General features: G+C 67.8%; 55 protein-coding genes (1 of these 55 cut by a window edge). 16 read left to right on the top strand and 39 right to left on the bottom strand.

Features of this window, described 5'->3' with window-relative positions; all coding sequences use genetic code 11:
• The 5 genes from fabD to AC07V5_RS18265 all read right to left on the bottom strand — a co-directional run.
• Positions 1-458, bottom strand: the beginning of a protein-coding gene (fabD, locus tag AC07V5_RS18285) for an ACP S-malonyltransferase (protein WP_495117134.1). 490 nt of this gene lie to the left of the window's left edge; the window shows 458 of its 948 coding nt (coding positions 1-458); it begins with the start codon at positions 456-458; the stop codon falls past the left edge of the window.
• Between the two features lie 56 nt (positions 459-514).
• Positions 515-1,498 carry a beta-ketoacyl-ACP synthase III gene (locus AC07V5_RS18280; RefSeq protein ID WP_495118007.1) on the bottom strand — a complete coding sequence of 328 codons (984 nt, stop codon included), beginning with the start codon at positions 1,496-1,498 and terminating at the stop codon, positions 515-517.
• Between the two features lie 73 nt (positions 1,499-1,571).
• Positions 1,572-2,666 carry a phosphate acyltransferase PlsX gene (gene plsX / locus AC07V5_RS18275; RefSeq protein ID WP_495117133.1) on the bottom strand — a complete coding sequence of 365 codons (1,095 nt, stop codon included), beginning with the start codon at positions 2,664-2,666 and terminating at the stop codon, positions 1,572-1,574.
• Between the two features lie 111 nt (positions 2,667-2,777).
• On the bottom strand, positions 2,778-2,963 hold the full coding sequence (rpmF, locus tag AC07V5_RS18270; RefSeq protein ID WP_056204281.1) for a 50S ribosomal protein L32: 186 nt from the start codon (positions 2,961-2,963) through the stop codon (positions 2,778-2,780).
• A gap of 173 nt (positions 2,964-3,136) precedes the next feature.
• Positions 3,137-3,688 carry a YceD family protein gene (locus tag AC07V5_RS18265; protein WP_495117132.1) on the bottom strand — a complete coding sequence of 184 codons (552 nt, stop codon included), beginning with the start codon at positions 3,686-3,688 and terminating at the stop codon, positions 3,137-3,139.
• A gap of 32 nt (positions 3,689-3,720) precedes the next feature.
• Between AC07V5_RS18265 and AC07V5_RS18260 the strand changes: the two genes are divergently transcribed.
• Positions 3,721-4,296 carry a Maf family nucleotide pyrophosphatase gene (locus tag AC07V5_RS18260; protein WP_495117131.1) on the top strand — a complete coding sequence of 192 codons (576 nt, stop codon included), beginning with the start codon at positions 3,721-3,723 and terminating at the stop codon, positions 4,294-4,296.
• Positions 4,293-5,054 (top strand): SAM-dependent methyltransferase, encoded by a 762-nt coding sequence (locus tag AC07V5_RS18255; protein WP_495117130.1) that lies wholly within the window; start codon positions 4,293-4,295, stop codon positions 5,052-5,054. The genes AC07V5_RS18260 and AC07V5_RS18255 overlap by 4 nt, the downstream gene beginning before the upstream one ends.
• On the opposite strand, the gene AC07V5_RS18250 is transcribed toward AC07V5_RS18255, so the two are convergent.
• A complete protein-coding gene (locus AC07V5_RS18250; protein ID WP_495117129.1) occupies positions 5,051-6,541 on the bottom strand; it encodes a DEAD/DEAH box helicase in 1,491 nt (496 codons plus the stop codon). The two genes, AC07V5_RS18255 and AC07V5_RS18250, sit on opposite strands and share 4 nt — an antisense overlap.
• A gap of 33 nt (positions 6,542-6,574) precedes the next feature.
• Positions 6,575-7,708 (bottom strand): MraY family glycosyltransferase, encoded by a 1,134-nt coding sequence (locus AC07V5_RS18245; RefSeq protein WP_495118006.1) that lies wholly within the window; start codon positions 7,706-7,708, stop codon positions 6,575-6,577.
• Positions 7,709-7,997: 289 nt separating this feature from the next.
• On the opposite strand from AC07V5_RS18245, the gene AC07V5_RS18240 reads away from it, so the two are divergent.
• Genes AC07V5_RS18240 through AC07V5_RS18185 form a run of 12 tightly spaced genes read left to right on the top strand, consistent with a single transcriptional unit; the run spans position 7,998 to position 21,122 of the window.
• The gene (locus tag AC07V5_RS18240) at positions 7,998-9,818 is read left to right on the top strand and encodes an SLBB domain-containing protein (protein ID WP_495117128.1); all 1,821 of its coding nucleotides are present in this window, start codon (positions 7,998-8,000) and stop codon (positions 9,816-9,818) included.
• 19 nt (positions 9,819-9,837) lie between these two features.
• Positions 9,838-10,959: a Wzz/FepE/Etk N-terminal domain-containing protein gene (locus AC07V5_RS18235; RefSeq protein WP_495117127.1), complete on the top strand. Its 1,122-nt coding sequence runs from the start codon at positions 9,838-9,840 to the stop codon at positions 10,957-10,959.
• A 32-nt stretch (positions 10,960-10,991) separates the two neighbouring features.
• On the top strand, positions 10,992-11,786 hold the full coding sequence (locus tag AC07V5_RS18230; protein WP_495117126.1) for a GNAT family N-acetyltransferase: 795 nt from the start codon (positions 10,992-10,994) through the stop codon (positions 11,784-11,786).
• 19 nt (positions 11,787-11,805) lie between these two features.
• Positions 11,806-12,912 (top strand): DegT/DnrJ/EryC1/StrS family aminotransferase, encoded by a 1,107-nt coding sequence (locus AC07V5_RS18225; protein ID WP_495117125.1) that lies wholly within the window; start codon positions 11,806-11,808, stop codon positions 12,910-12,912.
• Between the two features lies 1 nt (position 12,913).
• Positions 12,914-14,044 carry a DegT/DnrJ/EryC1/StrS family aminotransferase gene (locus AC07V5_RS18220; protein ID WP_495117124.1) on the top strand — a complete coding sequence of 377 codons (1,131 nt, stop codon included), beginning with the start codon at positions 12,914-12,916 and terminating at the stop codon, positions 14,042-14,044.
• The gene (locus tag AC07V5_RS18215; protein ID WP_495117123.1) at positions 14,041-15,354 is read left to right on the top strand and encodes a lipopolysaccharide biosynthesis protein; all 1,314 of its coding nucleotides are present in this window, start codon (positions 14,041-14,043) and stop codon (positions 15,352-15,354) included. Before AC07V5_RS18220 ends, AC07V5_RS18215 begins: the two co-directional genes overlap by 4 nt.
• Positions 15,351-15,884 carry an acyltransferase gene (locus tag AC07V5_RS18210; protein WP_495117122.1) on the top strand — a complete coding sequence of 178 codons (534 nt, stop codon included), beginning with the start codon at positions 15,351-15,353 and terminating at the stop codon, positions 15,882-15,884. The genes AC07V5_RS18215 and AC07V5_RS18210 overlap by 4 nt, the downstream gene beginning before the upstream one ends.
• Complete coding sequence (locus AC07V5_RS18205) at positions 15,877-16,890, top strand: polysaccharide biosynthesis protein (RefSeq protein ID WP_495117121.1); 1,014 nt, start codon at positions 15,877-15,879, stop codon at positions 16,888-16,890. The genes AC07V5_RS18210 and AC07V5_RS18205 overlap by 8 nt, the downstream gene beginning before the upstream one ends.
• Positions 16,887-18,083, top strand: a complete 1,197-nt coding sequence (locus tag AC07V5_RS18200) for a glycosyltransferase family 2 protein (RefSeq protein ID WP_495117120.1) — start codon at positions 16,887-16,889, stop codon at positions 18,081-18,083. The genes AC07V5_RS18205 and AC07V5_RS18200 overlap by 4 nt, the downstream gene beginning before the upstream one ends.
• On the top strand, positions 18,083-19,189 hold the full coding sequence (locus tag AC07V5_RS18195) for an EpsG family protein (RefSeq protein WP_495117119.1): 1,107 nt from the start codon (positions 18,083-18,085) through the stop codon (positions 19,187-19,189). Before AC07V5_RS18200 ends, AC07V5_RS18195 begins: the two co-directional genes overlap by 1 nt.
• A 38-nt stretch (positions 19,190-19,227) precedes the next feature.
• Entirely contained in the window at positions 19,228-19,992 is a 765-nt protein-coding gene (locus AC07V5_RS18190) for a glycosyltransferase family 2 protein (RefSeq protein ID WP_495117118.1), read from the top strand.
• A gap of 20 nt (positions 19,993-20,012) precedes the next feature.
• Positions 20,013-21,122, top strand: a complete 1,110-nt coding sequence (locus AC07V5_RS18185; protein WP_495117117.1) for a DUF1972 domain-containing protein — start codon at positions 20,013-20,015, stop codon at positions 21,120-21,122.
• Positions 21,123-21,299: 177 nt separating this feature from the next.
• Here AC07V5_RS18185 and AC07V5_RS18180 read toward each other — a convergent pair whose 3' ends face one another.
• The 21 genes from AC07V5_RS18180 to AC07V5_RS18080 form a co-directional block, all read right to left on the bottom strand.
• Positions 21,300-22,772 (bottom strand): hypothetical protein, encoded by a 1,473-nt coding sequence (locus AC07V5_RS18180; protein WP_495117116.1) that lies wholly within the window; start codon positions 22,770-22,772, stop codon positions 21,300-21,302.
• Positions 22,773-23,060: 288 nt separating this feature from the next.
• Complete coding sequence (locus AC07V5_RS18175) at positions 23,061-25,439, bottom strand: type II secretion system protein GspD (RefSeq protein WP_495117115.1); 2,379 nt, start codon at positions 25,437-25,439, stop codon at positions 23,061-23,063.
• On the bottom strand, positions 25,436-25,903 hold the full coding sequence (locus AC07V5_RS18170; protein WP_495117114.1) for a type II secretion system protein N: 468 nt from the start codon (positions 25,901-25,903) through the stop codon (positions 25,436-25,438). The genes AC07V5_RS18175 and AC07V5_RS18170 overlap by 4 nt, the downstream gene beginning before the upstream one ends.
• Positions 25,900-26,484: a hypothetical protein gene (locus AC07V5_RS18165; protein ID WP_495117113.1), complete on the bottom strand. Its 585-nt coding sequence runs from the start codon at positions 26,482-26,484 to the stop codon at positions 25,900-25,902. The genes AC07V5_RS18170 and AC07V5_RS18165 overlap by 4 nt, the downstream gene beginning before the upstream one ends.
• Before the next feature lie 9 nt (positions 26,485-26,493).
• Complete coding sequence (locus tag AC07V5_RS18160; protein ID WP_495117112.1) at positions 26,494-27,615, bottom strand: hypothetical protein; 1,122 nt, start codon at positions 27,613-27,615, stop codon at positions 26,494-26,496.
• On the bottom strand, positions 27,542-28,618 hold the full coding sequence (locus AC07V5_RS18155; protein ID WP_495117111.1) for a type II secretion system minor pseudopilin: 1,077 nt from the start codon (positions 28,616-28,618) through the stop codon (positions 27,542-27,544). The genes AC07V5_RS18160 and AC07V5_RS18155 overlap by 74 nt, the downstream gene beginning before the upstream one ends.
• Positions 28,615-29,205 carry a prepilin-type N-terminal cleavage/methylation domain-containing protein gene (locus tag AC07V5_RS18150; protein ID WP_495117110.1) on the bottom strand — a complete coding sequence of 197 codons (591 nt, stop codon included), beginning with the start codon at positions 29,203-29,205 and terminating at the stop codon, positions 28,615-28,617. Before AC07V5_RS18150 ends, AC07V5_RS18155 begins: the two co-directional genes overlap by 4 nt.
• On the bottom strand, positions 29,202-29,642 hold the full coding sequence (locus tag AC07V5_RS18145) for a type IV pilus modification PilV family protein (protein WP_495117109.1): 441 nt from the start codon (positions 29,640-29,642) through the stop codon (positions 29,202-29,204). The genes AC07V5_RS18150 and AC07V5_RS18145 overlap by 4 nt, the downstream gene beginning before the upstream one ends.
• Positions 29,639-30,073, bottom strand: a complete 435-nt coding sequence (locus AC07V5_RS18140; protein ID WP_495117108.1) for a prepilin-type N-terminal cleavage/methylation domain-containing protein — start codon at positions 30,071-30,073, stop codon at positions 29,639-29,641. Before AC07V5_RS18140 ends, AC07V5_RS18145 begins: the two co-directional genes overlap by 4 nt.
• Positions 30,045-30,479 (bottom strand): type II secretion system major pseudopilin GspG, encoded by a 435-nt coding sequence (gene gspG / locus AC07V5_RS18135; RefSeq protein ID WP_495117107.1) that lies wholly within the window; start codon positions 30,477-30,479, stop codon positions 30,045-30,047. Before gspG ends, AC07V5_RS18140 begins: the two co-directional genes overlap by 29 nt.
• A 5-nt stretch (positions 30,480-30,484) precedes the next feature.
• Entirely contained in the window at positions 30,485-31,693 is a 1,209-nt protein-coding gene (locus tag AC07V5_RS18130; RefSeq protein WP_495117106.1) for a type II secretion system F family protein, read from the bottom strand.
• A gap of 1 nt (position 31,694) precedes the next feature.
• Positions 31,695-33,413, bottom strand: a complete 1,719-nt coding sequence (locus AC07V5_RS18125; RefSeq protein ID WP_495117105.1) for a GspE/PulE family protein — start codon at positions 33,411-33,413, stop codon at positions 31,695-31,697.
• On the bottom strand, positions 33,410-33,865 hold the full coding sequence (locus tag AC07V5_RS18120; protein ID WP_495117104.1) for a thiosulfate oxidation carrier protein SoxY: 456 nt from the start codon (positions 33,863-33,865) through the stop codon (positions 33,410-33,412). Before AC07V5_RS18120 ends, AC07V5_RS18125 begins: the two co-directional genes overlap by 4 nt.
• A 2-nt stretch (positions 33,866-33,867) precedes the next feature.
• Positions 33,868-35,754, bottom strand: a complete 1,887-nt coding sequence (locus tag AC07V5_RS18115) for a polysaccharide biosynthesis protein (RefSeq protein ID WP_495117103.1) — start codon at positions 35,752-35,754, stop codon at positions 33,868-33,870.
• Positions 35,755-35,767: 13 nt separating this feature from the next.
• On the bottom strand, positions 35,768-36,364 hold the full coding sequence (locus AC07V5_RS18110) for a sugar transferase (protein WP_495117102.1): 597 nt from the start codon (positions 36,362-36,364) through the stop codon (positions 35,768-35,770).
• A gap of 8 nt (positions 36,365-36,372) precedes the next feature.
• The gene (locus tag AC07V5_RS18105; protein WP_495117101.1) at positions 36,373-37,533 is read right to left on the bottom strand and encodes a DegT/DnrJ/EryC1/StrS family aminotransferase; all 1,161 of its coding nucleotides are present in this window, start codon (positions 37,531-37,533) and stop codon (positions 36,373-36,375) included.
• A 19-nt stretch (positions 37,534-37,552) separates the two neighbouring features.
• Positions 37,553-38,221 (bottom strand): class I SAM-dependent methyltransferase, encoded by a 669-nt coding sequence (locus AC07V5_RS18100; RefSeq protein ID WP_495117100.1) that lies wholly within the window; start codon positions 38,219-38,221, stop codon positions 37,553-37,555.
• Positions 38,218-39,444 carry a glycosyltransferase family 4 protein gene (locus tag AC07V5_RS18095; protein WP_495117099.1) on the bottom strand — a complete coding sequence of 409 codons (1,227 nt, stop codon included), beginning with the start codon at positions 39,442-39,444 and terminating at the stop codon, positions 38,218-38,220. The genes AC07V5_RS18100 and AC07V5_RS18095 overlap by 4 nt, the downstream gene beginning before the upstream one ends.
• Complete coding sequence (locus tag AC07V5_RS18090; protein ID WP_495117098.1) at positions 39,441-40,526, bottom strand: glycosyltransferase; 1,086 nt, start codon at positions 40,524-40,526, stop codon at positions 39,441-39,443. Before AC07V5_RS18090 ends, AC07V5_RS18095 begins: the two co-directional genes overlap by 4 nt.
• Complete coding sequence (locus AC07V5_RS18085) at positions 40,523-41,116, bottom strand: acyltransferase (protein WP_495117097.1); 594 nt, start codon at positions 41,114-41,116, stop codon at positions 40,523-40,525. The genes AC07V5_RS18090 and AC07V5_RS18085 overlap by 4 nt, the downstream gene beginning before the upstream one ends.
• Complete coding sequence (locus AC07V5_RS18080; RefSeq protein WP_495117096.1) at positions 41,113-42,327, bottom strand: lipopolysaccharide biosynthesis protein; 1,215 nt, start codon at positions 42,325-42,327, stop codon at positions 41,113-41,115. The genes AC07V5_RS18085 and AC07V5_RS18080 overlap by 4 nt, the downstream gene beginning before the upstream one ends.
• 44 nt (positions 42,328-42,371) lie before the next feature.
• On the opposite strand from AC07V5_RS18080, the gene lysS reads away from it, so the two are divergent.
• Entirely contained in the window at positions 42,372-43,889 is a 1,518-nt protein-coding gene (lysS, locus tag AC07V5_RS18075) for a lysine--tRNA ligase (protein WP_495117095.1), read from the top strand.
• 4 nt (positions 43,890-43,893) lie between these two features.
• Here the strand turns inward: lysS and AC07V5_RS18070 are convergent, their stop codons facing one another.
• The 11 genes from AC07V5_RS18070 to AC07V5_RS18020 all read right to left on the bottom strand — a co-directional run bounded on the left by AC07V5_RS18070 (position 43,894) and on the right by AC07V5_RS18020 (position 53,790).
• Positions 43,894-44,301 (bottom strand): hypothetical protein, encoded by a 408-nt coding sequence (locus AC07V5_RS18070; RefSeq protein ID WP_495117094.1) that lies wholly within the window; start codon positions 44,299-44,301, stop codon positions 43,894-43,896.
• On the bottom strand, positions 44,298-45,047 hold the full coding sequence (locus AC07V5_RS18065) for an ATP-binding cassette domain-containing protein (RefSeq protein ID WP_495117093.1): 750 nt from the start codon (positions 45,045-45,047) through the stop codon (positions 44,298-44,300). Before AC07V5_RS18065 ends, AC07V5_RS18070 begins: the two co-directional genes overlap by 4 nt.
• Positions 45,044-46,186 (bottom strand): sugar ABC transporter permease, encoded by a 1,143-nt coding sequence (locus tag AC07V5_RS18060; RefSeq protein ID WP_495117092.1) that lies wholly within the window; start codon positions 46,184-46,186, stop codon positions 45,044-45,046. Before AC07V5_RS18060 ends, AC07V5_RS18065 begins: the two co-directional genes overlap by 4 nt.
• Before the next feature lie 8 nt (positions 46,187-46,194).
• Positions 46,195-47,229, bottom strand: a complete 1,035-nt coding sequence (locus tag AC07V5_RS18055) for a substrate-binding domain-containing protein (protein ID WP_495117091.1) — start codon at positions 47,227-47,229, stop codon at positions 46,195-46,197.
• Between the two features lie 104 nt (positions 47,230-47,333).
• On the bottom strand, positions 47,334-47,702 hold the full coding sequence (locus tag AC07V5_RS18050) for a DUF4148 domain-containing protein (RefSeq protein WP_495117090.1): 369 nt from the start codon (positions 47,700-47,702) through the stop codon (positions 47,334-47,336).
• A 183-nt stretch (positions 47,703-47,885) separates the two neighbouring features.
• On the bottom strand, positions 47,886-48,674 hold the full coding sequence (locus tag AC07V5_RS18045) for an enoyl-CoA hydratase (protein ID WP_495117089.1): 789 nt from the start codon (positions 48,672-48,674) through the stop codon (positions 47,886-47,888).
• Positions 48,671-49,750, bottom strand: coding sequence for a DUF3108 domain-containing protein (locus AC07V5_RS18040; RefSeq protein ID WP_495117088.1), 1,080 nt, complete (start codon positions 49,748-49,750; stop codon positions 48,671-48,673). Before AC07V5_RS18040 ends, AC07V5_RS18045 begins: the two co-directional genes overlap by 4 nt.
• A gap of 16 nt (positions 49,751-49,766) precedes the next feature.
• Positions 49,767-51,479, bottom strand: a complete 1,713-nt coding sequence (locus AC07V5_RS18035) for a M61 family metallopeptidase (RefSeq protein ID WP_495117087.1) — start codon at positions 51,477-51,479, stop codon at positions 49,767-49,769.
• Complete coding sequence (locus AC07V5_RS18030; RefSeq protein ID WP_495117086.1) at positions 51,479-51,916, bottom strand: DUF3429 domain-containing protein; 438 nt, start codon at positions 51,914-51,916, stop codon at positions 51,479-51,481. Before AC07V5_RS18030 ends, AC07V5_RS18035 begins: the two co-directional genes overlap by 1 nt.
• 3 nt (positions 51,917-51,919) lie before the next feature.
• Positions 51,920-52,648: a DsbC family protein gene (locus AC07V5_RS18025; protein ID WP_495117085.1), complete on the bottom strand. Its 729-nt coding sequence runs from the start codon at positions 52,646-52,648 to the stop codon at positions 51,920-51,922.
• 20 nt (positions 52,649-52,668) lie between these two features.
• Complete coding sequence (locus AC07V5_RS18020) at positions 52,669-53,790, bottom strand: FAD-dependent monooxygenase (protein WP_495117084.1); 1,122 nt, start codon at positions 53,788-53,790, stop codon at positions 52,669-52,671.
• 124 nt (positions 53,791-53,914) lie between these two features.
• Between AC07V5_RS18020 and ychF the strand changes: the two genes are divergently transcribed.
• Entirely contained in the window at positions 53,915-55,006 is a 1,092-nt protein-coding gene (ychF, locus tag AC07V5_RS18015; protein ID WP_495117083.1) for a redox-regulated ATPase YchF, read from the top strand.
• Positions 55,007-55,549 lie beyond the last annotated feature (543 nt).

Genomic DNA, 55,549 nt, shown 5'->3' with positions numbered 1-55,549 from the left:
TCGGCCGCGGCCTGGGCGCAGCCGGCGCGGACGGCATCGCCGTCCAGGCCCAGGATGGCGTACATCGCGCCAGCACCGACGGGGACGGCCTCCTGCATGGCCTGGGCGCGGAAACGCACCAGCGGCAGTGCGTCCGCCAGGCTCAGCGCACCGGCGGCAACAAGGGCCGTGTACTCGCCCAGCGAATGACCGGCTGCGGCAACGGGCACCGCACCGGTCTCGGCAACGAAGGCACGCCAGCAGGCAATGCCGGCCGTCAGCATGACGGGCTGGGTGTTGGTCGTCAGGTCGAGCTGATCCTTGGGGCCGGCATGGATCAGCGCGGCGATGTCCTCGCCCAGAGCGGCAGAGGCCTCTTCCAGCGTGCGGCGGACTTCCAGGTGATCGCCCCAGGCGTCGAGCATGCCGACGGCCTGCGAGCCTTGGCCAGGAAAGACAACGGCGAAAGGTGCAGTCATGAGATCAGTTCCAAATCAGTAGCGGTCGGAGGTGCCGGTGCGCCAGCTCTTCCCGGCTAGTACTTCAGCAGGGCAGCGCCCCAGGTGAAGCCGCCGCCGACGCCTTCCAGCATCACGGTGTCGCCACGCTGGATGCGGCCACTGCGCACCGCGACGTCCAGCGCCAGCGGCACAGACGCGGCCGAGGTGTTGCCATGCTCGTCGACGGTGGCGATGAGCTTGTTCAGGTCCAGCTTCAGCTTCTTGGCCGTGCCCTGCATGATGCGGATATTGGCCTGGTGCGGGATCAGCCAGTCGAGGTCGGCTTCGGTCATGCCGGCCTTGTCGAGCACCGAGCGAGCGACCTTCTCCAGCACGCCGACGGCGAGCTTGAAGACGGCCTGGCCGTCCATCTTCAAGAACGGGCTGCCCAGCACCTGGCCGCCAGCGACCGTGCCGGGCGTGCAGAGAACGTCGACATGGCGCGAATCGGCATGCAACTCGGTCGCGAGGATGCCAGGCTCGGCGCTCGCACCCAGCACGACGGCGCCGGCGCCGTCGCCGAACAGCACGCAGGTCGTGCGGTCCTTGAAGTCGAGGATGCGCGAGAACACTTCCGCGCCGACGACGAGGGCCTTGTTGGCGGCGCCACTCTTGATCATCGAGTCGGCCACGCTCAGCGCGTAGACGAAGCCGGAGCAGACGGCCTGCACATCGAAAGCCGCGCAGCCGTGCACGCCGAGCTTCTTCTGCAGCAGGCAGGCTGTCGACGGGAACACCATGTCGGGCGTGGACGTCGCGACGATGATGAGATCGATCTCTTCGGCAACGATGCCGGCCGCGTCGAGCGCCGCCTGCGCCGCCGGGAAGGCCAGATCGCTGGCCGCCTGATCGGGCGCCGCGAAATGGCGGGCGCGGATGCCGGTGCGCTCGACGATCCAATCGTCGGACGTCTCGATGCCATCAGCCGCAAGACGCGCCGCCAGATCCTTGTTGGTCACCCGGTCAGCGGGCAGGAAGCTGCCGGTGCCGAGGATGCGGGAGTAGCGGGGGGTGTGGATTCCAGTGGGGATCAATGGGTAGCCTCCGTGCTGCGCGCTGCGGCGCAAGCGCCTTCAGGCGGCCATGCGGCGCTCACGCAGCCTGCGCGACGTTTGTCGCGTTGTCTCCAGCATCGCTCGCCTTGGCCTGCAGCGTGGCGACGATGCGGTCGTGAACCCGGTCAAGCAGCCGGTTGCGGGCGGCATCATAAGCGCGGGCCAAAGCCTGTTCGAAGGCAAAGGCATCAGCCGAACCATGGCTCTTGAAGACGAGACCACGCAAGCCCAGCAGCGCCGCGCCATTAAAGCGGCGATGGTCGACGCGGTGCTTGAAGGCCTTCAGGATGGGCAGGGCCAGCAGCGCGACCAGCTTGGTCAACAGGTTGCGGCTGAACTCTTCCTTGATGAAGGCGCCGATCATCGTGGCCAGGCCCTCGGAGGTCTTCAACATGACGTTGCCGACGAAGCCGTCGCAGACGACGATGTCCGTCGTGCCCTTGAAGATGTCGTTGCCCTCGACATTGCCGAAGAAGTTGAGCTGACCCGCCGCACCGGCCGCGCGCAACAGCTCGCCGGCCTGCTTGATGGTCTCGCTGCCCTTGATGGCCTCCTCGCCGATGTTGAGCAGGCCGACGCTGGGTTCTTCGTTGCCCTCGACGGCGGACACCAGCGCGCTGCCCATGACGGCGAACTGCAGCAGATGCTCGGCCGTGCAGTCGACGTTGGCGCCAAGATCCAGCACGGTTGTGAAGCGGCCGCGCTGGTTGGGCATGACGGTCGCGATGGCGGGGCGGTCGATGCCGTCCAGCGTCTTCAGCAGATAGCGGGCCACGGCCATCAGCGCGCCGGTGTTGCCCGCGGACACGCAGGCATGGGCCAGCGCCGGGTTGCCGTCGCGGTCGGCCTTGAGCTGCTGGATGGCAACGCGCATCGACGAGTCACGCTTGCGGCGCAGCGCGATCTCGATCGGGTCGTCCATCGTGACGACCTCGCTGGCCGCAACGACGCGGCAGCGCGGCCAGGCCGCCGCGGCGGTCAGTTCCTCGGGCTTGCCAACGAGGATGAGTTCGGCGCCGGGATGCTTGTCCAGGAAGGCGCGGCAGGCTGGCAACGTCACCGAAGGGCCGTGGTCGCCGCCCATGCAATCGACAGCCAGGCGGATCGGTTCAGGCAGGGGTGCTGCGGTCATGTCAGTGGTTTTTGTGAGCCACAAAGACCAAACCCGGCGCTGCGCGGTACGCAGGCCGGGTCGGCAGATTCATCGATAGTTTGGCGCCGCAGCAAGCGGCACCGAGCACCATCAGGCGGCGTCGGCCTTGCTCTTCAGCACCTTGCGCCCACGGTAGAAACCGGTGGGGCTGATGTGGTGACGCAGGTGCACTTCGCCCGTCGTCGGCTCGATGCCGGTGCCCGGGGTGACCAGAGCATTGTGCGAACGGTGCATGCCGCGCTTGGAAGGCGACTTCTTGTTTTGCTGAACAGCCATGAAATTCTCCAGACTCTGCGGGATTGGGGGGCGGACTTTGGGGCACTGCCCCGGGGAGTGAGGTCAACGCTCGAACTCCAGACCGCAGAAAAGCCCATGATTGTAGCAGCGGATCGTCAAGTCGCCAAGCTGCGCCGTACTGAGGGCACCGAATGGCGGGAAAGCCCATGGCGTCAGCCGTCGCTGCGCTTCAATGCAGCGAGCTTGGCAAAGGGGTTGGGGCGCTCCTCAGCCTCGGGCTCCGCCTCTTCCTCGACATGCGCCAGCGGCTCGGGGCAGACGTCATGGCGCGGCACCAGCGGCAGGGCCAGCAACAGTTCGTCCTCGATCAGTTCGCGGGCATCAAGGTGGCGCGGCAGGGCCAGCACATCGTCGTCGCTGTCAACGTCCAGCGCGGCGGCCTCAGCTTCGGTATCGACGAAGCGGATCCAGCGGTCGATGTCGATGTCTTCATGCACCGCCTTCAGGCAGCGCTGGCAGGTCAAGGCGACCTGCCCCGAGGCCGTTAGGTGCAGCCAGGTCTGGGGCTTGCCGCCCTTGGGCTGGCGTATTTCGCCGTGCAGGCTCCACTGCAGCGCGGGCCAGGTGCTGGCAGGAGCCTCAGGGGCCGCCGAATCGGCCAGGCGCTCCAGCGAGGCCGCTGGCCATTCGCCGGCCAGGCTGGCGTCGTCATGAGCAAGGGCCGCAACGTCGAGCTTCTCGGGAACAAAGGCGCGCGTTTTCATGGCCGAGAGTTTAGGCGGGGGAGAATGCTCCGATGCCTCAGTTGATCCTCGCCTCGACCTCGCGCTACCGACAGGAATTGTTGACCCGGCTGCGCCTGCCCTTCGATGCGGTGGCGCCCGAAGTCGACGAAACCGCCTTGCCCGGCGAGCCGCCGGCCGCGCTGGCCGAACGACTGGCGCTGGCCAAGGCCCGGGCCGTGGCGGCCAGCCACCCGGGCGCCATCGTCATCGGCTCGGACCAGGTCGCCGACCTGGGCGGAGAAGCCATCGGCAAGCCCGGCACGCACGAAGCCGCCCGCGCGCAACTGGGCCGCATGAGTGGGCGCGACGTCGTCTTCCAGACCGCCGTGGCCATCGTGGCGCCGGGCCTGGCGGCCATCGAGCGCGCCGAGGTGCGCGTGAGGTTCCGCGAATTGAGCGCCGCGGCCATCGAGGCCTATCTGCACGCCGATCAACCCTATGACTGCGCCGGCAGCGCCAAGGTCGAAAGCCTGGGAATCGCACTGCTGGAGGCCGTCGAGTCCGACGACCCGACCGCGCTGATCGGCTTGCCGCTGATCCGCACCTGCACGCTGTTGCGCCGCGCTGGCCTGGAGCCCTTGGCATGAAGACGGGCCGCTTGATCCTGATGCCCAACACGCTGGACTTCGGCGTGGACGATTCGCTGGACCTGCGCGAGGTGCTGCCCCAGCGCGTCATCGAGACGGCTGCGCGGCTGACGCACTGGGCCGCCGAGAGCGCGAAGACGACGCGCTCGCTGCTCAAGCGCATTGATGCCATCGCGCCGTTGAACCAGCCGCTGCAGGCCATGCAGATCGCCGAGCTGCCGCGCCCGCCCAAAGGTGGCCGAGGCGGCGGCGACGACGTGGCCGCCTGGCTTGCCCTGCTGGACCCTGCGCATGCCGGGCACGACCTCGGCCTGATCTCGGAAGCCGGCCTGCCGGCCGTGGCCGACCCAGGCGCGCGCCTGGTGGCACTGGCGCACGAGGCGGGCATCGAGGTGGTCGCGCTGTCCGGGCCCAGTTCGCTGCTACTGGCGCTTGCCGTCAGCGGCCTGAACGGCCAGAGCTTTGCCTTCGTCGGCTATCTGCCGGTGGACGCCAGCGGGCGCACGGCGCGCATCCGCGAACTGGAGTCGCTGTCGGCCAAGGCCCAGCAGACGCAGCTGCTGATCGAGACGCCCTACCGCAACGAGCCCTTGCGCCAGGCGCTGCTGGCCGCGCTGAAGCCCACCACGCGGCTCTCGATCAGCGTCGGCTTGACGCTGCCCGGCGGCTGGACGCAGACCGCCACGGTGGCGGACTGGCGGTCCAACGGCACCAAGCTGCCCGACCGCATCCCTGCGGTGTTCGCAATCCTGGCTTAGGACTCGGCCGGCGCTGGGCTGGCCTTGGCGCCGAACAGTGCGGCGACCTGCTTCTTGGGCTTGATGTAGCTGGACAGGCCCTTGCCGGCGCCTGCCGTAGCAGCCGCCTTGGCCTTCTCCCAGGCCGGCGGATCACCCGCCGAGCTGGCCTCATAGGGCTTGTCGAAGAAGGGGTCCTTCGGCGGTGCTGGCGGACGATAGGCCGGGCGTGCCGCCACGGGGCGAACCTCCGGGCGGGCGGCTTCCGGCGCCTCGCTCTCCTCCGGCCGGCGGCGCTCGAAACGCGGCGGGCGGCTGTCCTGCAGCTCGAAGGGGTCGAGGTCGATCTTGCGCTTGAGCAGCTTCTCGATGTCGGCGATGAGGCGCGCATCGGACTTGGTGACCAGCGTGACCGCCAGACCCGAAGCACCCGCGCGGCCGGTACGGCCGATGCGGTGGACATAGTCCTCGGCGTTGAACGGCACGTCGAAATTGAAGACGGCAGGCAGGTCGGCAATGTCCAGGCCGCGGGCGGCCACGTCGGTGGCCACAAGCACATCCACCTCGCCGCGCTTGAAGGCGTCGAGCGACTTAAGGCGCTCGTCCTGCGACTTATCGCCGTGCAGGGCGGCCGTGCGCAGGCCGTCGCGCTCGAAAGAACGGGCCAGCCGGGCCACACCCAACTTGGAGTTACCGAAGACGATGGCCTGGCGGAGCGAGCGCTCCTTCAGGATCTGCTTCACGACCGCACGCTTGTCGTCATCGGTCACACCGTAGAAGCGCTGCTCGACGGTCGTGGCCGCCTGGTTGGGGCGGGCCGTCTCGACGAGGATGGGGTCCTGCAGATAGCTCTGGGCCAAGCGCTTGATCTCGGGCGAGAAGGTTGCCGAGAACAGCAGCGTTTGGCGCGCCTTGGGCAGGAAGCTGAGGATGCGCTGCAGGTCCGGCAGGAAGCCGATGTCCAGCATGCGGTCAGCCTCGTCGAGCACGACGTACTCGACCTGGTTGAGCACGCAGTTCTTGGCTTCGATGTGGTCCAGCAAACGACCCGGCGTTGCAATCAGCACCTCGACGCCGGCCTTCAGCGCGGCCGTCTGCGGCTTCATGTCCACGCCGCCGAAGACGACAATCGAACGCAGCTGGGTGTGCTTGGCGTACTTCTTGACGTTGTCGGCCACCTGGTCGGCCAGCTCGCGGGTGGGCGCCAGCACCAGGGCTCGCACCGGGTGGCGGGCGGGCGACACGCTGGCGGTCTCGTGCTTGAGCATGCGCTGCAGCAGTGGGATGGAAAACGCCGCCGTCTTGCCCGTGCCAGTCTGTGCGGCACCCATGACGTCACGGCCTTCCAGGACGATGGGAATCGCCTTGGCCTGGATGGGCGTCATCGTCAGATAGCCGGAATCGGCGACCGCGCGAAGCAGCTTGGCGTCCAGGGGCAGCGTGTCAAAACGGGCAGGCGCGGGCGCCTCTTCGGGCACCGCGACTGCGGACTCAGGGGTTTCTTGCATCCGGTGATTATCCCGGATGGACAGGGAAACCCTCTAGCGCTTCTCCGGCCGGGCTATGGGCGGCTGCGATTCACTGCGCGAATTCAGCACCATCCAGCGCGGCGTGCGGAAGCGAACGATGCGCCAATAGAGCAGCACATAGCAGACGACGAAGAGGCCCAGGATGATCTGCAGCATGACCGTGTCGTCCCACCAAATGGTGGCCGGCACGACCGACAGGCTGCACAGCACCCACAGATACGGCGCGGTCAGCGCGTTGCGGCGCGTCAGCACGGCGGCGTCCTTGCTGCCCAGTGCCCAGCGCATCAGGCGGCGGTAGATCAGGCTGTGCAGATGGATGCCGTCCGGCATGCCGACCGGGCGCCCGCGCACGACTTTGCGGCGGTACATCGAGAACACCGTCTCCCAGACCGGGTAGGCGCACAGCAGCAGCGGGAACATCGGCGACACGTCGGGGTTGCGCACGAGCAGCAGGATGGACAGCTCGGCAAGCACGAAGCCGAGGAAATACGCGCCACCGTCACCCAGGAAGATCAGCCCGAACGGGTAGTTCCACATGAAGAAGCCCAGGATGGCGCCGATCAGGGCAATCGCGATCGCAGCGATGAACACGTCTCCGGCCTGCAAGGCCACGTAGGCCAGGCCCGCCAGCATGATGGCGGAGCACATCGAAGCCAACCCGTTCATGCCGTCGATGATGTTGATGGAATTGGCCACGCCACTGACCACGAACAGCGCCAGCACATAGCCGCCCACCGCGGTGCCCGCGATGAAGTCCAGTCCGGGGATGCTGGTGTACTTGATCTGCCCGTCGAGCAGCCAGGCGCCGAGGACGCCGGCCAGCAGCGTCGCAAGCAGTCGGCGCAAGGGGCTGACCTGCTTGGTCAGGTCCTCCACCAGCCCGGAAGCAAACGCAGGCAGGCAGCATGCGGTCAACAGACCTACCTTGCCGCTGAAGCCAGGGAATTTGTAAGCCAGCAACAGGGCGCCCGCAGCAAAGCCCGAAAAAATCGCCAGGCCGCCAATGCGTGGCACGGGGCGGGTGTGGAACTTCTGCGGACCCGATAAATCGTGGTCTGCCGACAGCCCCCCATGGAAATGCGCCGAGCGGATGATCAACAAAGTGATGACCGCCGCAACGGCAAAACTCAAAGCTAGGGTGGGCAGCATTAAAAATGCCGGCGCGCCTAGACAACAGGCTGCGTCGGAATCGTGACAGACGTCAAATTCTACCGGCGCCCCCCAATCGCTAGAATGCGCGCCGTCCACCGACTGCCCTTCGCAGCACGGTCTCCTCTTCGAAGAGCGGCAATTCATGACATTTCACGAGTCCCTGGACTCGCCCGTGACGGCGCCTCAATCTAACGACTCCACCCTTGCGCTCCGCTGGCTTCGGAGTCGTTGCCGGTACGTTCTGCTGGCGACACTTCCTGCCGCGCTGCTGGGCCTCTCGGGGATGACCCTGGCGGCAGGGACGCAGGACTCACAAGCGACGACGAGCCAGGAAGGTCCCATCCGGCTGAACACGCAGACGCAGACGCGCGGCCCGGCCGGCGAGCAGACGGAGTCGCAGGACACGCAAGCCACGCAGCGGCGAGAACTCACCCCGCAAGAGCGGGCCAAGATCCCGTCATTGCAAAGCGAATTCGAACGCTACGTCCAGCGCATCGCCGGCGACGACGCCGACATCCGACGCCTCGGCGCGGAGTTGATGACGGACCGCAGCCGCCTGGGCGCCAGCCCCGAGGGCAGCAGCCAGATCCCGCCCGACTACGTCATCAGCCTGGGTGACGAAGTGCTCATCACGCTGTGGGGCTCCGTCGAGGCCGATCTGCGCCTGATCGTGGATCGCAGCGGCCGCATCACCATTCCGCGTGTCGGCAGTGTGCTCGTGGCAGGCCTGCGCTTTGCGGACCTCAATGCCGTGGTGGACCAGCGCGTGGCGCAATCCTTTCGCGGCTACCGGCTGAGCACGACGCTTGGCAAGCTGCGCAGCATCCGCGTCTACGTCACGGGCTTCACGCAGAAGCCGGGCGCCTACTCGGTCAGCAGCCTGTCGACCGTCGTCAACGCCCTGATGCAGGCCGGTGGCCCCTCGGCTTCGGGCAGCTTCCGCAACATCGAACTGCGCCGTGGCGGCAAGGTGGTCAGCCAGTTCGACCTCTACGACCTGCTCATCAAGGGCGACAAGGCCGGCGACCGTGTGCTCCAGGCCGAGGATGTCGTGCACATCGGCCCCGTGGGTACGCAAGTGGCGCTGATCGGCAGCGTGAACCGCCCGGCAATCTTCGAGCTCAAGCCGGGCGAAGCGGTGGAGGAGCTGCTGGCGATGGCGGGCGGCTTCGGCGCGACGGCGGATCGCAGCCGTCTGGCGATCGAAAGCCTCGACGCGCGCAGCAACACTCGCATCAGCGAGCTCAGCCTGCCGGCGCAAATGCGCCAGCCGCTCCAAGGCGGCGACCTGCTCCGCGCCTTCAGCGCGCTCGAGGTGGCGCTGCCCCAGCACCGCCAGAACAAGCGCGTGCGCATCGAAGGCGAAGTCAATCGCCCCGGCGACTTCATCCTGCCGCCCAACAGCACGCTTGTCGACGCGATCCGCGCCGCGGGTGGCCTCACGCCTGGCGCCTTCCTGTTCGGCAGCGAGTTCAACCGTGAGAGCGTGCGCATCAGCCAGCAGCAGCAATATGAGCGCGCGCTGCGCGATCTGGAGACGGAGTTCGCGCGCATCCAGGTGACGCAGAAGGCGCTGACGGCGGATGAAGCCAGTGCCCAGGCGGCCCGCGCCAACAGTTCGAGCAAGCTGATCGAGCGCCTGCGCGCCGTCAAGCCCACCGGCCGCATCGTGCTGCAGGTGGCCCCGAATGCCGGCACGCTGCCCGACCTGGCGGTGGAAGACGGCGACCGTCTGCTGGTGCCCGCTCGGCCCACATCGGTGGGTGTTTTCGGCAGCGTGTTCAATGGCGGCAGCTTCGTCTACAACTCGAACAGCAGCGTGGATGAGATGTTGCGCCTCGCGGGCGGCCCGACACGCGGCGCCGATACGAACAGCACCTTCGTCATCCGTGCCAACGGCAGCGTCATCAGCGCCAAGCAGCAGAACAGCGGCTGGCTCAGCGTCAGCAGCGGCTTCTCGACGCTGCAGTCCCTGCCGGGCGACACCATCTTCGTGCCCGAGGACCTGAGCAAGACCAACTTCACCCAAGAGGCGAAGGAATGGACTCAGATCCTCTACCAATTCGGCCTGGGTGCCGCAGCCCTGAAGACGATCCGGAACTGATCTCGTGAATCAAGCTTCGATGACTTCGCCAGGCTCGGCTTCGCTCCCCGCGGATGACAGGCACGCCCTGCTGGATCCGCTCGCCCTGCTGTTCGGCCGTTGGCGGCTGCTGGTGGCCGCGCCGCTGGTGGGCGCCGCCTGCGCCATCGGCGTGAGCTACCTGGCCACACCGCTCTACACCGCCCGCACGGTCTTCGTGCCTCCCCAGCAGCAGCAGAGCTCCGCGGCTTCGGCGCTGGCATCGCTCGGCGCGTTGTCCGGCCTGGCAGGCAGCATGGGCAGCCTGAAGACCACGGCCGACCAGTACGTCTCGCTGCTCCAGAGCCTCAATGTCGCGGACCGGCTGATCGATCAGCTCAAGCTTCAGGAGGTGTACGGCCTGGAGCGCCGCGCGGAAGCCCGGCGCATGCTGGAGAAGCGTGTACGCGTCTCCCTGGGCAAGAAGGATGGGCTGATCACCGTCGAGGTGGATGACGCCGAGCCCGCCCGTGCGGCGGATCTGGCCAACCGGCACGTGGCCGAATTGCGCCGCCTGTCGACCGAACTCTCGCTGACCGAGACCCAGCAGCGGCGAGCCTTCTTCGAGACGGAACTCAAGCGCACCCAGGCCAGCCTGACGGCGGCCCAGGGCAAGCTGCAAGGCAGCGGCTTCAATGCCGGCGCCATCAAAGCCGAGCCCAAGGCGGCCGCGGAGGCCTATGCCAAGCTCAAGGCAGACGCCACGGCGGCCCAAGTCAAGCTGCGCACGCTGCGTTCGCAGCTGACCGACACGGCGCCCGAGGTGCAGATGGTGTCGGCCCAGGTCGCTGCGCTGAACAGTGAACTGCAGAAGCTGGAGCGCACCGTGGGAACCACGGACGACGCCAACTACCTTGGCATCTACCGCGAGTTCAAGTACCAGGAGACGCTGTTCGAATTGCTGTCCAAGCAGTTCGAGCTGGCGCGACTGGACGAGGCTCGCGAGGGTGCGCTGATTCAGGTGGTGGATGTCGCCACGGCGCCCGAGATGAAGAGCTGGCCGAGGCGCAGCTATTTCGCTGCGGCGGGCGCGTTCGCCGCCGCCTTGCTGGCGATCGGTTTCACACTGCTGCAGCCCCTTTGGCGGGCGACCGCGCTGCGCGTGCGTTCGACCGGCGGCTGAGCTTTGCAGCGGCCCGCCGGCTGCCCTCCGACATGGCCCGCTTGCGCTTCGATTTCTCCGCCCGCCTACCTGCTGCCTATGCGGCACTGCTCTGGGACGTCTTCTTCGTCCAGCGCGGTCGGGGCCTGAGCCTTGAAGAGCACTTCCCCTGGATCAAGCAGCCGGAGGACGGGGTCCGTTTCGCGACGCTGAGCGATGGCGGGGCCCTGTTGGCCGGTCTGACAGTGCGCCCTTGCGGCGCGCAGACCGCCGCCGTCGGCCTCGTCTGCGTTCACCCCAGCCACCGCGGCCAGGGCCTGTCGACCCAGTTGCTGGAGGAAACCCTGTGCGAAGTCGATCAACTCGGCCATGCCGGCACGACGCTGTGGACTGGCAAGCCGGCGGTCTACCAATCGCACGGCTTCATCCCGCGCGACGACAGCCTGCAATGCCAGGTGAGCCACTGGCCGGCCAGCGCGGCTTCTGCGCCCGCGCACCGCTGGCCAGACAGCGCCGAAACAGCGGGCAGGCGGCGCGGATTGCCGGCCTACGCCCACCACGGCCTACGCGTCGGCACCCCCAGCGCCGAGCTGCTGATGCTGCTGGACCCGCTGGGTGTCTCGGTGGCGGAATGGCAAGGCCATGATGCCGACGTGATCGAATTGCTGGCCTCGGTGATGCCGGCGCGCTGGCGGTTGAATGCGCTGCGGGGCGACAGCCTGCCCCAAGCGCTGGAGGCCCACGGTGCGGCGCTGGCCGTGGTGCCGCAGCAGCTGCAGATGTGGCGCCCCCGGCCCGGCACCCCCTTGCCCGAACTGCCTCGCCTGCGCTTGCTGGACCGCATTTGAAGACCCGAAGGACACCCCTGTGACGCCCACTCATCCCGCACCCGTTCCCATGGTGAAGGTGGCCATGCCGCCGCGCGAGCGCCTGATGCCCGCCCTGGAGCAGATCCTCTACAGCGGCTTCGTCGCCGAGGGCGAACCGGTCTACGAGTTCGAGCGCCGCTTCGCCGCCCACTTTGGCCTGCCTGTCGCACTCGGCATGAGCAGCGGCACGGGCGCCCTGCACATCGCGCTGCTGATGTCGGGCGTGCGCGCTGGCGACGAAGTCATCTCGACGGCGATGACCGCCGAGCCGACCAATGTCGTCATCCTTCAGTGCGGCGCCGTGCCGGTCTTTGCCGACGTCGACCCTGGCAGCGGCAACCTGGACCCGGACTCGGTGCGCAGTCTGATCACGCCGCGCACGCGCGCCATCCTGGTGGTGCACTACGCGGGCTACCCGGCCCGCCTGGCCGAGCTGCGCCAGATCGCCGATGAACATGGCATCTCGCTGATCGAGGACGCCGCCCATGCGCTGGGCGCGGGCTATGGCGATCAGGCCATCGGCACCATCGGCGACTTCAGCATCTTCTCGCTGCAGGCCATCAAGCACATGACGACGGTCGACGGCGGCGTGCTGACGATGCGAGACGTGTCGCGCGCGGACGAAGCCCGCCGCCTGCGCTGGTTCGGCCTGTCCAAGGGCGTGCCGCGCACCGAGGTCGACATCAAGGCGCCCGGCTACAAGTACAACATGCACAACGTGTCCGCCGTCATCGGCCTGGCGCAGTTGGAGCAGATCGGCGGGCTGATCGACCGCCACATCGAGAACGGCCGCTTCTTCGACGAGCGGCTGTCGCGCATCCCGGGCCTGACGATCACGCAGTTCGAAGCCGCCGCCAAGCCCTCCTACTGGCTGTACTCCGTCTTCAGTGACGACTCGGCCGCGGTGGAAGCGCGGCTGCAGAGCATCCAGGTGGCGGCATCCAAGCTGCACCGCCCCAACCATCTGCACAGCGTGTTCGCGCCGATGCGCCGGCCCATGCCGGGCCTGGACCACTACTACCGGCGCCTGACCCACCTGCCCTGCGGCTGGTGGGTCAGCGACGAGGACCGCGAGCGCATCGTCGAAGCGCTGGCCCGGGGCTGACGTGGCACCCATCTCACCCATCTCGCTCTTCCACGCTTACGGCGACGCGGCCACCGAGGCGGCCGCGCTCGCCGTGCTGCGTTCGGGCCAGATCGCGTCCGGCCCCAAGGTTGCCGAATTCCAGCAGGCGCTGACAGCCTGGACCGGCCAGCCTCATGTGGTGACCACCAGCGATATGTCCAGCGCGATGCTGCTGGCCCTGCACCTGCTGGGCGTGCGTGCGGGCGACGAGGTGCTGAGCCCGGCCTACACCTGCATGTCCAGCACGGCCCCCGTCGCCAACCTCGGCGCGCGGCCGCGCTGGGTCGACGTGGATGCGGCCACCGGGCTGATGGACCCTGCCGCGCTGCGCGCGCGCATCACACCGGCCACGCGTGCCTGCATCGTCTATCACGCGGCCGGCTACCCGGCGGCGGCCCCCGAGATCGCCGCCATCTGCCGCGAGCAGGGCATCGCACTGATCGAGGACTGCAACACGGCGCTGGGTGCGACGATTGACGGCCAACCCGTCGGCAGTTGGGGCGATGCCGCGGTCTACAGCTTCTATCCCAACCGCCAGATCAATGCCGCGGAGGGCGGCGCGGTGGCCTTCCGCGATGCCGGCAAGGCAGCCGAGGCGCTGCGGCTGCGGCGGTTCGGCATCGCGCAGAGCGGGTTCCGGGATGCGATCGGCGAGATCAACCCGGCCAGCGACATTGCCGACATCGGCTGGTCCGCGGCGCTCAGTCAGTTGAACTCCGCGCTGGGCCTGGCCCAACTGCCCGGCCTCGCCGAACGCCTCGCTGCCACCCAGGCGAACGCACGCGCGCTGGCGCAGCGCCTCCAAGGCCTGCCCGGCCTGCGCGTGGTGGCCCCGGCCGCAGGCACCGAGCCCGTCTACTGGGGGCTGCTGGTGCTGTGCGAGCGGCGCGATGCCGTGCTGGCGGCCTTGAAGGCCGGCGGCGTGATGGCCTCCAAACTGCACCACCACATCGACAGCTACAGCGGCTTTGGCAGCGACGCGGTGGCGCTGCCGGCTACGACCGCCTTCATGCAGCGCGTGATCGCCCTGCCCTGCGGCCACTGGCTCACGCCGGCCGACCTGGACCGCGTTGCCAGCACGCTGGCGAGCGCCCTTGGAGCCACGGCTTGAGGCGATTCAGCGGACTGCTGCTGCTCTACGGCAGCCGGCTCGCCGGCGTCGTCGTGTCGCTCTTCTTCATCCCGCTGTATGCACGGCTGCTGGGCCAGCACGACTTCGGGCTGGTGGCCCTGCTGCTGTCGGCCCAGGCGCTGATGATCATGCTGGACCTCGGCATGGCGGCGCTGACGTCACGCGACCTCGCCGCCGACGCCGATGGGGCCCGCGGCCTGGCCCGCTGGCGCCGCGCGGAGGCGCTGCTGACTCGGTATTTCGGGCTGATGCTGCTCCTGGCTGGCCCGGTGGCGCTGATGGCGGCCCAGCCCATCGGCCTGGTCATCGGCGCCGTGCTGCTGTTCTGGGCCGTGACGCTGCAGAACCTCGCCCAGGCTGCCATGGTTGCGCGGGGCGACGTGCAGCGCGCCGCGCTCATCCAGGGTGCCGGCGTGCTGCTGCGCGGCGCGCTCAGCATTGCGGCGCTGATGTTCATCGAGACCAGCCTGCGCAGCTTCGTGCTGAGCCAGTTGGCGGGCGCCGTCCTGCATCTGGCCGTGAACCGGCATGTTGGCCAGCGCGATCTGGCCGGCGCGGACGCAGGCGAGCACGAGACGCTGCCGCAGCTGGCGCGCCGCGGCCTGCCCTTGTTCCTGGTGGGCCTGGCCGGCGCCGCGGTGCTGCAGATGGACAAGCTGCTCATCGGCACCTTGATCAGCCCCACCGCCGTAGCGCCGTATTTCCTCGCCACCACGTTCTGCATGACACCGATTGCCATCCTGGCCGCGCCGGTCGCGCAGCTGATGCAGCCGCGCATCGTGCGCGCCCACGCACAGGGTGACACCAGCCTGCTGTGGCTGCGCAGCAAGCAACTGACCTGGGGCCTGCTGGCCATGGTGGTGCTGCCCACGGCGCTCTTGTGGCTGGCCCGGCGCCCGTTGATCGGCTGGTGGCTGCACGACGCGCCGCTGGCAGCCGATGTGGCCGCGATGTCGGCCATCCTGCTGCCGGCTGCCGCCATCGGCGCCGTCGGCAACGTGCCGCTTGCGCTGCTGAATGCGCTCGGCGACTTCGGCTTCCAGGCCCGGCTGTCCGCGCTGTTGACGGTGCTGACGCTGGGTGGCGTGGCGCTGGCCGCCGCCGAGGGCAGGCTGCTGTGGATCTGCTGGATCTATCTGGCCTACTACGCCGTGCTCACCGCTGCGTTGTGGTGGCGGGCGGCCGGCCAGTTGCCAACGGCTGCAGCCGCGCGTCGCAGCGCCGTCTGGGCGCTAGGCGCCGGCGCTGCACTGATGCTGCCGCTGTGTTGGCTGGAGGCCCGGGCATGAAGCTGCTGCTGCTGATCCGGGCGATGCTGCGGGAGGCCTTCATGGCCTTGCTGTCGGCGCTGCCGAACGACGGCCTGTCCTGCCTGCTGCGCCGCCACGCCTACAACTGGCTGGGCTTCGCGATTGCCAAGCGGGCACTGGTCTATCGCCACGTGCTGCTGCTGGGCCGCATCGAGCTCGGCGAAGGCTCTTCCATCTCCAACAACTGCTGTGTCAATGGTGCCACGGCAGGCATCCGCATCGGCCGCGATGTGATGATCGCGCCCAACTGCTGCCTGGTCGCCTTCGACCACGGCACCGCGCTGAACGGCGTGCCCATGGTGCGCCAGCCGCTGGTCGAGGCGCCCATCGTCATCGAGGACGACGTCTGGATCGGCGCCAATTGCACGATCACGGCCGGGGTGACAATCCACACCGGCGCCATCGTCGCGGCCAACTCAGTGGTCACACGCGACGTCGGCCCCAATGAAATCGTCGGCGGCACGCCGGCGAAGTTCATCAAACACCGCTCTCCCGCTCCCCATGCTTGACAACAAGACCCTGCTCATCACCGGCGGCACCGGCTCCTTCGGCAATACGGTGCTGAACCGCTTCCTGAACACCAACGTCCGCCGCATCGTCATCTTCAGCCGCGACGAGAAGAAACAGGAAGACATGCGCGTCGCGCTGCGCAACTCCAAGGTGCAGTTCTGCATCGGCGATGTGCGCGACTACAACTCCGTCGCCCAAGCCATGCAGGGCGTGGACTACGTCTTCCACGCCGCTGCGCTCAAGCAGGTGCCGTCCTGCGAGTTCTTCCCGATGGAGGCAACGCGCACCAACGTCATCGGCACCGAGAACGTCCTGAACGCCGCCATTGCCAACGGCGTCAGCCGCGTGGTGCTGTTGAGCACGGACAAGGCCGTCTACCCGATCAACGCCATGGGCATCTCCAAGGCGCTGGCCGAGAAGGTGCTGGTGGCCAAGGCCCGCACCCAGCCGCCCGGCGGCACCGTGCTGTGCGCCACCCGCTACGGCAACGTCATGGCCTCGCGCGGCTCGGTCATTCCACTCTTCATCGAGAAGATCAAGGCCGGCCAGCCGTTGACGATCACCGACCCCAGCATGACGCGCTTCCTGATGTCGCTGGAGGACTCGGTGGACCTGGTGCTGCATGCCTTCGAGCATGGCCAGCAGGGCGACCTGTTCGTGCAGAAGGCGCCGGCCAGCACCATCGCCGACCTGGCCACCGCGCTGAACCAGATGTTCAGCGGCAACGGCGAAGTCAAGATCATCGGCACGCGCCATGGCGAGAAGCTCTACGAGAGCCTGGTGTCGCGCGAGGAAATGGCCAAGGCCGAGGACCGGGGGCGCTACTACCGCATCCCTGCCGACAACCGCGACCTGAACTACGACAAATACATCCTGGAAGGTGAGCCGGCTGCCAACGAGGTGGACGACTACACCTCCCACAACACCGAGCGCCTCACGGTGCAGCAGATCAAGGATCTGCTGATGACGCTGTCGTACGTGCGCGAGGAGCTGGGGCAGGCATGACGGCTGGCGTAACGACCGTGCGCCCGCTGGTGTCGGTCATCATCCCCACGCACAACCGCCCCGACTGCGCGGTGTCGTCGATCCGCGCCGTGCTGGCCGCGTCGCCGGACATCGAGGTCGTGGTCAGCGACACCAGCGAGGTCGATGGCATCTCGCCCGCCTTTTCCGCGGACCGCCCGGCCCGGCTGAAGCTGCTGCGCCCCGCGCGGCCGCTGAGCGTCGTCGAGAACTTCAACCTCGGGCTGGCGGCCGCCTCGGGCGAGTTCCTCGTCTTCATCGGCGACGACGACCTGGTCAGCCCCGAGATCGTCGACGTGGCCACCTGGGCGCAACGCGAAGGCGTGGAGGCCATCGGCTTCAGCTTCCCGCTGCTGTACTACTGGCCCAACTTCGTCAGCACCACGCGCTGGAAGGCGAGCAGCGCGACGCTGGCGATCGCGCCTTACGACGGCAGCGTGCGCGAGCTCGACACGCGCGCGGAACTGGCCCAGGCGCTCGGCAACCTGGGCGCCGGCGTGCTCGACATGCCGCGCGCCTACGCGGGCATGGTGTCGCGCGGGCTGGTAGAGCGCATCGTCGCCAAGCACGGCGCGCTTTTCGGCGGCGTCAGCCCCGACATCTACAGCGCCGCGCTGATCTCGCTGGAAGCACGCCGCGCCTGCCGGCTGGACTTTCCCATCGTCATCCCCGGCGCCAGCGGTGGCAGCACTTCGGGCCACAGCGCCCGCGGCCGCCATGTGGGCGGCCTGCGCGACAACGCCCACATCGGCGCGTTCAAGAACCTCGTCTGGGACGCGCGGGTGCCCGAGTACTACAGCGTTCCCACCGTGTGGGGCTTCTCGCTGCTCAAGGCGATCGAGGACAAGCCGGAGTGGCTGCGCAAGGCAGACTTCGCCCGGCTCTATCTCAAATGCCTCATCACCGACCCTCAGTACAAGACGCTGGTGTGGGGCTGCTTCAAGGCTCACGCGCGGCAGGCGGGCTGGGGTGCGGCCCTTGCTGATGCAACCCTCGCGTTGGCGCGCGAAGCCCGCCGCGTGGCCGGCATCCTGGCGCGGCGCTTTGGCGCTACAAACGCGCCGCAAGGCCAGGTCGTCGCGGATGTCGCCGACACGGAGCAGGCACTCGAGGCGCTCAAGAGCCATCGTCAGGCCCACCCGGTTCGGCTGAACTTGCCCAGCCACGCGCGCTGATGCTGTTGACTCACGTCGTTCTGCTGAGCGTGGCGGCAGCCATGCTGATCGCCCTCGGCTTCGCCGTGCTCAGGCGGCGTGCGGATGCGGCCGTGGCCCACCTGTATCCCACGCCGGTGCTGGTTGGCGCTGGTGCGGCCAGCGGCGTCGTCATCGCCCTGCTCTGCCTGCGCAGCCTGAACTTCGGCGTCGACACCGTCGCCTACGCAGACCTGTTCACCCACTACTGCAACGGCGGCCGCCTGTCCGACGTCGAGGGCAGCTTCCAGGCTTCGACCCTGCTTCTCAACGGCATGATGCTCGGCACCTGCAGCACGGCATTGCTGCCTGCCGCCTGGATCCTCGCCATCGTGCTGCCCGTGCTGGTGTTGCCAGCACCCTGGCGGCTGAGGCTGAGCTACCTGGCGACGTTCCTGCTGTCCATCATCGGCATCGAGCTGGCGACCAACGCCTTGCGTCAGGGCCTGTCGGTCGGTCTCATGCTGCTGGGCATCGCGGTGCTGACCACCTCGCACGGGCAGCGTCGCTGGCTGGCACTGCCCTTCGCGCTGGCGGCCGTGCTTTTCCACAGCAGTGCCGTGCTGTTTCTGGCGGCCTATCTGCTGGCCCGGCTGCGCTGGCTGCAATTCCTCGGTACGACGGCGGTGCTGGTCTGGCTCACCGTCAACTCGCTGGATGCCCAGATCGCCTTGCCCCTCGCATCCGATTTCATCTACGAGATCCAGAAATACGCGGCGCACGAGGACGACGAGCTGTGGATCCGCGTGCTCGCCTTCGCCTGCGTACTGGCCGCCTTGGCCGCGCCGCTGCTGGCCCGCAGCGCGTCACCCTTGCGGCCCGCGCTGAGGGACGGCCACTACGCCGTCGCACTGCGGCTGAGCCTGCTGTGCATTCCGTTCCTGGCACTGCCCTACTTCGGCTATCGCTTCATCTACGGCGTCTACCCCGCCATCCTGTTCCTGACGCTGGCGGCCTCGCTGCTGCCGGGGCGGCCACCCGTAGGCCGCGGCCAGGCGCAACTGCTGTGGCTTCTGGTGATGAACCTGCTGGTGTTGCTCGCCTGGTCCGCCGGATCGAGCTACATGCGCGAGGTTCCGTTCCTGTGAGCGCGGCGGCGAGTTCTGCCCGTGCTGTCGGGCTGAGCGTGGTCATTCCTACGCTCAACCGCCTGGACATGGTCCAGCGTGCGATCGCTTCGGTCGCCTGCGCTCAACCGGACCGGGTCGAGATCATCGTCGTCGACGACGGCTCGGCCGAGGATTTGCGACCTCGGCTTCCGGCTCACAACGCCGCGGGCATTGCGGTGCGCGGATATCGCTTTGAGCGCAACCGCGGCCCGCAGGCGGCACGCAACCTGGGCGTGCGACGCGCGCGCTTCAGCCATGTCGCATTCTTGGACTCGGACGACGCCTTCATTGCCGGCAAGCTGGACCGCGTGCTCGCGGAACTCGCGCGCGCGGACTTCGACCTGCTCTTCCACGGCGTTCAAGGCATGCCTCGCTATGCAAGCCTGGCGCGCCTGTGGCAGCGCTGCTCGCCCTGGCTGCCTTTTCACTGGTGGATCGCGCTTCTGAATCCGGCCGTCACTCCCGCGCTGGTCATCCGGCGGGAGCATCGCCTCGGCCTCACGGCGCTACGCCACTGCGAGGACTGGGCATTCCTGCTGCGCTACGTGCAGCCCGGAACACGCGTCCGTTATCTCGACGAAGAGCTTGCGACGGTCTTCCGGGCGCCGGGCACGGCGGGTGGGCTTTCCAGCGCCATCTGGCGAATGCGCGCCGGTGAATTCCGCGCGCGCCGGCTGCTGCTGCGCCACCTCACCGCGAGCAACTGCATGCGCTTCGCGCTCGGCAGCCTGGCCGGCGGCCTGCGCGTCATCAACGACTTTCTGCGGGGCCGCTACTTCTGAGCCCCGCCAACCCAAGCTCCATGGCAGACATCCATCTCATCGGCGTACGCGGCATTCCAAACCGCTACGGTGGCTTCGAGCGCCTCGTGGAAGTGCTCGCGCCTCATCTCGTCCAGCAAGGTCACCGCGTCACCGTGTTCTGTGAGGTCGACATAAAGCCGGGTGAGGCACAGCCCCAAGACGACCTCTGGCAAGGCGTCCACCGGCGTTACATCGCAACGCGCACCCGCGGCCCCCTGGGAACCATCGAGTACGACTGGCGCTCCTTCCGTGCGGTGCCGCGCGGAGCGATCGCGCTGATCTTCGGCTACGGCACCGGCATCTTTCAGCGTCGCCTGCGCAAGCTAGGCGTCCAGCATGCGGTGAACATGGACGGCATCGAATGGCAACGTGCCAAGTGGGGCCGGCTGGCGCGTGCCTGGCTGCGCCACAACGAACGAGCCGCCGTTCGTCACGCCAATCTGCTCATTGCCGACCACCCAGAAATTCAGGCCTATTTGGAGCGCGAGTTAGATACCTCGTCGAGCATGATTGCTTACGGCATCGATGATTCGGCTTTGAAACCCGACGAAACCCCGCTCGCACACCCGTTACTCGAAAAATATCCGGAGAACGGGTATTTCTTGATCGTCGCCAGACCCGAACCGGAAAACCAGATTCACGTTCTCTTGGACGCATACGCGCGCAGTCGCCGTCATCTGCCGATCGTGGTGCTCGGGAACTTTGAAGCCAACGCGTATGGCCGCCAACTGCGCGCCAAACACCCAGAGGCCCACTTCGCCGGTGGTGTCTACAACGTGCAGGTGCTCGACGCCCTGCGCCGGCGCTCAGCGCTCTACCTGCACGGGCACTCGGTTGGCGGCACCAACCCCTCGTTGATCGAGGCCATGGCTGCCGGCGCCCTGGTGGCCGCGCACGACAACGTTTTCAACCGATGGGTCCTCAGCGATGCCGGAGGCTTGTACTTCACTTCGGCAGAAGACCTGGCCCAAGAGATGGATCGAGCTCCCTTCAACTCGCAGCAACGCAGCACGCACGTCACGGCTGCGAGACAGCGGTGCGTGGATCAATTCCGCTGGAAGCACATACTTTCCGGCTATGACGCTGTAATCGCACGTTTGGGCGCTTGAGCGCGCGTCCAAGGCCGGGCACGGTCGCAGTCGCAGCAGAGCGGCCGCCCAAGCAACCGCTCAAACGTCGCCGCCATTGCGGGTAACGCCTTCCTTGATCCAGCAATAAAAAAAAGCCCGCTTTCGCGGGCTTTTTGCTTACGTTCGAGACGGACAGTGCCCGCCTCGATTCGTCGATTACAGGCCGTTGTTGGCGCGGTATTCGATCGGAGCGTCAGCGCCGGTTTGCAGCAGCGACTGAACGCGCAGGCCGTCCGTCGGAGCGGTAACCTTGACGCGGCCCGACTCGAGGTTCGAGGGGGCGACGCCAACGACAGCGTCGATGGCCACAGTGCTGATCAGCTTGGACTGACCGGGCATCAGGTCGGCGATGATGACCTTGGCGGTACCGACGGTGCCGTCAGCCGGGCTGACGTGAGCCAGCGACACATTGGCCTTCACCGAACCGGTGTTGGTAATGCGCAGGTAGCCCTTGTACGCGTAAGCGTCCAGAGCACCAGGCCAGTAGGTCAGCACGTCAACGGTCGAACCGTTGTAGCCCAGGTTGTAACCCAGACCCGAAGCCGAAGCGATCAGGTCGTTGGTCGAACCAGGGATAACCGTAGCAGCAATGGTTGCCTGGATCGGCGTGGCCAGATTCGTCGCGGTCGGCTTCGTGATGCAGACGAAGTACTCGGTACCCGTCGTCAGAGCAGTCGTCGTCGTGACCGTCTTCGCGGTTGCAGCGTTACCTGCAGTCACGGTAGCGGTCGTCGTGGCGGCAACAGCTGCCGAGCACGTGACGTTGGTGTGCAGCGACACAACCGAGCCAACCGGGAACGACTGCGTCGCACCAGGAGTGACCACAACCGACGCGCCAGCATTGGCCGAAGCCGCGCTGCCGTTGGCCAGCGTGTAGTCGCTAGCACCGCTGCGGATCTTCACGCCACCAGCAGCCAAGTCCGTGAACTTGTACGAACCCAGCACGGCGTAGTTCGGCGTGGTGAAGTCGCTGGCAGCAGGAGAGACGGTCAGGTCAATCTTGCCGGTGTAGGCAGAGGCTGCAACAACGCCGTTGACTGCCTTGGCGCCAACAGCCAGGTCACCCGTCGCCACGGGGGCGTCGATGGTGGCTTGCGTGTCGGTAGCTTCGATAGCCGTCGGGTTCAGGGTCACCAGACCGATGGCAGCGCTGACCTTGCCGCCAACAGCAGCCAGGGTCGCGTTCACGGTGTTGATGTCAGCAGCGATCGGCGTCCAGGTGAAAGCACCCAGGCCCAGCGTGTAGCTGGCGGCGGTCGTGACAGCAACCTTGATGGTCGACTTGTCGGTCGAGGCCGTCACGGCGCAACTCGGGTTAGCCGTCGTCGCGGCGCCAGCGATACAGGCCTGGCCGCCGAACGTGAAGTTCGTGGCGCCCGGCGCTGCAGCGAACTTGCCGCCGGTCAGACGCACAGTGAAGTACACGGTCGAGCCGCTGTTGACAGCGGTAATCGTGGACATGCTGTAGCTGATCGGCGCGCCCAGGACAGCAAGCGTGTCTTGGTTAGCAGCAGAGCCGCCGAAGTTTTCCACGGCGATCTTGGTTGCCGTCGACACGGCGGTGCCCGCGTTGGCTGCGCCGGCCGCGAGCAATGCGATCGATGCGCAGATCAGGTTAAGTTTCTTCATTCAATCACCCTTCGAAGTAGTGAGTTCAATTCAAGCTTGCAGCCATCTCACCGGTGAGATGCATCCGCCGAAACGCATGCTAGCACCTGTGACCGGTCGAGCAACCACAAAAACAGTCGGTGAAAGCCAGTAGTCCACCACAAATTTAGCGCGGAACCCAACCTTCCTCGGCGCAAGCATTCTAAACACGGGTCTTGGGCGGCCTGCTTAGGGTGCCGTCGGCTGGACGCAACAGTGATAGGCAATATTGCCCATTTAGAAGCACCGTTACGAATCGTCGGACTTCCCTCAATCCTTCTTGGGCGGACTGGCAGGATCGGGCTTGCTGCTGTTCTTGGTGCCCGGTTTTGCCGAAGCACGCCGCAATTCCTCAAGGAGTGCGGGGTCGGTGACGGGAACACCCTGGACGCCAGCCGGCGGGCGGATCGTCGGCTGGGCTGACGGCTGAGGCGCGGGGGGGCTGGCGGCCGGGCTGCCAGACTCGGGCGCCGTTGCCGCGGGCTCAGTGATCGTCTGTACTTCCATGGACCTGGAGGCGGGTCTCGCTGTCGTCGCCGCGGGCGAAGCCGGCGGCGCCTTCACCAAAGGTGCGGGACCGTCGGAGGTCTGGGCCCAAGGGCCCATCTGGCCGCGCAGCGCCCTCGTCACCTGTTCCGCCACCATGTCGTTCTCGACGACATAGGGCGTGATCAGAATGATGAGTTCGGTTTCATTCAGGTCGTTGCTATCGGTGCGGAAAAACTGGCCGAGAACGGGAATGTCCTTCAGGAGTGGCACACCCACATGGCCCTTGGTCTCCGTGCGCTTGATCAACCCACCCAGCGCGACGGTCGCGCCGTCGCTGATAGAGACCTTTGTATCAATCTTGCGAGTAGATATCGTCGGCGAGACGTTGACGCCCGTGGTGGTGGAAGTGGCGTCGCTGACCTCTTGCTGAACGTCCAGTTCCACCCGGCCCGCGAATATCACCGGTTTGACTTTGAGAATGACGCCGGTATTGCGGTACTGCACCGTCTGCAGCACACCTGTGCTCCCGGTTGTCGAGGTCGTCGACAACGATTGCTGACTGGTGATGATGGGAACTTCCGACCCGACCTGGATGGTGGCGGTTTCGCCGTTGCGAGCCATCACGCGCGGTGTGGACAGAATGCGCGCCTTGTTCCTGCTGGCCATCGCATTGAGCTTGGCGCGCAGGGCGCCTGCGTGATTGAAGTAGCTGGCCGTCAGGCCGGTCGCCTGGAGGTTCAACCCCCCGACCGTACCGGCGGTGACATACGCGCCATCGCCGACGCCCTTGTTGCCGGTCCACTCCAGGCCGAGTTGATCCTTGGCGAGGGTACTCACCTCGGCCACCGTCACCTCGATCATGGCCGACTTGACCGGCCGATCCAAGGTGCGCACGAGGCCCAGCAGCTGTGCATGTTCCTCGGGGTTCTGGGAACTGAAGATGAGCGTGTTGGTGGCGGCGTTGACGACGATGCGTGCGGGCTGTTTCGGCGCACCGATGACGATCTGAGCGTTGCTCGGCGCGGCAGCGGCGGCGGCGTTGCCCATCAGCTCCTGCAGCGTCCTGGCCATCGACTGCGCATCTGCATACTTGACCTCGTAGCTGAAGTACGCGCCCCCGGCGCGCCGGTTGCCTTCGTCCAGCGAATCCAGTTTCGCGGCCCATTCGATGACGTGCGCCAACACGGCGGGGTCCGCCGCGAAGACCAGCAGCGCACCAGACGCGGGCACGGGGACGAGGCTGATCGGCAAGCCCTGGCTGACGCCCTGGCCCACCGCGTAGCCTTCGGCCGAGAGGATTTCAACGAGCCGGCGCGACAGGTCATCTGCACTCAGGCTGGCCGGGGTCACCAGCCGGCTGCCGCGGCCACGCATCAAGGGTTGGTCCAGCACCTGGATCGCCTCGAGCGCGCCGGCCACCTCGGGACCCTGACCACTGATCAACAACGCGTTGCGGCCCGGATCGTCCTGCACATTCAGCCGGCTGCCGAACATCGCTTTGAGCCAGCCGCTCACTTCCGAGTGCCTGACGGCCGTCAGTTCCACCAGTTGGAAGACCGGGCGCATCGGCAGCGGCACATCCGGCTGGGCGCGACCACGGCGGATCTCCGGGAGGTAACCCGCCTGGTTGTTGTCGGGCACGATGCGATAGAAGTCGCTCCCCATGTCCTGCACGGCAACGCCATAGCTTTTCAGCAGCAGCCGGGTCGTCTCCAGTACTTGCGACGGCGTCTGCGGCTGACCGGTGCGCAGCGTGACGAGGTCGGTGCGAGCGATGAGGCTGGGATCCAGGCTGAAGTTCTTCTTCATGACCTGGCCGAACACGACCTGGACGAAGCTCGGCAGGGGCAGACTGTCGAAGGCCAGCGTCAGATCGGCGCGCTCGCCAGGTTTGGGCGTGCTGGAGCCTGCCTTGACGGAGCTGACGCTCTCGGGCTTGGGAATGGCAGGGACGGTACTGATGACGGTCCGGCGGTCCGCCTGCGCCTGGACCTCCAGGCTCTGGGAACGCGTCTCCGATGCGGCGTCGGGCGCCACCAGCAGTTGGCGCGGCACCATACCCTGCTCGGGCGTTGCGCAGCCGGCGACCAACACGGCGACGGCCAAGCCCAACGGCTGCAAAGCACGACGGTGGCTCACGGAACGACGAATCTTGTTCATTGGGGATAGGTACTCAGGGAGACGCGCTGGCCGTGAAGGGAAAGGGTCACCCGATCGTTGGTGATGGCAGTGATCTTGGCACCGCCGGGCAAGGCGTCGCCGACACGCAATTGCTGAGGCGCCGGCTGACCTTCGGTGGCGATCAGCAGCACATGCCGCGCACCCTCCGTGTAAGCACCGGCAATGCGCCAGTTGGGCGGCGTCAGGCTCTTCTCATCGATCGCGGCGTCCGGCGGCAGTCCCACCGAGGCGGACTGACCGAACAGCCTGCGCTGGTTGATCACGCTGAGCGCAGCGTCGGCATCGACGCTGACCGGCACGGGCAGTTCCCAGGCAGCATCGGGCCGCGCCAGCCCCTGCGAGGTGGGCAATTGCATGGGCAGCAGCAGCAGCACGATGAGGGCGACCAGCAACAGCACAGCCACGCTCATCAGCACGCGCCTGGGCGATTCGAACCAGTTCATCGCTTGGGCTCCGCGGCGATCTCGAACCAGAAGGTGAGCATCATGTCCGTCTTCAACGCCTTGATGTTGAGGGTGTCGACCACGATGCGCTGCTTGGATTCGTTCATCGCGGCCAACAGGGCCAGCAGCACGGCGGGATCCGAATTGAACTCGACGCGGGCACGCAATGGCACCAGCTGGTTCAACTCCTGGGGAAGGCGCGCCTTGAGCGACTGGCCGTCGATCGCCGTCTCGGGTTCGGAGACGCGCACCGAATAGGCCTTGGCATCGGTCTGCCGCAGCGCGCCGCTGAGCCAGTCCTGCACCTGCGCCTGCGCGAGCCCGGGCGAGACGTTGCGCCACAACTGGGCGCGCGCCTGACCCAAGGCCTGGCGGGCTTCCGCGGCCCGGCTCTGCCACTGTTCGGGGTGCTGCTGCTGGCCCAACCTGCCCACCTGATTGAGCAGGCGGCGGTAGTCGGTAGCAGACGCGGCAAAGTGATCACGCCATTCGAGAAGGCCGTAGCCGATCAGGATGGCCACGATCGCCACCAAACCGACACGAAGGCGCAAGTTGCTACGAAGTTCTTCGAGATATCCCATAGGTGATGGTCAGGGTGCCGAAGCAGCGCCAGCTGCAAGCGCAGCTTGGGGTTTGAACGTCATCACGAAGGCCATCTGGCGCGGATCGGCCTGGGTCAGGATCTTCACGTCCTTGAAGAGCCCCGTCTGTTCCAGCGCGCGCACATGCTCGGCACCCGCGATCTCGACGCCGGGAGACGAAATCAGCACGCGCAGCTTGCCCTCGTTCATCTCCCATTCGCGCAGCACCGATCCTCCTGCTTCCGGCAGCGCGCGGGCAATGGCCATCATGTGGACCAGTGGCGGCGGATACGGCTGCAACTCGCTCAACGCCCGCGCCTGATCAGCCGCCGCAAGCGCCTCGCTGCGCGCCGTGAGCACGCCGCGTGAGCGCTCAGTTTCACTGGCAAGTTCAGCCTGCGCAGCACCCCGGGCCTGGCTCAGGCGGACCTGGTCGACGGCCAGCGACAAGGCCGGCACACCCAGCGCGAGGGCCAATGCGGCATACACGGCCAGTTCGGGCGCCGCGACCTGGCCGCTCGCACCCCCCACGGCACTCAGCGGGCTCCAGGGTTTGGCTTGCAGCGGCAGGTCCTCCACCACGAGTTCGGCGTTCAAGGCCTCGGGTGCCATGCCGCAATCGCGCTGGAAGGCAAGATGCGCGGAGGCTTCAGGAGCCGCGGGCCACCAACGGCTGGCGTGCAATTGCCCCTCGCGCCAGTACTGGCCTTCGACGCCGTCCAGGCAGCGCACCAACCTGACACCCTCACCCGCCGCCGGTGCGGCGCGCAGCGGTGTCTCGGGAACGAGCTTGGGCAGCTTGCCGCTCGCAGCGGCCGGCCAGGCCGCGCGCAGCGCCGCGTCATCCCAGCACCACACGTTGGCGTGGCCGTCGGCCGACCAGGCAATCGCATGGCCGCTGTCAACGAACGGGCTCCAGCCCGGCAACTGCAGCGCCAGTGCGGACGCACGCTTGGCGGCAGGCAGGCGCGACAGGTCGAAACGGCCAAAACGGCAATGGCCGCGCGAGATGACGAGCTCGGGCGAGCCCAAGCCGCCCGAGCTGGGCTCAAGCCGCTCAAGGTGCCAGAAGGCGCGGCGCGGAGGAAGGCTGAGCAGCCCGCGGGGGAAGCCGCGGAGGATCTGATGCATGTACCGGCGCTGGTGAATTCGAAGCGGGTTGGGCCGCCGAATTCTTGTCCGGGCCCGGATCCGGCGGGAGATCCTCCAGCCGGTAGAAATAAGTGATGTTCCAGGGGGTCGAAACCCCTTTGGGAGTCAACTGCACATTGTATCGAAGGCCCCAGGGCAGACCGGGCACCCGTTGAGTAACGCGCACAGCCCTGGACGGGAAGGTCTGCAGCGGCGACGGCAGCGTGTCGAAGCGCGTGCCCAGCATGCGGTCCATCCAGGCGGCGCTGACCGGCTCGATCTCGCGGTGGTCAATGATGGCGCGCGCCGTCTCGGCCGACACGCCCGGCAGCGTGGCGAGCACCTGCCAGGGCGCCGTGTTGGGATTCACGCGGGGCGTGCCATCGGTCGTGATCAGGTCCAGCAACCTGCCGCCGCGCCAGAGCGCCGACTGTCCGGCCCAGCCGTAAACGTCGCGCAGCTCCAGTGGCGACTGAAGCAGGTCGTTGCGCGGAAGGTCGGCTCGCCCCATCGCACGGTACTGAGCCGACTCGGCGCCGTTGAGCCGGCGCAGGTCATCGGCATCGACATAGTCGCGCAGCGCATCGACCAAAGCGAGGCTGGTGTCGCTCGGGACATCCAGCCCGGTCAGCAGCCGCTGCCACTGGCCGTCGGATGCCAGGTTCAGGTCCACCAGGCCGCCCAGATCCTGCAACTGCAGCTGGCCACCGGACTCTGAATACGGGCGGTCATCCAGGCGCATGGTGTTGGGCGGGTCACCCAGGCCGTAGGCACTCATCGGCGTCACGGCCAGCCGATAGAGCACTTCAGCGCGCCCGTTGTTGAGAGCGATCTGCGCCTCCGCCAGATCCTGGCGGGCCGAAGCCAGGCGCAGCGAGGCCTGCACCCGCTCGCCGAAATAGGCGGCCGCGATGGCGATGGCGGCAAGTATCCAGAGGGTCAGCACCAGCACGAAGCCCTGCTGCGCCTGCCGGCCCATGCGCGTGCTCATGGATTCGCTCATGGATTGAGACCCAGCCTGAACGCCCTCACCCGCGCTTCGCGCGTGCCGCTCGGCACGGCGGCCAGCACCATGCGCCCCTGGTCGCGCGGCAGCTTCAGCAGCACCGCAGCCGGCAGCTGAGGGCCGGGCTTGCCCATAGCGGGCGGCCACTGGCCATACTCGGCGCCGTTCTCGTCAAGATACACGAACTCGGCCGGCCCGGTAGCGGGCCACCTCATCAGCGTGGCACGTTCATCCCCGGCCTGGTAGCGCAGCTCACCGTCGGCGAGCTCCAGCGAGATCCATTGAGCCGCCCCACCCGAAGCCGCCAGCGGCGTGCTGCTCAATCCGGCGAGTTTCCTGGAATCGCCGCTGAAGCGCTGCTTGCCGTCTGCGTAGTCGGTACGCAGCCCCTGAATGAGCTGGCGATACCAGTCCGCCCGCATCGCACCGCCCTGGCTCTGCGCCAACTGCTCGCCGAAGCGCCCTTGCAGCCGGTAGACCTGGGCCAGCGCCTGGAAAAGCAGCGTCGACACCAGCGCCGTGATGACCAGCACCACCAGCACCTCGACCAGCGTGAACCCGGCAGAGCCGCGCGACGGTTTCATGGGGCGGCCTGGAACGGGTTGATCACGGCCCGGACCTTCTTGAAGCCGACCTGCTTGATCTTGAACTCGAACCAAAACTCGTCCTGGCCGCGATAGGCGCGCACGACGGTGTCATACAGCGCCAACTGATAGAAGCTGGCGCCGCGCGGGTAGTCGCTGCCGTCCATCACGTTGGTGATGGCGCTGGCCTGCCACCGGACGCGGCAGTCGCCCAGGTCCATTTCGCCTTCCGGCCGCAACATCGGGTTGACGGCCTGCAGGAACTCGAGCGCGTTGGCCGTGGCCGCGCTGCGGGCGTTCGCGTCTTCGACGCGGCGCAGCGAAATGATGCTGGCATTCACCCAGCTGAACAGCGCCCATCCCGCCGAGGCCAGGATGACCATCGCAACCATGGCTTCCAGCAGGCTGAAGCCGCGCTGCCCGCGCCCGAGCTTCATCCGCGCTCGATCCGGCAGTCGGGCGCGCGCAGCCGGATCTCCTCGCGGACGCTGTCGGGCGACACCAGCGTCAGGCGGCCGCCACTGCACACTCCGTTGAAGCCGAAGCGGATGGGCGGGTCAACGGCCACCCGCCAGCCGCTGGGCACCGCCAGCACGGGGTTGCCGTCGCGAAGCAGCTGGCTGAAGCCGGCCTCGTTCAGCTCGAAGCCCTGTCCCAGCGAATAGGCGCGGTAGCTCAGCCCGGCAATGTCGGCCACCAGGCCATCGCGGCGCGTGGCGCGGTCGACGCTGCCGACCAGCTTCTGCAGATTGGGCGCCACCAGCCCGGCGATCAGGCCAACCACGGCCATCACCACCAGCAACTCCAGCAGGGTGAAGCCGCGCGCAGGCTGCCAGGGCTCAGGGGGGCAGGATGCCGATGTCCGCATCGTTGCCTTCGCCGCCGCGCTTGCCGTCGGCGCCGAACGAGTAGATCGCCACCGGCTGCCCGTTTGCACCGGGCACGCTGTACTGGTACGGATTGCCCCAGGGGTCCACCGGCAGGGTCTCGTCCAGGTACGGACCCTTCCAGCGCGGGGCGATGCGCTCGTCCTTGGGCTGCTCGTTCAGCAGCGCCAGCCCTTCGGTGGGCGTCGGGAAGCGGCCGATGTCCAGGCGCATGGTTTCCAGCGCACCCTTGAACATCTTGGCCTGGGTCTGGGCGGTCTGGATCTTGGCGGCGTCGGCCTTGCCGAAGAGCTTGGGGCCGACCAGGCTGCCCAGCAGGCCGATGATGACCAGCACCACCAGCAGCTCCAGCAGCGTGAAGCCTTGTTGAGGGGAACGGGTTTGCATGATGTTCACAGGGTAGAGGTCGAGAAACTGGTGATGGCCAGCATGATGGCCACCATGATGAAGCCAATCACCGAACCCACCACCAGAATGGCAATCGGTTCGAACAGGATGAGGAAGCGCTTCATGCGGTCGCGGCTGGCGGTCTCGTAAAGCCGGCCGAGCGTGCGCAGCATCTCCGGCAGCTCGCCAGTGCGCTCGCCCACCCGCACAAGGTTGATGCCCATGGGGCTGACGGTGCGGTGCAGGGCCAGGGAATCGGCCAGCTTCTTGCCGGCGCGCAGGTCACGCACCGCCAGTTGCAGCCGCGAGGATACGGCGCCCAGCTGCACGCCGGCCTGCGCCAGCTCCATCGCGCGGACGATGGGCACCTTGTTGGCCAGCAGGCTGCCCAGCATCGCCGCCCAGCGGCCCAGCTCGGCATTCGTCAGCCAGTCCCCCACCACAGGCAGGCGGGACGCCGCCTCGCGCAAGCGCTGGCGCACGGCCGGCATGGACAACAGCAGCGCGCCCCCCAACACCAGGCCCGCCGCGCCGAGGCCGAACCACAGCAGGTTCTCCTTCACGAACAGCCCGGACTTCAGCACCCACACGGAGATGTCCGGCAGATTGGCTCGCGAACTCTTCAGCATGTTGGCGAACTTGGGCACCACCATGATGAAGATCAGCAGCGTCGCGCCCACGCCCGAAGCCACCAGCACGGCGGGGTAGATCAGCGCGTTGCGCATCTCGGAGCGCACGCGCTGCTCGTACTCCATCTGGTCGGCCGCGCTGTGCAGGGCCGGTGCCAGCTTGCCGGTCAGCTCGCCGGCAGACACCAGCTGGTACAGATATTCAGGCAGGTTCAGTTCGGCGGCACGCAGCGCATCGGACAGCGGCGCGCCGCTGCGCAACTGGGCGTAGATGCGGGCGAAGGCCGGCCCGATGCTGGAGGCGGCGTGAGCCTGGGCGGTGGAGTCCACGCTTTCGGCCAGCGGCACGCCGGCGCCGAGCAAGGTGGCGAGCTCGCGCACAACCTGCGTGGTTTCCTCGACGCCGACGCTGCGCTGGCGGCGTGCGAACAGCGCCCGGCCGCCGCCCGCCAGCACGGGCTCGATGGAGATCGGCGTCAGGTGCTGGTCGCGCAGCAGCTGCAGCATTGCGCGCTCGCTGTCCGCGCTGAGCTGGCCGCGCAGCAGCTGTCCGTCGGCATTGGCCGCTTCGTATCGGAACTCCACGTCAGGTGTCCTCGATGACGACCTCGGCCGCACCGGTCACGCGCAGCACCTCGTCCACGCTGGTCAGGCCTTGCCAAGCCTTGACGATGCCGTCCTCGCGCAGATTGCGATAACCCTGGGCGCGCGCCAGCGCGGTGATCTCGTGGGATGGCACGCGCTGCATGATGGCCGACTGCAGTGCCGGGCTCACGTCCACCATCTCGTAGATGCCCAGCCGCCCCTTGAAGCCGGTGTGCTGGCACTGCGCACAGCCGACGGCCGTGCGCCAGCGCGCCGGCTGCTCGAACAGCACCGGTGCACTGGCGCGCAAGGTCTGCAGCAGCTCGCCCAGGCCGGCCGGCGCCTCGGTGGGTTGGGCGCAGGCGCCACAAAGCCGGCGCACCAGGCGCTGCGCCTGCACGGCGCGCACGGAGGACGCGACGAGGAAAGGCTCCACGCCCATGTCGATCAGGCGGGTAAAGGCTGACAGCGCGTCGTTCGTGTGCAGCGTGGAGAAGACCGTGTGGCCGGTCAGCGCCGACTGCACGGCGATCTCGGCGGTTTCCAGGTCACGGATCTCACCGATCATGATGATGTCCGGGTCCTGGCGCAGGATGGCGCGCAGCGCGCGGCCGAAGGTGTAGCCGATCTCGGCCTGCGTCTGGATCTGCGTGACGCCGCGCATGCGGTACTCGACCGGGTCCTCGACCGTGATGATCTTGCTGGCCCGGTCGTTCACCTCGGCCAGCGCGGCGTAGAGCGTGGTGCTCTTGCCGGAGCCGGTCGGGCCCGTCACCAGCACGATGCCGTTGGGCTCGCGAGCCCAGCGCAGGAACTGCTTCAGGTGGTCGGGCTCCAGGCCCAGCCGGTCGAGGCGGAACTCGGCGCGGTTCTTGGGCAGCAGCCGCATGACGACCGATTCGCCATGCACGCCGGGCACGACCGACACGCGCACGTCCAGGTCCACGCCGCTGACGCGCAGCGTGATGCGGCCATCCTGCGGCAGGCGGCGCTCGGCGATGTCCAGGCCTGCGATCAGTTTGATGCGCGAGGCCACCGCCGCGAAGCGTTCGCTCGGCAGCGTGGCGCGGGTCTGCAGCACGCCGTCGATGCGCAGGCGCACGAAGAACTCGTGCTCCTCGGGCTCGATGTGGATATCGGATGCGTTCTCGTCGGCCGCCTGGGCAAAGACGGTGTTGACGAGGTCGATGACGGGCGCTTCCTCGGCCAGCTCACGCAGATGCGCCGCCTCGTCGCCAACCAGCCCGCCCTCGTTGGCAGGCGCCAGCAGCTTGGACAGCCATTCCTCGTCGCGGCTGCGCATGAGGTGCCAGACCAGCTGGTGGCCGTGGGCCCGAGCCGCCATGACCTCCTGCAGGAAGGAATCCTGCGGATAGCGCGCCGCGCAATGCAGCACGCCGTCGGCGGCTTCGAAAACCACCAGGCCGCGCTCGGCGAACCAGCTGCGCGGCATGCCCAATGTTTCGATGCTGCGGATGATGTTGGCCGCCTGGGCGTGCAGCTCGGCTTCGTCCAGCAGCGGCAGGCCCAGATGCTCGGCCAGCGCCGGCAACAGGTTGTCCTCGGAAATCGCACCCAGGCGCACGAGCATGCGCCCCAGCCGCGTGGCAGTCAGCTTCTGCGACGCCAGTGCACGGTCCAGGTCCGGTGCGTTGATGAGGCCGCGTTCCAGCAGGAACTGGCCGAGCGACAACTGGGGCTGTTGCGGCACCGCGCTCATCGGGCATCTCCACCGGGCGTGGCGATCTTGACCTCGCGCGTCACCTGGTAGTACTTGCCGCTGGTGCGCACGATGGCCCGCACACGGCCGGTCTGGGTGAGCTTGAGGCTGGCACTGAGCGAGCGGTCCGTGCCGGGAGAGAACTCCTGCAGCTTGACCAGCGGCGTCGGGCCGGGCTCCGACAGGATCAGGATCCAGTCTGTCCCCGCCATCTGACTGCTGACCTTGATGCTGAACGGGCGGCCGGCGATGGCGATATCCGGCGCCTCCAGCAGCACACGCTTGCCCGGCTCCGGGGTGCCGACGCCCAGCGCCGTCAGCACCTCGGCCGTCGTCTTGGCCTGCTGGGCACGTTCCAGCGCGGCATTCGGAGCGGGCGTGGGCTGGGCTTGCGCACCGGCAGCCGCACAGAAGGCCAGCGTGGCGAGGGTCAGGCGGAAAAGTCGGGGCATGCTCACAGAGAAGGGCTCAGGTCAGGATGGCGGCCATCCTCGAATTCGGGCACCCAGCGCTTGAGCTGGGCACGGGCAAAAGTATCCCCGAACGCCGCCTGGCCCTCGACGTCGGCCACCCAGGCGCTGATCGCCGCCAACCCGGGGCCCGGCGCAAGCCGCGCCAGGCGCAGATGCGGCGACGCCGTCGGCAGCGTAGTGTCGGCGTCGGCCAGCAGCTCCTCGAACAGCTTCTCGCCCGGCCGCAGGCCGGTGAAGGCGATGGGAATTTCCTTCTCGGTGTGGCCGCTGAGGCGGATCAGGTCGCGCGCCAGGTCGACGATGCGCACCGGCTCGCCCATGTCCAGCAGCAGCACCTGGCCGCTGTCGCCGATCAGGCCGGCCTGCATCACCAACCGCGCGGCCTCGGGGATGGTCATGAAATACCGAATGATGTCCGGGTGCGTGACGGTGACCGGCCCGCCCGCCAGGATCTGGGCCTTGAACTTCGGGATCACGCTGCCACTGGAACCCAGCACATTGCCGAAGCGCACGGTCACAAAGCGCGTACCGGGTGAGTCCGCCGCGAAGGCAGACACCACCAGTTCGGCCAGGCGTTTGCTGGCGCCCATCACGTTGGTCGGGTTGACGGCCTTGTCGGTGCTGATCAGCACGAACCGGTCCACGCCCGCGGCAACGGCGGCCCGGGCCGCCCGGAAGCTGCCGATGCTGTTGTTGAGCAAGGCCATCCAGGCGTTGTCGCCCTCCATCAGCGGCACATGCTTGTAGGCCGCGGCGTGGAAGACCAGCCGCGCGGCGTAGCGGCGCAGCAGTGCCGTGAGCCGGACCTCGTCCTTCACATCGCCCACCAGCGGCACCAGTTGCAGCGCCGGGTGGCTGTGGGCCAGCTCCTGCTCGATGGCATAAAGCGCCGCCTCGCTGAGGTCGAACAGCACCAGGCGCTGGGGGCGGTAACGGGCGATCTGCCGGCAGAGTTCGCTGCCGATGCTGCCGCCCGCGCCGGTGACGAAGATGGACTGGCCGCGAATGAACTCGCCGAGCCCCGCTTCGTCGAGCTGCACCGGCTCGCGGCCGAGCAGGTCTTCGAGTTCGATGTCGCGCAGTTGCTCCACGCGCCGGCCAGCCTCCAGCTCGATGGGGCTGGGCACCGTCAGCACCGGCCGCCCCGCGTGGCCCGCCAGCTCCAGTGCGCGACGCCGCTGCTCGGCCGTGGCCGACGGCATGGCGACGATGAGATGGCTGATGCCCTGCGCCTCGCACACGGCAATGGCATCTACCAGGCGCCCGAGAACGGGCAGGCCGGCGATGCGCGCGCCCTGCTTGTGGCGGTCGTCGTCCAGCCAGCCGACGACGGTCCACCCCTGGTGCTGGATACCCGCCAGCAACAGGCGGCCCGCCTGGCCCGCGCCCATCACCAGCGCGCGCCGCTGCTCCTGCGCATTGCCATTGATGCGGCTGCGCATGTGCTCGTAGAGCATGCGGTACCCCATGCGCATCATGGCCAGCAGCATCAGCGTGAAGAGGGGGTGCAGCGTCAGCACCGCGCGGGGCACGGCGCGCAGGTGGGCCATCAGCACGGCGGTCGCGCCGATCAGGCCGGCCAGCAGGCAGGCCACGGCCAGGCGCTTGACCTCGCCGAAGCCGGAGAAGCGCCACATGCCCTTGGGCACGTGCAGCCCCCACAGCACGGCCGCGTAGATGGCCAGCAGTCCCAGCAGCACCCAGCCGTCGTAGTCGGGCCGGGCCGAGAACCAGCGCTCGAAGCCGAGGCGAAAGAGGTAGGTGGCCTGCCAGGCGATGGCGACAACGAAGACATCCAGCAGCAGCGCCAGCGCCTCGCGGTGCGGGCGCAGGCGCGTGAGCAAGGTGTCGAGAAACTGCCAGTTCATTGGAGAGGGATTGTCAGCCGCGCCGAATACCGGCCACACGCGCCAGCGTGGCGAGGATGAGCCGCAGGTCGGTCGCGAGGCTCGCGCTGGCCGCATAGTCGGCCGACAGCTTCAGCTTGGCGGGCAGGATGACCTCGCGGTACTCGCGCTCGGGGTCGGCGGCCGCGGCCAGCAGCTCGGCCTCGTGGCTGAAGGCGAGCGACGCCGGGTCGGTGATACCGGGGCGGACGGACAGCACGCGCTCGCGCAGATCGGCGGGGTACAGCTCGACATAGCGGGGCAGCTCCGGCCGCGGGCCGACGAGGCTCATCGCGCCGCGCAGCACGTCCCAGAGCTGGGGCAGCTCGTCCAGCTTGGTCTGGCGCAGCAGGTGGCCCGAGCGGGTGATGCGCGGGTCGGCGCCCACCGTGATGGCCGCGCCGGGCTCGACGCGCATCGTGCGGAACTTGTGGATGGTGAAGGGCACGCCGAAGCGGCCGACGCGGGTCTGGCGGAACAGCGCCGGGCCCGGCGAGTCGAGCTTGACCCAGGCGGCGGCCAGCAGCAGCACGGGTGCGAGCACCAGCAGCCCCAGCGCCGAACAGATCACGTCGAAGAGCCGCTTGATCAAGCCGGCACTCAGCCCAGCAACGCGCGCACCGCGGCGATGACGCGCTCGACGTCCGCATCGCTCATCGCCGTGTACAGCGGCAGGCTGACCGTGCGCTCGTAGGCTTTTTGCGAATGCGGGAACTGCTCGGGTGTCAGACCGTAGCGGTCGCGCCAGTAGGGATGCTGATGCAGGGGCACGTAATGCACGCTGCAGCCGATGCCGGCAGCGTACATGCCCTCGATGAAGGCGTCGCGCGTGATGCCGGCGTCGTCCGCCAGGCGCACGACGTAAAGATGCCAGGAATGCTTGTCGCCCTCGGGCGCATCCGGAGGCAGCACCAGCGGCAGGTCGGCCAGGGCCTCGTGATAACGCATCGCGATCCGCTCGCGCTTCACCTGGAAGCCCGGCAGGCGCTTGAGCTGGTGCAGGCCCATTGCCGCGGCGATGTCGGTCAGGTTGTACTTGAAGCCGGGCGCGACGATCTCGTAGTACCAGCTGGGCACCTTGGCCGTGAAGCGGTCGAAGGCGTCGCGGCTCATGCCGTGCAGGCGCATCACGCGGGCGCGCTTGGCCAGCTCGGCGTTGCGCGTCACCAGCATGCCGCCCTCGCCCGTCGTCATGGTCTTGTTGGCGTAGAAGCTGAAGACGGTGGCGTCGCTGCCCAGCGTGCCGATCAGCTCTTTCTCGAGGGTTGTCGGCAACGCGTGGGCGGCGTCCTCGATGACGCGCAGGCCGTGGCGGCGGGCGATGTCGAGGATGGCCAGCATGTCCACCGCCAGGCCGGCGTAGTGCACGGGCAGGATGGCGCGGGTCTTGGGCGTGATCGCAGCCTCGATGGCGGCAATGTCGATGTTCATCGTCGCGGGGTCGATATCGACCAGCTTCACGTCAGCGCCGAGGTAGCGCACCACCTCGGCCGTGGCCGTGAAGGTGTGGGTCGTCGTGATGACCTCGTCGCCAGGGCCGAGGCCGATGGCTTCCAGGGCCAGGTGCAGGCCGGCGGTGGCTGAGTTCACGGCGATGCACTCGATCTGCGGGTCGCCCAGGAACTCGGCGAAGGCCTGCTCGAAGCGCTTGGCCTTGGGGCCGGTGGTGATCCAGCCGGATTTCAGCGTGTCGACAACTTCGGCAATCTCGTCATCGCCGAGGTCGGGCAGAGCAAAGGGAAGGAAGGGCTGGGCACTCATGGGGCGGGATTTTCGACGATCAGTGTTTCTCGATCAGAACCAGGCGGTGCGTGCGCAGCCAGGGAACGAGGTTGAAGAGGCCGTAGGCGGCCGGGAGGGCCCGGGCCAGCGGTGGCGCGAGCGTGACGCGGCGGGCGGTGAAGAGGCCGTGCAGGAAAAGCTCGTGCACGCGCTTGAGCGGTACGCCACGCACATCGGGGTTGCGGGGGTTGTTGACGGTGAAGTCGTACCAGACGACGGCGCCACCGGGCTTGAGCCACCGCCACATCGCGTCGGCCACGCGCTGCTGCAGCGCGTCGTCGAGGATGGACGAGAAGACGGTGGACTGCAGCACCAGGTCCTGGCTGGCGGGCGCAACCTCGGCCGTGGCTGCGTCACCCGCGAGCAGGCGCACGCCCTCTGGCAGGGCCGCATGGGCGGCGGCCAGCCGTTCGGGCAGCAGCTCGATGCCGGTCAGGTGAGCCGGCAATAGCCCCAGGCGCAGCAGGTCCAGCAGGTTGCCACCGGCGCCACAGCCCACCTCCGTGGCGCGCCAGTCGGCCGGGCGGCCGGGGCGTTGGGCCAACAGCTTCAGCAACTCGCGCTGGCGCTCCTGCCACATCTGCCAGACCTCGGGGCGCAGCAGGCTGTAGCGGTCGCCTGCATCGCGGCGGGCGTAGCGCTCGGCGATCTGTTCCAGCTCGCTCATGACAAGGCCTCGATGAAGCGGGCTGCAAGCACGGGATAGGCATGGTGGGCCATCGCAAACGCGCGGCCGCGCTGGCCCATCTCGGCGCGCTGCTCGGGCGTCAATGCCGCAAGCTTCAACAGCCCCTGCGCCACGGCCTCGGCATCCTCTGGCGGAACGGTCAAGCCCGCGCCGGCCTCGGCAACGGGGTCGTTGCCGGCCTCGACCGAATGCAGCACGGCGCGCCCCGCCATCAGGTAGTCGATGAGCTTGTTGGGCGCGATGCCGAAGCGGTAGATGGGCGTGCGCTGCCAGCCGATGTAGGCGATGTCGAAGCCAGCCAGCAGCGTCGGGATCTGGGCCTTCGGGATCGGCGCAAAGAAGCGCACGTGCTTCAGGCCCTCGGCTGTGGCGCGGTCGGCCAGCCGCGTGGCCTCGTGGCCGCTGCCCACCAGCACGAAACTGAGCGGCGCATCCTGCACGCGCTTGGCGGCGTCGAGCAGCACATCCAGCGCATTGGGCAGGCCCATGGAGCCGGCGTAGCCGACGATGACACGGCCGGCTGCGCGCTCGGCGTCCAGGTGGGCGGCGAGCGTCGCGCCCAGCGGCGCGCTCTCGCCCTGCCACTCCTCGGGCGCGAAGCCGTTGGGAACGATGTGGAGCTTGCTCAGATCCAGGCCCCGGGAGGCCATGTGCTCCTGCACGCAAGGCAGCATGGACACGACGACGTTGGCATCGCGGTAGGCATCGGCTTCCGCCTTGCCGCACATCAGTGCGAACGGGTGGTGCGGCGACATGCCCGACAGCTCGATCAGCGACAGCGGCCAGAGGTCGTGCACCTCGTAGACGAGCTTGGCTTTCGCCAGCTTGGCGAGCTTCCTGGCGACCCACACGTCCATCGGGTAGGTGCTGGACGCGATGACGGCGTCGGGCCGGAACTCGCGCGTCAGCCGCCAGGCGTCGGCGCGCAGCTGGCGCAGGAAGGACAGGATGTTGCGCAGCCGCCCCACGCCGTTGCCGGCGTACTGCGGCGTGGGGAGCCAGCGGTAGCGGATGCCGTCGATGAGCTCTTCTCTCGGCTCGCCTGCCATCTCGGGCTGCACGGCGCGCACATGCGAGTGGCTGGCCGCCACGATGGTGACCTCGTGCCCCGCCCTGACCCACTCGCGGGCGAGGTAGTAGGGGCGGAACTCCATGCCGTGGGCGGGAGAGCCGGCGTAGTGGTTGACGAGGAGGATCCTCATGCGGGCGTCAGCTCTTTCAGTCGGGTCAGGAAGCGCTGCACATGCGGCTCGAAAAGGCCGTTGGCCGCCATCCAGTCGCGGTTGACGAGGGCGAGCTTGGCGGTGTCCAGCGTTGCCATGCGCGCCGGCAGGTCGTCCAGCGAGCCGACGATGAGACCACGCGCCGAATCGCCGATCAACTCGCGGTTGGCGGGCAGTTCGGACAGCAGCGGCACACAACCGTGGGCCATGGCCTCCAGCACCGAGACCGACACCGAATCGCTCTCGGGCAGGCTCAGGAACCAGGTCGAACGGGCGTAGTGGCCGGCCTGGGCTTGCGCATCGAGGCGGCCGACGAAGCTGATCTTGTCGGCCAGGCCGCGGGCAGCGACGTCGCCCTCCAGCGCCTGGCGCAAAGAGCCATCGTTCGCGACGACGAGGCGCGCATCGGGCTGCGCCGCGCTGATGCGAGCAAAGGCGTCAATGACGAGATGCGGCCGGTAGATCGGCTCCAGCCCGCGGTTGGCAAAGCACAGCCAGGGCTGCTTTTTCACGTTCTGCCTTGGCATGGCTTCGAGGCCAAACGGGAAAGTCATCACCTCGCCCGCGCCGAGCTCGCGCATGCGCTCGGCCATGTAGACCGAGTCGGACGTCGTCAGCGCGCAGTTGCGCAGCACCTTCTTCGTCATCCAGCGCCAGGCGCCGCCACGCTGCGGCGTGACGAGGATGTCACTGCCCCAGGCCGAGCCGGCGATCTGGGCGCGCAGCCGCCAGCCCAACCGGGCGGCCCAGGCGAGCGACCCGTGCGAGGTCAGGTAGTGGGCGTGCAGCCAGTCGGCGTCGGTGTCGGCCAGCCAGGCGCCGAGCTTGGGCAGTTGCTTGATCAGCGCGACATTGCCGCCGGCGTGATCGGGTTCGGTGTTCAGCGCCAGCCGGCGCGCGTCGGGCAGCAGCTGCAGGAACTCGGGCAGGAAGCCGCGCGACGACACCGCATGCAGCTGCACGCGCGGATTGAGCGCGCGGGCCCACTTCAACAGGTGGGGGCTTTCGCCGTCGCCGATGAGGACGAGTTTGAGCCCCCCGCCCAGGGCTGGCTGGCTCACGGCAGCGCCCCCGCCCAGGCCTGGTAATGAGCCGCCAGCTCGGGGTGCTGGCGCAGCAGCTCGGCGTCTTTCTTGCGGGTGTCGCCCACGATCCGGGCCGGCTGGCCGGCGAGGATGGCATGGTCCGGGAACTCGCCCTGCACCAGGCTGTAGGCCGACACCAGGCAGCCCTTGCCCAGCCGGGTGCCAGGCAGCAACGTGGCGTGCGCGCCGACGAAGCAGTAAGGCCCCAGCTCCACCGACGCGGTGAAGTAGGCCTTTTTCTCTGGCACGTTGACGTACTCGCGGCCGTAGAGGCGGATGGCGGCGTGGCTGGAGTGGGTGAACACGCCGGTGAAGAAGCCAATCTGGCAGCCCTCGCCGATGCGCAGACCGTAGGTGGCGTCCAGCACGCTGAAGTGGCCGATGAAGACATGGTCGCCAACGTCCAGCTTGTCTCGGGCAAACACCACGGTGCTGTTGCTCAGCCGGGTGTGCGGGAGGAACTCGCCATCACCGCGCACGAAGCCGCCCACCATCCGCGGCCCCCACAGGCGCGAGACGAGTTGCTTCACCGGCTGCCACGCCCGCCTTGCCAGGCTTGCCTTCACGGCATCTCCTTGATCGAGGGCGCCCGCCGCAGCAGGCCCCAGAAAAAATAGCCAAAGTAGCACGCCGTCACCGCCGACACGCCCCAACCGGCACCGGTCAGGCCGCCCAGTGTCAGGCCCAGCGCGAGGCCTGCCAGGAAAACGAGCTGCCCTACCAGCGCGAGTTTCAGCGCCCAGGCCTGCAAGCCCCAGGCCATGGGCACGACGGACAGTGGCGAGGCGATGAAATGCAGGGCCACGTAGGGTGCCAGCGCCCGCGCCAGCTCGCCCGCTGGCCGCCACGCCGCACCGAACAGCTGCTCGAACGCCCAGGGCCCAGCCAGCAGCAGCAGCGCCATCAGCGGCAGCGCCAGGGCCGCCAGCAGCGCAAGGCTGCGGCGCACCAGGGCCAGCGCAGCCTGCGGATCGGTGGTACGGGTGAGTTGGGGGTAGAGGGTCTGCGACAGCGCCCCGCCCACCAGGCTGGCGGGCGCCTTGAGATAGCGCAGCGCCAGGGCCCAGGCGCCGGCCTCGGCTGCGCCCAGCCAGGCACTGAGTAGCGCCAGCGTCAGGGTGTCCTGCAGGGCGCCGGCAAATGCGTGCGGCGTGTTGAGCAGCGGGAAATCGCGGTGCTTGCGGGCCAGGTCGTGCAGTGGCTGGCGCCGCAGCAGGCTCGCCCAGCCGCCGGCCGGCGCCGGGCGGGCTTGCAGCGCAGCCGCGCAGGCCGTGGCCAGCGTGGCCCCGCCCAGCAGGCCCCAGGGGCCGGCCTGCGCCAGGCCCAGCCCCAGCTGTGCCAGCGCCCCGCCGCCCCATTGCATGACCCTTGCCCACGACACGGCAGCAAACGCGCCAGCACGCGCCGCCCACTGGGCCAGCGCCTGGCTGGCCGCCAGCGCCGCCACTGCCACCGGCAGCGCCGCTGCCAGCGGCAGCCCGCGCCACAGCATCCAGGCCACGCCCAGCAGCACTGCGGCGGCGGTCACGGCCATCAGCACCCGCAGGCACAAGGCCAGCAGCCGGGGCGCGCTGTTGTCGTCTTCCAGCGCCAGCGCAAATTCGTAGCGTGCACAGCCCACCACGGCCAGATTGGCGGCCACCGTCCACACCAGCGAGAACTGGCCGTACTCGGCCGGCGTGTACAGCCGGGCGATCCACGGCCCCAGCAAAAGTGGCAGTGCCTGGGCCAGCGCGCTGCCGGCAAGCAAGGTGAGTGTGGCGCGCGTCAGGCTCATAGGGGGCGAGCGATTCTAAAATCGCGGATTCACCAAGGCCCGCAATGACCCAAGCCACACCGACTCCCGCCCCCGCCGCCCAGGCTGACGAGAACCAGCTGATCACCGAACGCCGCGAAAAACTCGCCGCGCTGCGGGCCTCGAACCCGATCCCCTTCCCCAACGATTTCAAGCCCCAGCACCGTGCTCTGGCGTTGCACGCCCAGTACGACGAGGTGCGCATCGAGGACTTGGAGCCCCTGGCCGTGAAGGTCAGCGTGGCCGGCCGCATGATGCTCAAGCGCGTGATGGGCAAGGCGAGCTTCTGCACGCTGCAGGACGCCACCGGCCGCATCCAGCTGCGCGTGACCATCGACAACGTCGGGCCTGAGGTCTACGACGCCTTCAAGCACTGGGACCTGGGCGACATCCTCGGCGGCGAAGGCACGCTGATGAAGACCAAGACCGGCGAGCTGACCATCACGGTCACGACGCTGCGCCTGCTCACCAAGAGCCTGCGCCCGCTGCCGGACAAGTTCCACGGCATGAGCGACCAGGAGCAGAAGTACCGCCAGCGCTACGTCGACCTCATCACCGACGAGGATGCGCGTGAGCGCTTCAAGGCGCGCTCCAAGGCGGTGTCGGCCATTCGCAGCTTCATGGTGGACCACGACTTCCTGGAAGTCGAGACCCCCATGCTCCACCCCATCCCGGGCGGCGCCAACGCCAAGCCGTTCAAGACCCACCACAACGCGCTGGATCAGGAGATGTTCCTGCGCATTGCGCCGGAGCTCTACCTGAAGCGGCTGGTGGTGGGTGGCTTCGAGCGCGTGTTCGAGATCAACCGCAACTTCCGCAACGAAGGCATCTCGGTTCGCCACAACCCCGAGTTCACGATGATGGAGTTCTATGCGGCCTACTGGACGCATCACGACATCATGGACTTCACCGAGGCCGTGCTGCGCCATGCAGCGGTGGTTGCCACGGGCAGCGCCGCGCTGACCTATGCCGGCAAGCCGGTGGCGCTGGACAAGCCGTTTGCACGCGTGTCGGTGCGCGAGTCGCTGATCCAGTTCGCCGGCCTGACGGGCGAGGAAGCCGATTCGCCCGAGGTGCTGCGCGCCAGGATCGTCGCCGCCGGTGAAGAGGCGCCCGCACGCTGGAGCCTGGCTGAGCTGCAGTTCGGCCTGTTCGAGGCGGTCGTGGAAGAGAAGCTCTGGGAGCCCACCTTCATCATCGACTACCCCGTCGAGGTGTCGCCGCTGGCCCGCGCGTCGGATGACAACCCGAAGATCACCGAGCGCTTCGAGCTCTTCATCACCGGCCGCGAGTACGCCAACGGCTTCTCAGAGCTGAACGACGCCGAAGACCAGGCTGCCCGCTTCCAGGCCCAGGTGGCCAACAAGGACGACGGGGACGAGGAGGCGATGTACTACGACGCCGACTTCATCCGCGCGTTGGAATACGGCATGCCCCCGACCGGCGGCTGCGGTATCGGCATCGACCGGCTGATGATGCTGATCACCGACAGCCCGTCGATCCGCGACGTGATCCTGTTCCCGGCGCTGCGTCGGGAATCGTGAAGCCTCAGCGAGCGCCGAAACCCGCGAAGGCCTCCAAAAGCTCGTCTCGACGAGGCCCCGACAGCTCCCGGTTGCTGACATGCCAGTGAGGCAATCGCCCCATTTCGTCGCGTCCCGCGAGGCTCATGAAAGGCGACGCCGATGCGTACACATGCATGTGAACGTACTCGGCGTCGCCCGCAGGCACAAGCGCGCGCAGTCGCTCGATCAGCGCGGGCGCTGAGCAGAACTCGAAACCGTCTCCTTCAAGGATGAAGACGGGGAAGTGCGTCAGCCCCGTGTCGATGATGCGATGCACTCGGCGTGGCTCGATCGGCAAACTGGCGATGAACTCGACTGCGTCCGCCTGAGCCCCCAGCAGCGCTGAAATCCAGCGCCTGGCCCCTGAAGCGGATTCAACCGCGAAGATCATGCGGCTACTGAAGCCGGCGCCTTGCCCGCAATGATCATCGCCAGCACCTCGTCCTCGTTGACGTCGGCCGTGCGGCAGACGCCCACCAGGCGGCCGTTTTTCATGACGGCCAGGCGGTGGGACAGCGCGAACACGTCAGGCATGTCATGGGTGACGAGCAGGATGCCCACGCCCTCGGCGCTGAGACGACGGATCAGGTCGTGGACCATGGCCGTCTCGGCAGGGCCGAGTGCCGCGCAGGGCTCGTCCATGATCAGCACGCGGGCCTTGAACTGCAGCGCGCGGGCGATGGCGACGACCTGGCGCTGGCCGCCGGACAGCGACACCACCGGGTCGGCGATGTTCTTGAAGTTGGGGTTCAACCGCGCGAACAGCGGCACCGCGGCGGCCCGCATGGCCGCGTCGTCCAGCAAACCGAACCGCGTGCGCAGCTCGCGGCCGAGGAAGAGGTTGGCGACTGAATCGAGGTTGTCGGCCAGGGCCAGCTTCTGGTGGATGGTCTCGATGCCGGCGGCGCGCGAGTCGGCGGGGCTCGCGAACTTCACCGCCTGGCCGTTCAGCAGCAGTTCGCCACCATCGAAGGGCAGCGCCCCCGCGATCATCTGCATCAGCGTGGACTTGCCGGCGCCGTTGTGGCCCAGCACAGCCAGCACCTCGCCGGGCGCCAGGCTCAGGCTGATGCCATCGACCGCATGCACGCCGCCGAACGATTTGCGCGCATCGCGCACTTCAAGCAACGCGCTCATTTCTGCACCACCCGGTCAAACACGACGGCTGCCACCAGCACCTGGCCCAGCACGACCATGCGCCAGCCAATGCCCACATCGGTCAGCAGCAGGCCGCTGTCGATGCTCTGGATGATGAGCGCACCCAGCACCGTGCCACCCACGCTGCCGCTGCCGCCGGCGAGCGATACGCCCCCGATGACGGCCGCCGCGATGACGGTCAGCTCCATGCCCGTGCCCATCGAGTTGGTGCCCGCGTTCAGTCGCGCCATCGCGACGACCGCCGCCAATGCCACCAGCGCGGCCAGCAGCAGGTTCAGCTGGATCATCACGCGCCGCACCGGGATGCCGGCCAGCCGCGCCGCGTCGGGGTTGCCGCCAATCGCGTAGACGTAGCGGCCGAAACGCGTGTGCTTGGCGACGAAGCCCAGCAGCAGCACGACGGCCACCCAGATGACGAGGGGCAGCGGCAAGCCCTGGCCCTGCTCCTGGCCTTCGATGCGGTAGGCATTGAAGACGGCGACCGACCCGAACACGGCCAGCGCCGCAAGGCCACCCTTCAGCAGCTCATGCTTCATATCGCCCGGCACACCGCCGGCGCGCTGTTGCGCCCGGCGCTGCACGAGCTGCCAGCCCCACAGCGCGGCAACGAGCACGACGCCCAACAGCCAGCTGCCGCGCTCACCGAGCGAGCCATCCAGCCCACCGCCCAGCGCCAGCAGCCAGGGCTCGCTGATCGGCTGCGTCTTGCCATCGGCAATCAGGAAGGCGACGCCGCGCAGCGACACGAGGCCGCCGAGCGTCACGACGAAGGACGGAATGCCGACGACCGCCGACAGCCAGCCATGGAACAACCCCACGAGCAGCGCAAGGCCGAGGCCGGCGAACAGCGACGCGACGACCGACCACCCGTGCGTGTACTGCAGCCAGGCCATCAGCACGCCCACGGCGCCGAGCAGCGAGCCGACGGCCAGGTCGATCTGGCGCGCGACGATGATCAGCGCCATGCCGCTGGCGACGATGCCGACGACCGCTGTCTGCTGCGCGATGTTGTAGAGGTTCTCCGCCGTCAGGAAGCTGCCGGTGAGCACATGAAAGCCGATGGCGATGGCCACCAGCACGGCCGCCATGACGGCGAGCCGCTGGGTCTGGGCGCTCATCGCCTCTCCTATTTGCAGGCGGCCGGGGCCTTGGCCGCGTCGACGCCCTTGCAGACGACGGCCTTGGACACCCAGCCGGCGCTGATGACCTGGTCCAGGTTGGCCTGCGTGATGGCCACCGGCGCGAGGAACTTGGCTTGCAGCGAGACCTTGCGTTCACCGCCGGCCCAGGCTGCGGCGCCGTCGACCTTCTGGCCTGCGGCCAGTTGCACAGCGGCGGAGGCCGCCTCCTTGCCGAGCGCTCGCGAGTCCTTCCAGACCGATACGGTCTGCGTGCCCAGGGCGATGCGGTTCAACGCCGCGTGATCGGCATCCTGGCCGCTGACCGGCACGCCCTTCAGGCCACGCCCGCCTAAAGCGGCAATCGCGCCGCCGGCCGTGCCGTCGTTGCTGGCCACGACCGCGTCGACCCCACCCTTAAGCTTGGTGAGGATCTGCTCCATGTTCTTCTGGGCCACCTCCGGCTTCCAGCCGTCGGTGTATTCCTCGGCAACGATCTTCACGTCGCCCTTCTTCACCGCCTCGGCCAGCGCGTCCTGCTGGCCGGCCCGCAGGAAGTCGGCGTTCGGGTCGCTGGGCGAGCCTTTGATCATCACGTAGCGGCCCTGCGGCTTGGCGGCCAGCACGGCCTTGGCCTGCAGGCGGCCGACCTCGCGGTTGTCGAAGGTCAGGTAGAAGACCTCGGGCGCCTCGATGAGGCGGTCATAGGCCAGCACCGGCACCTTGCGGGCCTTGGCCTTGTTCAGCGCAGGCGCAATGGCGTCCTTGTCCATGGCCAGGATGATGAGCACCTTGGCGCCCTTGGCGAGCAGGGACTCGACGTCGGCGATCTGCTTCTCGGGCGAGCCGCCGGCATCGGCGCTCACATAGCTGGCGCCCAGGCGGGCCAGCTCGGCCTTGATCGCGGTCTCGTCGGTCTTCCAGCGCTCTTCCTGGAAGTTGGACCAGCTCACGCCCACCACGGGGCCGGCAGCCAACGCTGTCATCGAGGCCATTGAACTCATCACCAGCGTTGCCGCTGCCCACACTTGCTGCATTCGCATCTTGTCTCCAACGCCCTTCTGTGCGGGCCGCGGATTCTAGGAACGCAGACAAGAAAAAAGCGACCCTCTCGGGTCGCCTTTCATCGGTTTGAAACCGCTTTGTTTCAGCGCGCGGCAAGCGCGGAGGCGCGGCGAACGATCGGGGCCGGGAAATCACCCAGTTCGCGGGCAGCGTTTTCGCCGTGGTCAGCAGCCAGGGCGGCGGTGGTTTCGCTGCGCACTTCGGTCGGCTTGATCGTCAGCACCGCCTGGCGGGGCAGCTTGACGGTAGCGACAGCGGCGGCCTTCGTGGCGGCGGGCGCGGTGGCTTCGATGCCCTTCTCGCCTTGGATGGCAGCCAGTTCACCGCTGTTGCGGGCGGCAACCAGGTCGGCGATGACCGCTTCGCGGGTCAGCGGCGTGGCGGTTTGGGCGGATGCGGCACCGGCGGCGATCAGCAGGGTGGCGGCGATGATGGTGGAAAGCTTGCTCATGACGGGCTCCTTCAGTTACTGGCAGGAACGTCCTGCTTTGGACACTTCGGACATCGCGACCGCGGTGTCCATGGCCTGAACTGTAGGCAGCCGACCTCAGTAGAAATACTAGGCTGGCGGGAACTGACTATTCACTCAACGCAAATAGTCATCCCTAGATCGTCATCACCTCGCCACACTCAATCAACGATGCTCGAAGTTCGGCGCGCGCTTGGCCAGGAAGGCCTCCATGCCCTCGCGCTGGTCGTGGCTGCCGAAAAGCGCGTGGAAGTAGCGGCGCTCCACGGCCACGCCGTCGGTCAGCGGGCCTTGGTAGGCCAGGTTGACGAGCTCCTTGATGAGCATGACCGAGGGGGCGCTGAAGCCGTTGATGGTCTCGGCGGCAGCAAGGGCCTCCTCCAGCAGCTTGTCCGCCGGCACGACGCGCGACACCAGGCCGGCGCTCTCGGCCTCGGCCGCGCCCATCATGCGGGCGGTCAGCAGCATGTCCATGGCCTTGCTCTTGCCGACGGCGCGGGGCAGGCGCTGGGTGCCGCCGGCGCCGGGCACGACACCGAGCTTGATCTCAGGCTGGCCAAACTTGGCCGAGTCAGCCGCGATGATGAAGTCGCACATCATGGCCAGCTCGCAGCCGCCGCCCAGGGCAAAACCTGCCACCGCCGCGATGACGGGCTTGCGCACGCGCAGGATGGTTTCCCAGTTCTTGGAGATGAGCCCGCTCTTGAAGGCCGACGCGAAGGTGTGGGGCAGCATGGTCGGGATATCGGCGCCGGCCGCAAAGGCGCGCTCCGAGCCGGTCAGCACGATGGAGCCGATGCTGTCGTCGGCGTCAAAGGCGAGCAGGGCCTCGCCCATCTCGTCCATCAGCTGGTCGTTCAGCGCATTCAGCGCCTTGGGGCGGTTCAGCGTGATCAGCGCGGTCTTGCGCGGGCCGTCGCCGTGCACGGCGGTGATGATGCATTCGTACGTCATTGCGAAAGTCTCCTGGGGATACCGTTGTCTGATTCTGGCGCGGCCTGCAGCGGCACGCTTTTGAGCATGAGGTCGATGTAGGTGTCGGCGTTCTGGCGGATGAGCAGGCGCACCGGCAGGAATTGCAGCGTGGGCGCGAGCCAGACGTCGGCGGTCATGTCGCCGCCACGTGCAGCCAGGAGCGGCTTGAGATGCCAGGCGGTCAGCGGCCCCATGGGGGTGTCGAGTTGCTCTTCGCCCACCGACTCGTATTGCCACTCATAGGGGCCGCTGGGCAGGCGCAGGGGGAAGCGCACGATGCGGCCCACTTCCATCGGCTCGCGACCTGTCTTGAAGAGCCAGGTGAGCTGCACGAACTGGCTGGCGGAATCCTGGGCGGCAGACCGGAACGCCCCGCTCGCGTCATTCGCTGGCGACTCGCCGCCCAGGAAGATGAGGTTGAATCGCCGGGGCTCGCCAAAGATGACCTGGGTCTGCTCGTCGTAGCGTTGCGGCGAGATCCCGCCCGGCGTCAACCGCCCCTGGCTGCTCATGCGTCGCGTGATCAAGGGCGCGAAGCTGGGGCCGATGCCAACGTCCAGGTGGATCTGGTAGTCCCTGCCCTTGCGCAGCCATTCCACCTGCGCCTGCCCGCTGACGGGGCCACGATAGTTGCCGGTCAGCTCGTAGCTCAGCCGGGTGGAGAGCGGCCACTCGGGGCCGGGTTCGGTTTCCGGCGCTGCCGCATCGGCAACCACCCCGGGCGACGGCGATTCGGCCGGCACCGAGGCCGCTGCGGCGACGGCCTCGGGTTGGCTGGCGGGAGCAGAGGCCGCTTCAGGCAGGGGCGCTGAGGCCACCGGCGGGGGCGCCGCAGCATGCACGGCCGCAGGAACGGGGGCCGGCCGGGCTTGCGGCAGGGCGCGAGCGGCAGGCGGCGTCTTTTGCTCCATCTCGCGGACGAACTCGACATGCATCCGCGCCGGCATGGGCGGCGGGCCTTCACTGACCCAGCCGTCATGAATGCGCAGCACCTCGCGGCCCGCCAGCAGATGCAGGGCCAGCACCGCCAGCACCAGCAGGACCGGTGGCCGCACCGCTCTCATCTTGGGTCTAGGCGCCTAGCCAGCGCCGGCGTGCGGCGTGCGTGCTGTCGGCCAGGCTCAGCGCGACAGCGGACGGCTGCGGTGCCGGCAGGTCGACCTCCAGCTCGACGAGGCGCTGGTCGCGGCTGACGAGCAGGCGCAACTGCGTCTCGCCCGGCGCCAGCAGGGCCGGCGCATCGTCCAGCCGGCGCAGCCGCCAGCCGTTGCAGCCGATGACTTCGTCGCGCGCGTTGAGGCCGCCGGCTTGCGCCGCACCACCGCTCAGCACGTGCGTGACGGTGATGCCGGTGAGCGCACTTTCGCGCACGCGCAGGCCGAGGCGCTGCGCCACGGTCTGGCGGCCTTCATCGCGCCAGGCGACACCCATCGCGTCGAGCAGCTCACGCAGCGGCAGCTCGTCGGTGCCATGCACCCAGGCATGCAGGCTTGCGCGGACGTCTTTTCCGCCCAGTGCTTGCACGGCGTCGAGGATGTCGCCCTCGCTGATCGGGCCACCGGCGCTGGCCTGCCACAGCCGTGCCATCAGCGCGTCGAGGCTGGACTTGTGCGCGCGCAGGCTCAGGTCCAGGCAGAGGGCGACCAACGCGCCCTGCGCGTAGTAGTTGCTCGTCGCGTTGGGGCTGTTCTCGTCGGGCCGGTAGTACTTGGTCCAGGCCTCGAAGCTGGCCGCGCTCAGCGGCTGGACCCGGCGCCCCGGGGCGGCGAGCACGCCATTGACCGAGGCAACCAGCAGCTTGAGATAGCGCGGTGCGTCGACAAGGCCGGCGCGCAGCAGCATCAGCTCGTCGTAGTAGCTCGTGAAGCCCTCGAAGAACCACAGCAGCTCGGTGTAGTTCTCGCGTTGGTAGTCGAAGGTGGCGAACTCGGCCGGGCGCAGCCGCTTGACGTTCCAGGCATGGAAATACTCGTGGCTGAAGAGGCCGAGCAGGCGCGCGTAGTTGTCACTGGGCGTGCTGGACTCGGCCGCTGTCGGCAGCTCACGTCGCGCGCTGATCAGCGCCGTGCTGGCCCGGTGCTCCAGGCCGCCGTGGCCATCGTCCACGGCCCAGAGCAGGAAGCTGTAGCGCTCGAATGGCGCCCCGCCCCAAAAGGCAATTTGGGCTTCGCAGATGCGCTGCACGTCGGCCAGCAGCCGCTCGCCGTCGAAGCTGGGCCAGGCGCCGGCAACGACAACGCGGTGCGGCACGCCGGCGGCCTTGAACTCGCCCTGCCAGTGCGGGCCGATCTCGAAGGGATGGTCCAGCAGCTCGTCGTAACCGGCGGCCTCGTAGCCACCCGCTCGCTCGCGCATTTCGGTCGCGATCTGCCAGCCCTTGGGCACGCCGGCCAGCTCGATGCGATGCGTGCCGGCCTCGCGGCCGTGGGCGCGCAGGCACAGGCTGCTGGCGTTGAAGAAGGCGCGCTGGCTGTCCAGCCAGGCGGTGCGCACCGAGGCATCGAAGGCATAGACGTCGTAGCTCAGCGTCAAGGCCGCGCGGCCGCTGCAGCGCACGCGCCAGCTGGCCTTGTCGAGCTGTTCGACGGCCAGTTCGCGGCCGCCCTGGTGCGCGCACAAGCCACTGAGATGCTTGGCGAACTCGCGCACGAGATAGCTGCCCGGGATCCACACCGGCAGGCTGAAATCCTGCTCGGCGGCCGGGGCCGGCAGCGTCAGCGTGACGCGATAGCGATGGGCCGCGAGATCGGCCAGCTCGATGCGGTAGCGAGGCGACGCGGCCATCAACTGCCCGCTGCGGCGAGGAAGCAGCTCAGCGAGGCGACGGCCGTGAGCCGGAAACGCAGCGTCAGCCAGTCGCCCGCGCCGAGTTGCGGGTAGACACGGCGGTCAACCACGTAGCAGGCGATCAGCACGCCCCCATGCAGGGCCAGGCCAGCATACGGCGACATCAGTACGCCCAGCCAGCCCAGCAGCGCCGCGCAGACGCCCCAGACCAGCGGCTGGCGCCCCGGCAGCCCGCGCGCAAACGACAGCCCCCAATGGATGCCGCCGAGGAAGGCGATGACGAGACCTGCATAGGCCGACATCGCGAGGCTGACGAAGGCGTGCTGGTCGAGGTCCCGGTCGGCGATCAGCCAGATCAGCGCGCAACCCAGCACGAAGGGAATGAGGCCGGCGTAGCCCAGCCGATGCGCGAGCTGGCGGTGTTCAAGAGTCATTGATCAGGATTTGCCGTTCGCGGCAGCGAGGGCTTGCAGGCGCTTTTCAAGTTCGACGGCACCGACGGCGCCCGGAATGCGGTTGCCGTCTTCCAGCAGGATGGCCGGCGTGCCGTTGACGTGGATCTTGCGCGACAGCGCGAGGTTGCGCTCGATGGCCGCGTCATCGCAGTTGGCCGGCGCCTTGGGCGGCTGCTCACCCTTGAGCATCCAGGCCAGCCAGGTGTTGGTGCCGTCCTTGGCACACCAGATGGCGCGCGTCTTCTCGGGCGAGTCGCCACCGAGGATGGGAATGAGGAAGGTGTAGACCGTGACGTCCTTGAGCTCCTGCAACCCCTTCTCGAAGCGCTTGCAGTAGCCGCAGTTGGGGTCGGCAAAGACGGCAATGCGGCGCTTGCCGTTGCCGTTCTTCCACATCAACGCATCCTTGAAAGGCAGTGTCGCGAAGTCGATGCGGTTGAGCTGGGTGACACGCTCCTCGGTGAGGTTCTTCTTGCCCTTGAGGTCGATGAGCTCACCCTCGATGAGATAGGAGCCCGTCGGGTCGGTGTAGCGGATCTCGTTGCCGATGCGGATCTCCCACAGGCCGGGCATGGGCGACGGTCGCACCTCGTCGATCTTGGGCGCGTTGGGCATGCGCTCGGTGATGGCCTTGCGGATGACGGCTTCGTTGGCGAAGGCGGACAGGCTCGATGCGAGCAGAGCTGCGAGAAGAAGGGGGCGATACAGCACGGTGGCGTCCAGGGAAGGAGTCAGAGTCCGAGAGCGCGCTGGGTCAACCAGCGCTTGACGGGAGTGAGTTGATTAAGCGCGTCCAGGCCGCGGTTGCGCAGGCCGCGCGCGGCAGGCGAGGAATGGGCGAAGAGGCGTTGCAGCGCGTCGGTCAGTTCACCCATCACCAGCGTCGGCGCCAGGCGCTCACGCGCGTAGCGGCGCAGCAGGCGCTCGTCGCCCAACGGCCGCCAGGGCTCGCGCGACGCGATGACGAGGGAGAGAGCCGCCACATCGCCGAGGCCCAGATTGAGCCCCTGGCCGGCCAGCGGGTGGACGAGATGGGCCGCATCGCCGAGCAAGGCCCAACCGGGGCCAGTGACGGCCTCGGCGCGAGCCAGCGCGAGTGGCCAGGTGGCACGGGGGCCAGCCAACTTCAGCGTGCCGGCGGCACCCGTGGTGACGGCATTGAGCTCGCGTTCGAAATCGACCTCGGTCATGGTGAGCAGGCTTTCGGCGCGATCCTGAGCGCAGGACCAGACCAAGCCGTAGGACTGCGCCGGGCTGGGCCTTTCAAACGGCAGCAGCGCCAGTACTTCGCCGCCCGCGTTGAACCATTGGCGTGCAACGCCCTGGTGAGCCTGGTCAGCGACGAGGCGGGTGGCCAGCGCGCGGTGCCCGTAGGCCTTGGGTGTGAACTCGACGCCCAGCGCCTCGCGCGCCGCCGACTCACGCCCCTCGCACAGCGCGGTCAGTGCAGCCGGCGTGTTCGCAGCGACGTGGTGCACGTGGGGCGAGAAGCGCAGTGCCGTGGCCAACTGGGTGTCCAGCGCTGCGGCGTCGACGATGACGGCCAGTTCGCGAACACCCTGCTGCCAGGCCGAAAAGCTCAGGCGCCCCCCGGGCTGGTCGGCGGCCGTGTCGCCACAGACGACCATGTCGTAGACCGGGCAGATGGCGTCGGCCGGCAGGCTGTCCCAGATCTTCAGTTCGGTCAGCAGGGCGACGGACGCCGCATTCAGCGCGTAGGTCCGCACGTCGTCCGCGCGCGCCACTTCCGGTGCACCGGCCAGCCCAACTGTCAACCCTTGGGCCGCAAGACTGAGGGCGAGGCTGCTGCCTACCGCGCCTCGGCCTTTGACCAACACGTCCATGCTTTGCATGCGGCGATTGTAGGCAGGGGGTATGACCGAACCACAGGCCAGGGCGGGCTAGGCGCTGGCCGACTAAAATCACCCGCTTCGGCTCCGGCCCGCGCCGATCGCCTCCCCACCAGAAAGCCACGCCATGAGCCTCAAATGCGGCATCGTGGGCCTGCCCAACGTCGGCAAGTCCACGCTTTTCAATGCCTTGACCAAAGCCGGCATCGCTGCCGAGAACTACCCCTTCTGCACGATCGAACCCAACGTCGGCATCGTCGAGCTGCCCGACCCACGCCTGGCGGCCCTGGCCGAGATCGTCAAGCCCGAGCGCGTCATGCCGGCTGTCGTCGAGTTTGTCGACATCGCTGGCCTTGTGGCGGGCGCCAGCAAGGGTGAGGGCCTGGGCAACAAGTTCCTCTCGCACATCCGCGAGACCGACGCCATCGTCAACGTCGTGCGCTGCTTCGAGGACCCGAACGTCATCCACGTCAGCGGCCGGATCGACCCGATCTCCGACATCGAGGTGATACAGACCGAGCTCTGCCTGGCCGATATGGGTACGGTGGAGAAGAGCCTGCACCGCTACAACAAGGTGGCGCGCGCCGGTGACAAGGAGGCAATCGCGCTGGTCAAGGTGCTGGAGAAATGCGAGGCGGCGCTGAACGAAGCCAAGCCCGTGCGCTCCATCGACTTCAGCAAGGAAGAACTGGTCATCCTGAAGCCGCTGTGCCTGATCACGGCCAAGCCAGCCATGTTCGTCGGCAACGTGTCCGAGGACGGTTTCGAGAACAACCCCTTCCTGGACCGTCTGCGCGAGTACGCCGCTAGCCAGAACGCGCCCGTCGTCGCCATTTGCGCGAAGACGGAAGCGGAGCTGGCCGACATGGCCGATGAGGACCGCGCTCTGTTCCTGGCCGAGATGGGTCAAGATGAGCCCGGCCTGAATCGCTTGATCCGAGCAGCCTTCAAGCTGCTGGGCCTGCAGACCTACTTCACCGCCGGCGTGAAGGAAGTACGCGCCTGGACCATCCACGTCGGCGACACCGGCCCGCAGGCCGCAGGCGTCATCCACACCGACTTCGAGCGCGGCTATATCCGCGCGCAGACGATTGCCTACGACGACTTCGTTCAGTACCGCGGCGAGCAAGGCGCCAAGGACGCCGGCAAGATGCGGGCGGAAGGCAAGGAATACGTCGTCAAGGATGGTGACGTTTTGCACTTCCTGTTCAATGTGTGAGCTGCGGCCGCGTCAACGTCTTCAAGAACCCGCTTCGGCGGGTTTTTTGTTGTTCAGCGAGGACCGCATGGACGAGACAACTTTGAGGCAACTCGCTTGAGGCAACTCGCGTGTCCATTGAGCGCAGTGGCATTAGAAAACAACTCGCCCGCGAGTTCTGGAACCAACCGGCCACACCAATCTCTCGCATCGCCATTGGTACGAGATATGCCCGGCGTGATGATCTACTACCCGTCGTAAGCGGAAGATCGCCTTATCACTGCGAGTGATTGCCGGTCGATCAGCCGCCATCGACGCTGCGGGTTAGCAACAAACTCAATCTGCTTTAGCAGTTGCGCAATGGCCAGAGCCAGTTGGGCGCGCTGTCCACTGCCCGAGCGGCAAGCGACTGCGCCTATATTGAGTTCAGCCAATCGGTTAACTCGAACTCGATTAACTCGCTGATATGGTTGCAACTATTCCGTCGCCCCAAAAGCAAAACCCCCACTATCTTTCGATAGTGGGGGTTGGCTTTAATAATAGCCTGACGATGACCTACTTTCA

The sequence above is a fragment of the Roseateles sp. GW821-FHT02E12 genome (genome assembly GCF_059421665.1).
This window is presented reverse-complemented; position numbering and strand designations above follow the sequence as displayed.

What these genes read in the sequence shown, in the direction of transcription:
- plsX (WP_495117133.1), bottom strand. Translation starts at nt 2,666, where the DNA reads ATGACCGCAGCACCCCTGCCTGAACCGATCCGCCTGGCTGTCGATTGC.
- rpmF (WP_056204281.1), bottom strand. Translation starts at nt 2,963, where the DNA reads ATGGCTGTTCAGCAAAACAAGAAGTCGCCTTCCAAGCGCGGCATGCAC.
- AC07V5_RS18265 (WP_495117132.1), bottom strand. Translation starts at nt 3,688, where the DNA reads ATGAAAACGCGCGCCTTTGTTCCCGAGAAGCTCGACGTTGCGGCCCTT.
- AC07V5_RS18260 (WP_495117131.1), top strand. Translation starts at nt 3,721, where the DNA reads ATGCCTCAGTTGATCCTCGCCTCGACCTCGCGCTACCGACAGGAATTG.
- AC07V5_RS18255 (WP_495117130.1), top strand. Translation starts at nt 4,293, where the DNA reads ATGAAGACGGGCCGCTTGATCCTGATGCCCAACACGCTGGACTTCGGC.
- AC07V5_RS18250 (WP_495117129.1), bottom strand. Translation starts at nt 6,541, where the DNA reads ATGCAAGAAACCCCTGAGTCCGCAGTCGCGGTGCCCGAAGAGGCGCCC.
- AC07V5_RS18240 (WP_495117128.1), top strand. Translation starts at nt 7,998, where the DNA reads ATGACCCTGGCGGCAGGGACGCAGGACTCACAAGCGACGACGAGCCAG.
- AC07V5_RS18235 (WP_495117127.1), top strand. Translation starts at nt 9,838, where the DNA reads ATGACTTCGCCAGGCTCGGCTTCGCTCCCCGCGGATGACAGGCACGCC.
- AC07V5_RS18230 (WP_495117126.1), top strand. Translation starts at nt 10,992, where the DNA reads ATGGCCCGCTTGCGCTTCGATTTCTCCGCCCGCCTACCTGCTGCCTAT.
- AC07V5_RS18210 (WP_495117122.1), top strand. Translation starts at nt 15,351, where the DNA reads ATGAAGCTGCTGCTGCTGATCCGGGCGATGCTGCGGGAGGCCTTCATG.
- AC07V5_RS18205 (WP_495117121.1), top strand. Translation starts at nt 15,877, where the DNA reads ATGCTTGACAACAAGACCCTGCTCATCACCGGCGGCACCGGCTCCTTC.
- AC07V5_RS18200 (WP_495117120.1), top strand. Translation starts at nt 16,887, where the DNA reads ATGACGGCTGGCGTAACGACCGTGCGCCCGCTGGTGTCGGTCATCATC.
- AC07V5_RS18195 (WP_495117119.1), top strand. Translation starts at nt 18,083, where the DNA reads ATGCTGTTGACTCACGTCGTTCTGCTGAGCGTGGCGGCAGCCATGCTG.
- AC07V5_RS18185 (WP_495117117.1), top strand. Translation starts at nt 20,013, where the DNA reads ATGGCAGACATCCATCTCATCGGCGTACGCGGCATTCCAAACCGCTAC.
- AC07V5_RS18180 (WP_495117116.1), bottom strand. Translation starts at nt 22,772, where the DNA reads ATGAAGAAACTTAACCTGATCTGCGCATCGATCGCATTGCTCGCGGCC.
- AC07V5_RS18175 (WP_495117115.1), bottom strand. Translation starts at nt 25,439, where the DNA reads ATGAACAAGATTCGTCGTTCCGTGAGCCACCGTCGTGCTTTGCAGCCG.
- AC07V5_RS18170 (WP_495117114.1), bottom strand. Translation starts at nt 25,903, where the DNA reads ATGAACTGGTTCGAATCGCCCAGGCGCGTGCTGATGAGCGTGGCTGTG.
- AC07V5_RS18165 (WP_495117113.1), bottom strand. Translation starts at nt 26,484, where the DNA reads ATGGGATATCTCGAAGAACTTCGTAGCAACTTGCGCCTTCGTGTCGGT.
- AC07V5_RS18160 (WP_495117112.1), bottom strand. Translation starts at nt 27,615, where the DNA reads ATGCATCAGATCCTCCGCGGCTTCCCCCGCGGGCTGCTCAGCCTTCCT.
- AC07V5_RS18155 (WP_495117111.1), bottom strand. Translation starts at nt 28,618, where the DNA reads ATGAGCGAATCCATGAGCACGCGCATGGGCCGGCAGGCGCAGCAGGGC.
- AC07V5_RS18150 (WP_495117110.1), bottom strand. Translation starts at nt 29,205, where the DNA reads ATGAAACCGTCGCGCGGCTCTGCCGGGTTCACGCTGGTCGAGGTGCTG.
- AC07V5_RS18145 (WP_495117109.1), bottom strand. Translation starts at nt 29,642, where the DNA reads ATGAAGCTCGGGCGCGGGCAGCGCGGCTTCAGCCTGCTGGAAGCCATG.
- AC07V5_RS18140 (WP_495117108.1), bottom strand. Translation starts at nt 30,073, where the DNA reads ATGCGGACATCGGCATCCTGCCCCCCTGAGCCCTGGCAGCCTGCGCGC.
- gspG (WP_495117107.1), bottom strand. Translation starts at nt 30,479, where the DNA reads ATGCAAACCCGTTCCCCTCAACAAGGCTTCACGCTGCTGGAGCTGCTG.
- AC07V5_RS18125 (WP_495117105.1), bottom strand. Translation starts at nt 33,413, where the DNA reads ATGAGCGCGGTGCCGCAACAGCCCCAGTTGTCGCTCGGCCAGTTCCTG.
- AC07V5_RS18120 (WP_495117104.1), bottom strand. Translation starts at nt 33,865, where the DNA reads ATGCCCCGACTTTTCCGCCTGACCCTCGCCACGCTGGCCTTCTGTGCG.
- AC07V5_RS18115 (WP_495117103.1), bottom strand. Translation starts at nt 35,754, where the DNA reads ATGAACTGGCAGTTTCTCGACACCTTGCTCACGCGCCTGCGCCCGCAC.
- AC07V5_RS18105 (WP_495117101.1), bottom strand. Translation starts at nt 37,533, where the DNA reads ATGAGTGCCCAGCCCTTCCTTCCCTTTGCTCTGCCCGACCTCGGCGAT.
- AC07V5_RS18100 (WP_495117100.1), bottom strand. Translation starts at nt 38,221, where the DNA reads ATGAGCGAGCTGGAACAGATCGCCGAGCGCTACGCCCGCCGCGATGCA.
- AC07V5_RS18095 (WP_495117099.1), bottom strand. Translation starts at nt 39,444, where the DNA reads ATGAGGATCCTCCTCGTCAACCACTACGCCGGCTCTCCCGCCCACGGC.
- AC07V5_RS18080 (WP_495117096.1), bottom strand. Translation starts at nt 42,327, where the DNA reads ATGAGCCTGACGCGCGCCACACTCACCTTGCTTGCCGGCAGCGCGCTG.
- lysS (WP_495117095.1), top strand. Translation starts at nt 42,372, where the DNA reads ATGACCCAAGCCACACCGACTCCCGCCCCCGCCGCCCAGGCTGACGAG.
- AC07V5_RS18070 (WP_495117094.1), bottom strand. Translation starts at nt 44,301, where the DNA reads ATGATCTTCGCGGTTGAATCCGCTTCAGGGGCCAGGCGCTGGATTTCA.
- AC07V5_RS18065 (WP_495117093.1), bottom strand. Translation starts at nt 45,047, where the DNA reads ATGAGCGCGTTGCTTGAAGTGCGCGATGCGCGCAAATCGTTCGGCGGC.
- AC07V5_RS18060 (WP_495117092.1), bottom strand. Translation starts at nt 46,186, where the DNA reads ATGAGCGCCCAGACCCAGCGGCTCGCCGTCATGGCGGCCGTGCTGGTG.
- AC07V5_RS18055 (WP_495117091.1), bottom strand. Translation starts at nt 47,229, where the DNA reads ATGCGAATGCAGCAAGTGTGGGCAGCGGCAACGCTGGTGATGAGTTCA.
- AC07V5_RS18050 (WP_495117090.1), bottom strand. Translation starts at nt 47,702, where the DNA reads ATGAGCAAGCTTTCCACCATCATCGCCGCCACCCTGCTGATCGCCGCC.
- AC07V5_RS18045 (WP_495117089.1), bottom strand. Translation starts at nt 48,674, where the DNA reads ATGACGTACGAATGCATCATCACCGCCGTGCACGGCGACGGCCCGCGC.
- AC07V5_RS18035 (WP_495117087.1), bottom strand. Translation starts at nt 51,479, where the DNA reads ATGGCCGCGTCGCCTCGCTACCGCATCGAGCTGGCCGATCTCGCGGCC.
- AC07V5_RS18030 (WP_495117086.1), bottom strand. Translation starts at nt 51,916, where the DNA reads ATGACTCTTGAACACCGCCAGCTCGCGCATCGGCTGGGCTACGCCGGC.
- AC07V5_RS18020 (WP_495117084.1), bottom strand. Translation starts at nt 53,790, where the DNA reads ATGCAAAGCATGGACGTGTTGGTCAAAGGCCGAGGCGCGGTAGGCAGC.
- ychF (WP_495117083.1), top strand. Translation starts at nt 53,915, where the DNA reads ATGAGCCTCAAATGCGGCATCGTGGGCCTGCCCAACGTCGGCAAGTCC.